This is a genomic window from Pseudomonas sp. PNPG3 (assembly GCF_023093815.1).
In the GTDB taxonomy this organism is placed as follows: Bacteria; Pseudomonadota; Gammaproteobacteria; order Pseudomonadales; family Pseudomonadaceae; genus Aquipseudomonas; species Aquipseudomonas asiatica.
Window position 1 is genome coordinate 62614 of record NZ_JALLKV010000016.1, and the last position, 50200, is coordinate 112813.

Genomic DNA, 50200 nt, shown 5'->3' on the forward strand with positions numbered 1-50200 from the left:
CTTGCAAGGGCCGCTGGAGATACAACTGGCTTACACAAAATGTGGTGGTTTGCGCCATCCCTGTGGGAGCGGGTTTACCCGCGAACACCGGCGAAGCCGGTGCCATGTACCGAGTTGTTTTCTTCGCGGGTAAACCCGCTCCCACAGCATCTGCATATATCTGAACCCCTGCGGCATCCTGGAGGGGATGGTTTGCTGGCGATCAGGCTCACCTGCTGAATTACCGCCCCTGCAATAGCTCCACCGCCTGGTCGAACACCGCCAACGGCTCCGCCACCTTGTGGATATCCGCCGACAGCAACTGGCGGAAGCGCCGCGCCCCCTTGAACCCTTGGGCCAGCCCCAGGATATGCCGGGTAACGTGGTGCATCGCGCCACCACTTTCCATGTGCGCGACGATATAAGGCCGCAACTGCGCCAGCGCCTCGCTGCGGCTGACCACCGCCGCCTCGCTGCCGAACAGCTGCTGGTCCACCTCGGCCAGCAGGTAAGGGTTGTGGTACGCCTCACGCCCCAGCATCACCCCATCGAAGGTTTCAAGGTGTGCCTGGCACTCGGCCAGGGTCTTTATCCCGCCGTTGAGCACGATCTCCAGGTCCGGGAAGTCCGCCTTCAACTGCGCCGCCACGTCATAGCGCAGCGGCGGAATCTCACGGTTCTCCTTCGGCGACAGCCCTTCCAGGATCGCGATGCGCGCATGCACGGTAAAGCTCCGGCAACCTGCCTCGCGCACCTGGCCGACGAAATCGCACAGCTCGGCGTAGCTGTCGCGGCCATTGATACCGATGCGGTGCTTGACCGTCACCGGGGTCGACACTGCATCGCGCATGGCTTTCACGCAATCGGCCACCAGCGCCGGGTGGGCCATGAGGCAGGCGCCGATCATGTTGTTCTGCACCCGGTCACTCGGGCAGCCGACGTTGAGGTTGACCTCATCGTAGCCAGCCTCCTCGGCCAGGCGGGCACAGGCGGCCAGGTCGGCCGGCACGCTGCCGCCCAGTTGCAGGGCCAGCGGGTGCTCGGAGACGTCGTGGCGCAGGAAACGGTGGGCGTCGTTGTGCAGCAGGGCACCGGTGGTGACCATTTCGGTGTACAGCAGGGTGTTTTTGGAGAGCAGGCGCAGGAAGAACCGGCAGTGGCGGTCTGTCCAGTCCATCATGGGGGCAACGCTGAAGCGACGGGAAGGCTCAGGGCGCGTGGTTGCTGGGTTGGAGCCTGGGTTTGTGGTCATATCGTTCAACGTGTCTTGTACCAAATTCAGCAATTTCGAGGGTGTTTGTAGCAAACCGAGGGAGCGACGTAGCAAAAGTCGGCGGCAGGAGATCGGTGATTGCTAGGGCAGGCAGCTAGTTTACCAAGAGAGCCGGGCATCCGTCTGGACTCGATCTATGCGCGGCCCTGCAGCCTTCTCCCCAGATTAGCCACCAGCCAACTTACTTGAGCGGCACGTAGATATCCGTTTGCCATTGCTCCAGCGGCGTTTCCGGATACACGCTCAAGTAGTGAAAGAACAACGGATGATCCCGCAGTTCCTCATCGCTCGAAGGCAGCCAGTCCCGATAAAGCGGATAGATGGTTTCGCCAATGTAGTCAGGCGAGCCGGTATGCCGGATCACGGCGCAGCGGCCCGCCGGGATGATGCGTTCGTGCACGCCGAAATCGTTGGGCTGCACGGCTTCGCATATCTCGCCACACACGGCGAAGCGAAAGGCGTGCGCCGGGGTGGTGTCGGGGTTGTCGTAGGGGATGCCGAAGGTTCGGCTGCTGGCCACCGGTGACTGGCGGCTCTGAATGCGCCATTGGCGAAAACGCGCAACGCTTTCACTGACCAGGCCGGGCGCCCCTTGGTGTTCGAGCGCGGCCACATGGGTTTCGGCGAAATCCACGATACGGATCTGCATGGTGATACTCCTTGAAAGATGAGGAACAACGAAAACCGCACTCCAGGCCTGCCAGTTCGGGGCCTTGGCGAATACGCTCGGCGCCATGCCAAACGCACGCTTGAAAGCCCTGGAAAAGGCTTCGGGGCTTTCGAAGCCGGCGCCGAAAGCTGCTTCCAGTACGGAGATGGCAGGCGAGGCAACCAGTTGGTGCGCCGCGCGTCGAAGCCTCATCAGTTGCACATACCGTGAAACCGGAATGCCCATGAATGCCGTGAACTGCCGATGGAAATGAAATGCCGAGAAGTACGCGACGCGGCTCAGGGCATTTACCGACAGGTCGCCTTCGAGGTGGCTGTCGATGTAGGCAAGCACGGCTTCGAACCGTTTCGCGTAGGTCGCTTTGTGCTGTGAATCAGTCAACGAACGGAATCTCCGGGAGGTGCGGTGAGCGCTAGCATCCGTTGTTCAGCCATGCAGGCGCCTAGCCGGGATTGCTGTATCGGGGATTGTCTTGACCGTGCCGTGGATGGCACCGGTGCTTTCGGTGTTCGCAGGGGAGGGCAGCAGGGTGAGTGCGGTCGCTGGCGCTTCCGTGCAAGGGGAAGCACTAGCGTAACCGGCCCGGCATGATCGGTCGACTGGGCGAAGCGGGGTCGTTCACGCTGATCAATGAACTCCGAGCCTCGCCAGCGCACTCCGCCGCCCACTTTCAACTGCGGCAGTGCCGGCAGGCGGGAGCTGGTGAGGCAGCACCAGGCCTGCATAAAACCACTGGAGTAAATCAATCTGATTTACAATTGCGTCCCTTTTGCCGAGGCTGACGTTTCGTGGATGCCCTGTCGCTTGTCTTTGAGCACCTGACCGAGTGGGTAATTACGCCCGTTACCGACCAGTTTCTCGGCATTTTCAATATGAACGGCCGTTTCGGGGCCTTGTTCCTTTGCATCTCCTATGGCGCAGCCTATGGCCTGTTCCGCTTCAGGAAGCAGCGCGGCCTGAGCGACGCCCAGTCGTTCTGGCAGTTCATCGGCGGCGCCCGGGTACATCTGCATCCCTCGGCGCTGCTGGACTACCGCTACTACTTCGTGCGGGCCATCCTCAAGGTTGCACTGGTGCTGCCCGTCGTCCAACTGGTCGACCCCTACATCCTGCGCTCCGGCGATTACCTGGCCTTTTTCAGCAACCTCTGGGGCGCGCGCCCGCGCCTGGGCGAGAACCTTGCACTGTCCCTGCTCTACGGGTTGGGGGTGTTCCTGCTAAAGGACTTCATCCATTACTGGGCGCACCGGGCTTTTCACTCCCGCTGGCTCTGGGCCTTTCACAAAGTCCATCATTCGGCGCCCGTGCTGGTGCCGGCGACAGCGAGCCGGGTGCATTTCGTGGAAAAGATCGTCGAGAAACTGAGCACAGGCATTGGCATCGGCTTCTACGCCGGATGCTTCTGGTACCTCTGCGGCGGTGAAGTCAGCCGCTACACCCTGTTCGGCGTGACCTACCTGGTGTTCATCTTCAACAGCCTGGCGGCCAATCTGCGGCATAGCCATGTCTGGCTGTCGTTCGGCCCGCAGCTGGAACATGTGTTGAACAGCCCGGCCCAGCACCAGATCCATCACAGTGACGCCCCGCGCCATTTCAACCGGAACTTCGGCACCAACCTGTCCCTCTGGGACTGGATGTTCGGCACGCTCTATGTCACTACATCAACGCCCGAAAGCATCCGCTTCGGCACCGGTGAGCAGGACCACCAGCGTTACCTGACGGTCTATAGCCTGATCGTCACGCCCTTTGTCGAAACCGGCCGTAAGGTCCTGATGAAATGCCAGCGCAAGGCTGTGCTCGGCGCGTCCGGCAGGGCAGGCCGTTAGCTGATCCCGTGTTTGTTGCGAACGACTGACCGCTCAGGCGGGGAACTGGGCTATCCAGTGCCTGGCAATCTCTTCGCGCCGGCAGACCCACACCCCGTCCTGGCCCTGCACGTAATCGAGAAAGCGCGCCAGCGCCATCGCCCGACCAGGATGGCCGCTGATCCGCCCATGCAGGCCCACGCTCATCATCTTCGGGTGCTGCGCGCCCTCCTGCCACAACAGGTCGAAAGCATCCTTCAGCAGCCGGAAGAAGTCTTCACCGCAGGCGAAGCCATTGGGCAGCAGATAGCGGGCGTCGTTGTTGACCAGTGTGTACGGAACCACCAGGTGGGCGGGCGAGCCTGGGAGCGGCCATCCGCGAGGCGCGCAAGCAGCAGCTCAAGTCGATCGAGGCGCGTTTGCCGGCGGTCTATCTGGATGTGCTCGATGCGGCCATGCATGCGGTCAGTAATGAGGCGGGGGCAAATTTGCGCAAGGTGTTTCTTGCCCACTATTTCCAACAGTTGGTGCAGGCGCAGCAGTGTGGGCAGTTGCATGCGGCGCATCAAACGTTCCTTCAGGCGCTGGATGAACAGCGAGAGCAGCGCGGGCTTGCGCGTTCCAATGTTACTCGGCGGTTGTCGATGAAGGTCAATCCGTACATGGCGGAGGACATGCTTGCGCTTCAGCAGCATACAGAGATGAACCAGACCGAATTGCTGAAGGCTGTGATCGCGCGCATTCAGGCGGATGTGCTGGAGAACCGGGATCAGGAGGTGATTCGAGCTTTGCAGCGACTGGCGCGGCTGGCGTTGTAGTGAGCATTTGAAAGAAGCACAGCGTACCGCCAAGCGCTGTGTTTCACACTCGGTTCTTCGAGTCTTTTAGAGAAACTCATATCAGTTCCTACAAGAACTAATCAGATTTTTCCCCTTCCTCGTAGTCCATTTCTGAATCATCCTTTGCAAGCCGTTTCACCATTGCGATGGAAACCTGAGCCCCCTAGTCTCGCCCTGTCGTTGCAAATTCAACGACCGGGTCTGCAAGCCTCGGGAAGTATCGAAAGCGTGCTCATCATCGAGCCGTTGGTTTGTGCCAATGGTTGTGCTTAATGGTGGCTGCGTACGGGTGACCTTCGGGTCAGCCGGGTTTTTCTCGATCTTCCCCGGTCTTGCAGGCCCGTACGCAGCCGCTACCCATTCTCTGCAAGGGATGGGGTGTGGTTTTCTCTCACGAAATCGAGATGTGACCATGCTCAAAATAGTCCCGGATCCCCCCATTTCCGACTCACTCCATCACTTGGAAGACACCCTGATCCAGGCCACGGAATACGTGCTCTGCGCCTTGTCCGTAGGCCATCACGCGATAGCCTCGCTCCCCAGATCTCCCGCCACGATCATGACCCTGGCGGTCATGCATGAAATGGAGGCTGTGCGCACGCTGCTGGAGTCGGCGATTGCGCAGGTGCAGCTCCGGGGCGGGCAGCCGGTGCATACATTGCATTGATGGGCTGATTTTCAAATTTTGCCAGCCTGGGCGGTGCGGTTTTCTTGCCGGGGACTGCAACCGGGAAATCGCACTGGCCGGCAGATTCAAAAGAGGGTTTCAGATGGACAAGGAATTGGATGACGACACCGGCACACTGGGCCTGACCGTAGGCGCGGCCACGTTCCTGGACGGTGTGCTGGACGGCAAGAAACTGTTCCGCGTAGAACCGGGAAACTGCTGCGACCATGCCATCGAACAAGCGTCGGTATTGATGGACTGCTCACGGCGAGCGTCGTTCATCGGGGTGATGGACAACGAACCGGTGCTGGTCTGGGCTTCGCACTTTCTCTGCGACATGGCCAAGGCGCTGATGGATGACGCGCATATGGGCATGCGCAAGAACCGCTGACCCAGCCAGGCGTCGCGAAGCCGAGGCAGTGTGGGCTTGGCACCCTGCCAGTATTGTCTGATTGTCATGCAGGGGTTAGGTTGCTGGGCTCTTTTCAAGGAAGATGACCGATGAAACGGACCCTGCCGCTGGTATTCGCCTGCGCGCTTTTCCCCCTGCAAGCCTGTTCGGCGCTGGAAGTCGGCCAGTTCACCCTGGGCATGCCCAAGCCCCAGGCCATGGCCATTCTGCAGCAGCAGTTCGGCGAAGTTGAGCATTTCACCGGCTATCACTACCAGGTGCCCACCGAGTTCTTTCAGGGGAGCAACCCGAAGGGCGATTTCAACCTGGGCGGTATTGCCATCACGCAAGTGAAGGCATCGTTCAACGAGGCCGACCAGCTTCGCCAGGTGGAGGTGCGGCTGGCCAGCACCGACGAGGCGCGGGTCCAGCAACTGCTGCCGATGACCAGGCAGGCCAAGCCTGTGCCGAATAGCGGTGGCCGACTCGAGGCGTTTTCCGCAGACGGTGAGCTGGTGTACTGGGTGGCCAAGGACCGGGACTGGACGGTGGTGACCATCGCCGACAAGGCCAGCTCGGACCAGAACGTCAAAGCGCGGGCCAAGAGCGATGAGCGCTTTGCCCAGCTGAACCGCAAGTTCGACAAGCTGATCGAGACGGCCAAGGCGGTGGAAGGCAAGCACTGATCGACAAAGCCGTGCAGCTTTGAAGCTTGCTCATACCATGCATTCATGGGACTGCACATAACTCATTGAATTAGCAGGGACCCTGTGGGAGCGGCTTTAGCCGCGAACACCGGCGCAGCCGGTGCCATGCACCGCGTTGGATTCTTCGCGGCTAAAGCCGCTCCCACAGGGTACGCGTACCGCTTGCGAATTCAGTTCTCCAAGCGACAGCGCAGCAGACTGTATAAGGCCAGAAACAACCCGCGTCGGTTTCAGGATGCGCCTGGTCGTTCGCACGCAACCCCCCGGCGCCACAAGTGCCATGCTTGCAGGATGCCTCGGACCAGTGCGCGCAGACGTACGGCCGCAGGCAAGGAGGCCGCTGGCTCCACGCAACCGTGACGTGGCCGGCGCGCCGCAGCAGAACACGCCGGATACCTGCCCTCACAACAATTCAGGCAGGGTCCGTGATGCCGAGGTCCGCTGTATGCCTGATGAATTGCTCCACCTGCCTGTGATCCAACGCATTCTGGCCCGTGACAAGGATACCCCCGGCGCGCTGTTGCCGATCCTGCATGCCATCCAGCACGACATCGGCTACATCCCCGATGCCGCTGTCGCCGAAATTGCCCATGCCCTGAACCTCAGCCTGGCCGAGGTGCGTGGGGTTATCAGCTTCTACCACGATTTCCGCACCACGCCACCGGCGCGCCACACCCTGCGCCTGTGCCGCGCCGAGTCGTGCCAGAGCCGGGGCGCCGAGGCGCTGGCCGCGCAACTGCGCGAACAGCTGGCGCTGGACGACCACGGCACCAGCGCCGACGGCGCCATCAGCCTGCGCCCGGTGTACTGCCTGGGCGCCTGTGTGTGCTCGCCAGCGCTGGAGCTGGACGGCCAGGTGCATGCGCGCCTTACCCCGGAGCGCCTGCGCGCGCTGGTCAACGCTTGCCAGGAGGACGCAGCATGCTGAAGCTGTATATCCCCTGCGATTCGGTAGCCCGTGCCGTGGGCGCCGACCAGGTTGCCGATGCATTGCAGCGTGAGGCCGAGCGCCGCCAGCTGCCGCTGGATATCCAGCGCACCAGCTCCCGCGGGCTGTATTGGCTGGAGCCGCTGCTGGAGTGCGACAGCGCGCAAGGGCGCCTGGGTTTCGGCCCGGTCACCCCGGAAGACGTGCCGTCCTTACTCGACGCCTTGACCGGTGAGCCCGGTGAGCCCGGTGAGCCCGGTGAACCTGGTGGCCACTCGCTGGCCCTGGGGCCGGTCGAGGACATCCCTTACCTCAAGACCCAGCAGCGCCTGCTGTTCGCCCGCGCCGGCATCACCCGCCCATTGTCGCTGGACGACTACCGTGCCCATGGCGGTTTTGCCGGCCTTGAAGCGGCCGTGGCCCTGGATGGTGCCGAGGTGGTCGCCGCCGTGCTCGATTCCGGCCTGCGCGGCCGCGGCGGTGCTGCGTTCCCGGCCGGCATCAAGTGGCGCACCGTGCGTGACGCCGGGGCCGGGCAGAAGTACGTGGTGTGCAACGCCGACGAGGGTGACTCCGGTACCTTCGCCGACCGCATGCTGATGGAAGGCGACCCGTTCCTGCTGATCGAGGGCATGATCATTGCCGGCCTCGCCGTGGGTGCCGACAAGGGCTACATCTATGTGCGCTCGGAATACCCCGACGCCATCCGCGTGCTTGACCAGGCCTTCGCCATCGCCCGTGACGCCGGCTATCTCGGCAGCGACGTGGCCGGCAGCGGCCAGGCCTTCGACCTGGAAGTGCGGGTCGGCGCCGGCGCCTATATCTGCGGCGAAGAAACCGCGCTGCTCGAATCCATCGAAGGCAAGCGCGGCATCGTTCGCGCCAAGCCTCCGCTACCCGCGCTGCAGGGCCTGTTCGGCCTGCCGACGCTGGTGCACAACGTACTCACCCTGGCCTCGGTACCCGTCATCTTGGCCAAGGGCGCGGCGTTCTATCGCGACTTCGGCATGGGCCGCTCACTGGGCACCATGCCGTTCCAGCTGGCCGGCAACATCCGCCAGGGCGGCCTGGTGGAACGCGCCTTTGGTCTGACCTTGCGCGAGCTGGTGGAAGGCTATGGCGGCGGCACGGCCAGCGGCCGGCCATTGAAGGCCGCGCAGGTGGGTGGCCCGCTCGGTGCCTGGGTGCCGCCCAGCCACTTCGATACGCCGCTGGACTACGAAGCCTTTGCCGCCATGGGCGCGATGCTCGGCCACGGTGGTGTGGTAGTGGCCGACGACACCCTGAACATGGCCAGCATGGCGCGCTTCGCCTTGCAGTTCTGTGCCGAGGAATCCTGTGGCAAGTGCACCCCGTGCCGCATCGGCTCGACCCGCGGCATGGAAGTGGTCGACCGGCTGATCGCCACCAGCGACATGACCGAGCGGCATGACCAGGCCCTGTTGCTGCGCGACCTGTGCGACACCATGCAATACGGCTCGCTGTGCGCCATGGGCGGCATGACCGCTTATCCGGTGGCCAGCGCGCTGAAGTACTTCCCCGCCGATTTCGGGCTGACCCACACGGAGGCCGCGCAGTGATCAATTTCTTCGACCCCGCTTCTGATAAAAGCAGCGACCTCGGCACCCCGGCCCGTGACAGCGAGGTACAGGTCAGCCTGAGCATCGATGGCCGTGCCATCACTGTGCCCGCCGGTACGTCGGTGATGCGTGCCGCGGCCATGCTCGGCACCAGCATCCCCAAACTGTGCGCCACCGACAGCCTCGAAGCCTTCGGCTCGTGCCGCATGTGCATGGTGGAAATCGAAGGCATGCGCGGCTACCCGGCGTCCTGCACCACCCCGGTCAGCGAAGGCATGGTAGTGCACACCGAAACCCCGCGCCTGGCCGGCCTGCGCCGCAACGTGATGGAGCTGTACATCTCCGACCACCCGCTGGACTGCCTGACCTGTTCGGCCAACGGTAACTGCGAGCTGCAGACCGTGGCCGGCCAGGTGGGCCTGCGCGAGGTGCGCTACGGCTATGACGGCGCCAACCACCTTGCCGAAAAAAAGGACGTATCCAACCCGTACTTCGACTACGAGCCTAGCAAGTGCATCGTCTGCAGCCGCTGTGTGCGTGCCTGCGAGGACATCCAGGGCACCTTCGCCCTGACCATCACCGGGCGCGGCTTCGAATCGCGAGTGGCGGCGGCGGGTGGTGAGAACTTCCTCGCCTCCGAGTGCGTGTCTTGCGGCGCCTGCGTGCAGGCCTGCCCGACCGCGACCCTGACCGAAAAGAGCCTGGTACAGCTGGGCCAGCCCGAGCGTGCGGTCATCACCACCTGCGCCTATTGCGGCGTCGGCTGCTCGTTCCGCGCCGAAATGAAGGGCGACCAGCTGGTGCGCATGGTCCCGGACAAGAACGGCGGCGCCAACCACGGCCACGCCTGCGTCAAGGGCCGCTTCGCCTGGGGTTACGCCACCCACCCGGACCGCATCACCAAGCCAATGATCCGCAAGCGCCTGGAAGACCCATGGCAGGAAGTCAGCTGGGACGAGGCGGTGACCTACGCCGCCAGCGAGTTCCGCCGTATCCAGCTGAAGTACGGTCGCGATTCCATCGGCGGCATCACCTCCAGCCGCTGCACCAACGAAGAAGCCTACCTGGTGCAGAAACTGGTGCGCACGGCGTTCGGCAACAACAACGTCGACACCTGCGCGCGGGTATGCCATTCGCCCACCGGCTATGGCCTGAAGCAGACCCTGGGTGAGTCGGCCGGTACACAAAGCTTCGACTCGGTGATGCAGGCCGACGTGGTGCTGGTGATCGGCGCCAACCCCACCGACGCCCACCCGGTATTCGGCTCGCAGCTCAAGCGCCGCCTGCGCCAGGGCGCGCGGCTGATCGTGATCGACCCTCGGCGCATCGACCTGGTCGACTCGCCGCACGCCCGCGCCGAGCTGCACCTGCAACTGCGCCCCGGTACCAACGTGGCCATGCTCAACGCCCTGGCCCACGTGATCGTCACCGAAGGCCTGCTGGCCCAGCGCTTCATCGATGCCCGCTGTGAAACCGAGGATTTTGCCCGCTGGCGCGACTTCGTCAGCCTGGCGGAAAACGCCCCCGAAGTGCTTGGCCCGGTCTGCGGCGTGCCTGCCGAGCAGATCCGCGCCGCCGCCCGGCTGTACGCCACCGGCGGCAACGCGGCGATCTACTACGGCCTGGGCGTGACCGAGCACAGCCAGGGCAGCACCGCGGTGATGGGCATCGCCAACCTGGCCATGGCCACCGGCAACATCGGCCGTGAAGGGGTAGGGGTGAACCCGCTGCGCGGGCAGAACAACGTGCAAGGCTCGTGCGACATGGGCTCGTTCCCCCACGAACTGCCCGGCTACAGGCACATTTCCAACGAAGTTGTGCGCGCCGAGTTCGAGCAGGCCTGGGGCGTGACGCTGCAGCCTGACCCGGGCCTGCGCATCCCCAACATGTTCGAGGCTGCGCTGGACGGCAGTTTCAAGGCCCTTTACTGCCAGGGCGAGGACATTGCCCAGAGCGACCCCAACACCCAGCACGTCACCGCGGCCCTGCTGGCCATGGAGTGCGTGGTGGTGCAGGACATCTTCCTCAACGAAACAGCCAAGTTCGCCCATGTGTTCCTGCCGGGCAGCTCGTTCCTGGAGAAGGACGGTACCTTCACCAATGCCGAGCGGCGTATTTCGCGGGTGCGCAAGGTCATGGAGCCGTTGGCCGGGAAGGCCGACTGGGAGGCGACCATAGCCCTGGCCAATGCCTTGGGCTACCCGATGAGCTACCGTCACCCGTCCGAGATCATGGACGAGATCGCCCGCCTTACGCCTACCTTCCGCCGCGTCAGCTACGCCGAGATCGACCGCCACGGCAGCCTGCAGTGGCCGTGCAACGACGCAGCGCCGGATGGCACGCCGACCATGCACATCGACCAGTTCGTACGTGGCAAGGGGCGCTTCATGCTCACCGGCTACGTGCCCACCGAGGAGAAGGTCAACAACCGCTACCCGCTGCTGCTGACCACCGGGCGCATTCTCAGCCAGTACAACGTCGGCGCCCAGACCCGGCGTACCGGTAACGTTGCCTGGCATGACGCCGACCGCCTGGAAATCCACCCGACCGACGCCGAAAGCCGTGGCATCCAGGATGGCGACTGGGTCGGCATCGGCAGCCGCGCCGGGCAGACGGTGCTGCGCGCCAAGGTCAGCACGCGGGTGGCGCCGGGTGTGGTGTACACCACCTTCCACTTCCCAGAGTCGGGGGCCAACGTGATTACCACCGACAATTCCGACTGGGCCACCAACTGCCCTGAGTACAAGGTGACGGCGGTGGAGGTGGTGAAAGTGTTCCAGCCGTCGCAGTGGCAGAAACGCTACCAGGACTTCAGTGACGAGCAGCGGCGGTTGTTGAAGGAGCGTCGTATTGCCGAGAAAACCGAGGTACGCCGATGAGCAGTGAGAATCTGGTCAAGATGGCCAACCAGATTGCCCATTACTTCGACAGCGAGCCAGACCGGGCGCTGGCGGTGCAAGGGATACGGCAGCATCTGCAGAGCTTCTGGACGCCTGCGATGCGCCGGCAACTGGCGGAATGGGCCGAGGCCAATGCAGGGGAGGGGCTGGACCCGAAGGTGCAGGAAGCGTTGGCCTAGATACTTCTTGTAAGAAATCCCTGTGGGAGCGGGTTTACCCGCGAATGCGTCGTTGGACTCACCGCCGCTTTCGCGGGTAAACCCGCTCCCACAGGGGCCCTGCAATTTCAAGGAATCATGTGTCCTCCTGAGGAAGGCAAACTCAGCCGCGGGCGAGTTCTGCCAGGTGGGCAGTTACTTCCTCGGTCTTGAGCACCAGCACATCCCCCTCCAGCGAATCCAGCACCACCTCCGCGGTATTACCAATCAATGCCCCGGAAATCCCCGTGCGGCACACCGTGCCGATCACCGTTACCACGGCATCAAGCTTCTTCTCGGTATGCGGAATCAGCACATCCGCCGGCCCTTCGGCCACATGCAGGCACTCGTCGCTGATGCCGTACTCGGCCTGGAACGCCTTGCAAGCCTCGCGGTAGCGCTTCTCGATGGTCTCGCTCAGTTGGTACGCCGGGTCCGATGCCGACAGCATCGGCGACGGATGAGCGCTGATGACATGAAGCTCGCCCTTGGCCAGCCCGGCAATGGCATAACCATGGTCGATGATGCTGGCATGCAGGCGGCGGTGGTCCTCGTCCTGGTTGCCCACGTCCACCGCGGCCAGAATCTTGCCGCCGGTCCACGGCCGCTCGCTCTTGACCATGAGCACGGCACACGGGCATTGGCGCAGCAGCTTCCAGTCGCTGGGGGTGAGCAGGGCCTTTTTCAGCGGGTTGTCCGGGCGGTGTTCCTTGATCACCAGCTCGCAGCCCTCGGCCTGCTGCACGTAGATGATGGTGTCGTGCAGGTTGTCGCGCCAGGCCTCCTCATGGGTGACGCTGTCGTACCCGTCATCATGCAGCTGGCTGCTCAGCAGGCTTAGCAGCGCGCTGTGGTCATGCCTTTTGTCGCACATCAGCAGGTGCAGGCGGGCGCCGGTGACGCCGGCGATCAGCTTGGCCCGGGTCAGTGCCCGGCTGTGGGCGTGCTCGGGGTCGAGGACGACGAGGATGCTGCGGACGGCTTGCATGGGCGTTAACTCCCTTCAAAGGTGGCGACCAATGCCTGACTATAGTCGGCGCTTCCCCCGCTGGCGCTTGATGTACATCAAGCATAGTCACTGGCGCCGCCCGCCGCCGCCGGTATAATCGCCGGCCCTGCCTGTTCTTTGTGGTCGCACGCTCATGTCCCTGATCCCCGAAATCGACGCCTTTCTTGGTTGCCCGACACCAGACGCCTGGATCGAAGCGGCGCTCGCCGACCAGGAAACCCTGCTGATCGACCACAAGAACTGCGAGTTCAAGGCTGCCAGCACCGCCCTGAGCCTGATCGCCAAGTACAACACCCACCTCGACCTGATCAACATGATGTCGCGCCTGGCCCGCGAGGAGCTGGTGCACCACGAGCAGGTGCTGCGCCTGATGAAGCGTCGTGGCGTGCCGCTGCGCCCGGTGTCGGCGGGGCGATATGCGTCGGGGCTGCGGCGGCTGGTGCGCGCCCACGAGCCGGTCAAGCTGGTGGATACGCTGGTGGTGGGGGCGTTCATCGAGGCGCGCAGCTGCGAGCGCTTTGCCGCGTTGGTACCGCATCTGGACGAGGAACTGGGCCGCTTCTACCACGGCCTGCTGAAGAGCGAAGCGCGCCATTACCAGGGTTATCTGAAACTGGCGCACAACTATGGCGAAGAGGCAGACATTGCCCGCCGGGTGGACCTGGTGCGTGCAGCGGAGGTGGAGCTGATCCAGTCACCGGACCAGGAGCTGCGCTTCCACAGCGGTATCCCGATGGCGCAGGCCGCCTGATTCGCACCAGGCGGCCCAGGCGTCAGTGACGGCGGCCCAGCAGCAGGCCGACCACCAGCCCGAGGCCAGCGGAAATGGCCACGGTCTGCCACGGGTGGCCACCGATATAGTCCTGGGTAGCGTCCATCACCGGTTGCGCCTTGCTGCGTACCTTGTCGGCGGCATTGCGCGCCTGGCGTAGCTTGAGGCTTACCTGCGTGCGCAGGGTTTCCGCCTCGTCACCCACCAGGGCGGCGCTGTCGTTCAGCAGTTTTTCCGACTCTTCGATCAGTGCCTGCAGTTCGCTGAATACCTGGTCCTTGATCTGATCGCTGTCGGTCAGCGGGGCGTTTTTCCGGGCCATGAACTCGTCCTCGTCGATGGTGTGGCTTGAACAATGGATGCCGGCGCGTCGGGAAAGTTGCGGCGGCTTTGGGCTGTTGCAGTACCTGGGTGTAAGATAGCGGCCATTTTCAAACCTGCAGGTACCTTCATGAGTTTCAATCTGGCCAACATGAGCTTCGAGGAACGGGCGCAGATCGAGGCAGAGAAGGCCCGGCTGTTCGAGCTGTGGCAGAACAACCTGGGCAAGGCCAAGGGCGAAGCGGCACGGTTGATCGCCGAGAAACCACGGCGCAAAGGCAAATGGGCCGAGTGGGTGCGCGCCGAGCTGGATGGCATGTCGCCGCCCGAATACGCCAACATGGTGCGCAGCGAAGTCAACAAGCTGATGGCCGCAGCCAGCGCCAGCCGCTGATCACACCCCGCCAGGCGCCTACCAGTAGGCGCCCTTGGGCAGGTCCAGCTTGCCCTCGTCGGTAAAGCGCACGGTCCCCAGCAGCCCGCCGGCCAGCTTGCCGCGCAGCACATAGGGCAGGCCTTGCAGCGAGTCCACCTGGCCCAGCCCATAGGCCTGGCGCAGGAAGGAAAACGCCGTGATGCTCACCGGCACCACGATCACCGCTTCGCCATAACGGCCGATGTGCCCCTGCTGGTCGCTCACCCCGGCAGCCAGCGGCTGGCCGTTCACCTCTAGGTTCAGGGCGATGCCGTTGTAGTCGATCGGCGCCTCGTTGGGGTTTTGTACCCGCATCTTCACCGCCATGCGCAGTTCCAGCTCCTGCCCGGGCAGCGGCTCGATACCGATCACGCTGATATTGACCGGGTCGCGTGCCTGGAACAGCGCACAGGCCCCCAGGCCGCAGGCCAGCAGCAGGACCAGGAACAGGCGGGCGTAGCGGTGCAGACGGGCAGCCATGGAGTGCGACCTTGCCAGAGTGGGCGAATGGGCAGTGTGGCAAATACGCGTCGACGTTGAAAGTCACCGCCCAGATGAAAGATACTGTTTCTCATTAACGCCCGATAACTTCTCCTACTGGCCGTTCCCGAACCCATGCTGACTTCTCCCGCGCCGGGCCTGCTGGCAAGCTTCCAGGAGCACTACGACGACCTGCTTCAGTTCCTGACCCGGCGCATGAGCGACCGTCAGCGCGCTGCCGATGTCGCGCAGGAAACCTACCTGAAGCTGGTGAACATCGACCAGCAGGCGGTGCCGGTGCTGCACGCGCGCAGTTTCATCTTCCGCGTGGCCGGCAACCTGGCGATCGATGCCTTGCGCCGCGAGCAGCGCATTGCCGCCAGCCACGACGACAGCGAGCGGGCAGGTGAGGTCGCCTGCCCGGCGCCGGCCCCGGAAGCGGCCTTGCTGGCCCGGGAGCGCTTGCAGATCCTCGACCAGGCGCTGCTGCAGCTATCCGACAATGCCCGCCAGGCGCTGTTGCTCAACCGCGTCGACGGCCTGACCCAGGCGCAGATCGCGCAGCGCCTGGGGGTTTCCGAAAGCATGGTGGCGAAATACATCGGCCAAGCCCTGCGCCATTGCCGCAACTGGCTCAAACAGGCGGGGGTGGCTGCTGCACTGGTGTTGGCCGTTGGTGTGGCGGGTTGGCAGAAGGCGCCAATGCTGCTGGCGGATTACCACACCGGGGTAGGTGAGCGACAGGTGATTACGTTGGCAGATGGCACGCGGGTGACGCTGAACAGTGCCACAGCCCTGAGCGTGGTGTTCAGCGACCGTGAGCGGCGGGTGGTGCTGGAATCTGGTGAGGCCTTGTTCGAGACCGCCGATGATTCACGGCCCTTTGTGGTCGACACGGCCGGTGAGCGGGTGCAGGGGAGTGCGGCCACCTTCAGCGTGCGTCGCGATGGCCGCGTGGTATTGGCCCATGGCGAAGCCAAGGTTGGCGAACATGAACTGGCAGTAGCGGCCGATGCCGGCACGCAGATGGCCTGGCAGCGCGGCAAGCTGATCTTCAACGGCAAGCCGCTGGGGCAGGTGCTGGCGGAGCTCGAGCGTTATCGGCATGGGCGGATCGTGTTGTCCGATAGCAAGCTGGCGGCGATGCAGGTCAGCGGGGTGTTCGACCTCGATGAGCCGGAGGCCCTGTTGCGGACCCTTGAGCAGCGTTATGGGCTGAAGGTGACCTACCTGCCGTGGTTGGCCGTGGTTCATTGATTCGCCTGTGCCGGCCTCTTCGCGGCTGAAGCCGCTCCCACAGGTACTGCACAGGTCTGGAAGGCTGTGGAGATCCCTGTAGGAGCGGCTTTAGCCGCGAAGAGGCCGGCACAGGAAAAATTTTTTATCTTGCACTGCAAGTTCCTGCAAGCCAGATCGTCGTAGTGGGACTGATCAGCAACCAATTCTCATTTACGACTTGTCAGGAAGCTCATTCGTGCCTCTGATGCTCAAGCCCTTGCACCGCCGCCGCGGTCCGCTTCACCATGCCCTGATGTCCTGCAGTGCCCTGGCCATGCTGGTCGGCCCGCTGCAGGTGTTTGCCTCGACCGCCACCGAACAGGCCCAGACTCAGGCCCGCCAGGTCCAGCTCGACCTGCCGGCCCAGCCGCTGGACCACGCCCTGACCACGTTCGCCGACCAGGCCGGCCTGCACCTGCTGTACACCACCGGCGACGTCGCCGGCCAATCCAGCCCGGCCTTGCAGGGCAGCTACAGCATCGAGCAGGCCCTGCAGCAGTTGCTGGCCGGCAGCGGCATGAGCTGGCACTTCAGCGATGCCCGCACGGTGACCCTGCGCAAGGCCGACGCTGCGCCGCAGGCGGTCAATCTCAAGCCGATCGAGGTCAGCGTGGCCTCGCGCACCAGCACCGCGATCAGTGAAATCCCCGGCACCGTGTGGGTGGTCGACCAGCAGCAGTTGCGCGAGCAGATCGACAGCGGCGTCAGCCTGAAGGAAGCCATCGGCAAGCTGGTGCCAGGCCTCGACCTGGCGCCGGAAGGCCGTACCAACTACGGCCAGAACATGCGCGGGCGCAATGTGCTGGTGATGATCGACGGGGTCAGCCAGAACAGCTCGCGCGGCCTGTCACGCCAGTTCGACAGCATTTCGCCGTTCAACGTCGAGCGCGTCGAAGTGCTGTCTGGCGCCAGTGCCATCTACGGTGGTGGCGCCACCGGCGGCATCATCAACATCGTGACCAAGAAGGGCGAACCCGGCCCGGCGCGTTTCGAGACCCAGCTCGGTGCCAGCAGCGGCTTCAACAACAGCGACGACCTGGCCACCCGCTTCGCCCAGTCGATCAGTGGCGGCAACGAACGGTTCAACGCCCGCCTGGGGGTTTCCGGCGAGCAGAACGAAGCCTTCTACGACGGCGCCGGCGACCAGATCTTCATCGACAACACCCAGACCGACCTGCAATACAACCGCACCATCGACGTGCTCGGCACCTTGGGGATGCAACTGAACGACCAGCAGAGCCTCGACCTGCTGGCCCAGTACTATGACTCGGGCAACCATGGCAGTACCGGTATCTACTTCCCCAACCTGAATTACAACGCCCCGTCCGACCTGGAAGACGCCGAACTGCGTAGCGGCTACTCGTCGGACCTGGAGCCGCGCACCCGGCGCCTGCTGCTGAACGCCAACTACCACCACACCGACGTGCTGGGGCAGGACTTCTACCTGCAGGCCTTTTACCGCAAGGAAGACGACAACTTCTACCCGTTCCCGTACTACAACCGCGCCACGCCCACCGGCTCGCGCGGGGTGTACTTCGCCGCCTCGCAGCAAAACTTCGAAGTCACCAGCCTCAAGGGCCTGTTCGCCAAGCAGTGGGACGCGCTGAAGCTGACCTACGGCGTCGACCTGGACCGCGAGCGCTTCAATGCCGAGCAGACCACCTTCAACGCCCAGACGTCGTCCGAGTCGGGTGGCCTGGAGCTGGAAAAGGAAAGCAAGGCCGCGCGCTACCCCAGCTACCGGGTCGATGGCGTGTCGGTGTACGCGCAGCTGGACTGGCATGCCACCGATAACCTGACCCTGTCCGGCGGCGCCCGGCGCCAGCAGATGGATGTGGACGTCAGCGACTTCAAGGGTGTGCCGGGTGGCAGCAACGATTACCAGGTCAACCTGTTCAACGTCGGTGCCATCTACGACTTCAAGAATGGCCACCAGGTATGGACCAACTACGGCGAAGGCTTCGACCTGCCCGACCCGGCCAAGTACTACGGCAAGCCCGGGTTGAGCGTGGCCGACAACCCGCTGGCCGGCATCAAGAGCCGCCAGGTGGAACTGGGCTGGCGCTATGCCGACCTGGACTGGGATGCCCAGGCGGCGCTGTACTACATCTGGTCGGACAAGATCATCAACGTCGACTCGCAGACGCTGACCATCAATGTGGAAGACCAGAAAAGCCGCGACTTCGGTTTTGAGGGCGCGCTGACCCGGCACTTCCAGACCGGCTGGGAAACCGGTGGTACCCTGCACCTGACCCGCTCCGAGGAGGAGGATGTCGATGGCGGCTGGATCAAGCGCGATGCCCGCTATGCCTCGTTGTCCAAGGCTACCGCGTTCGTCGGCTGGAAGGGCGATGGCCGCAGTGCGCGGCTACAGGCCAACCATGCCTTCAGCCTGAAGGACGATGCCGACCACGAGATCGACGGCTACTCCACCTTCGACCTGCTGGGCAGCCAGGATACCGGCTTCGGCACCTTCAGCGCCGGCATCCAGAACCTGCTGGACAAGCAATACAGCACGGTCTGGGGGCAGCGTGCGACGCTGTTCTACTCGCCGACCTACGGGCCGGCGTACCTGTATGACTACCAGGGGCGCGGGCGTACCTACACGCTGACCTGGAGCATGGCTTACTGATGGGTGTTGTCTGTCCCGGCCTCTTCGCGGGTAAACCCGCTCCCACAGGCACGGCGCAGCCCTCAGGCTGTGTGAGAACCCTGTAGGAGCGGGTTTACCCGCGAAGAGGCCGGTTCAGGCAAACGACGCCAGCAAATCCTGCGCAAACGCCTGCTGTGCCTCGCCAACCGCTTGCGCCCGGTGCCTGGCCAGGGTAAACGGCACCACAAAGTCCAACCCCGGGTCCAGCGCCCATAACAGCCCCTCAGCCTCCCAAGCTTGCGCACAATGGCATGGCAGATAGCCAATATGCCGCCCCGACAGAATGAACGTCAGCACGCTCTCGATCTGCTCCGCCACCGCCATGCTGCGCTGGCTCTGGAACGGCTCACCGCCCTTGAGAAACCGGTACGGATGGCGCACCTGGTCCATCGCCAGCAACCGCTCCCGGCCAACGCCAGCCTCACCGAACAGCACATGGCCCTTGCCGCAATACAGCCGTTGCCGCTCCTGGAACAGCGGCTGGTAGTCGAAGGCTGCCTGGTTGCCGGAAAAGTAGCTGATGGCGTAATCCAGCCGCTGCTCCAGCAACAAGCGCTCCAGCTCTGCCGGTGGCGCACTGATCAGTTCCAGCTGCACCGCCTCCTCGCGCCTGCGAAACGCCGCAATGGCCGCCGCCAGCTTCAGGCTCACCGCCTTGTCCTGGCTCTCCGCCATGCCTATGCGCACGGTCCCCAGCAGCCGCCCGGCAACGCCATTGGCCTGCTGGCGAAACTGTTCGATGTTCAGCAATAGCCCACGGGCGGCGTCCAGCAACAACGCGCCCTTTTCCGTCAGGTGAAAGCCACCTTTGCCGCGGCTGCACAAGCGGTAGCCCAGCCGCGCTTCCAGCTGCGCCATGCGCTGGCTGATGGTGGGCTGGCTCAAGCCCAGCACGCCTTGCGCGGCGCTGAAACCACCGGCCTCGACTACAGTGACGAACAGCCGCAGCAGGTGCAGGTCGGGGTCGTGCACTTGTCCGAGCATTACATTGCTCCTGATGAATGTCAGCTTTGTAAACTTGCCATTCCTGCAATGTAACCCGGTTGGCATGCTCGCGGCATCCACCCATTTGCCGAGGTGTTCGCCATGCGTCGATCGTTGTGCCTGCTGTCCCTGGTCCTGGCCTTGCCGCTGCAGGCCGAAGAAAAGGTCGTCAACCTCTACAGCTGGGCCGACTATGTCGCCCCGCAAACCCTCCAGCGCTTCGAGCGGGAAACCGGCTACAAGGTGCGCTATGACACCTTCGACACCACCGAAGTGCTGGAAACCAAGCTGCTGACCGGTGGTAGCGGCTATGACGTGGTGGTGCCGTCGTCAACCGTACTGGCCCGGGCGCTCAAGGCAAATGCCCTGCAGCCGTTCGATCCCCAGGCCATGCCCGGCTATGCCAACCTCGACAAGGACCTGCTGGCCAAGCTCGCCGAGGCCGACCCCGGCAACCGCCATGCCGTGCCCTACACCTGGGGCACCCTGGGCCTGGGGGTGAATGTGGAAGCGGTGCGCCAGCGCCTGGGGGATGTACCGCTGGACAGCCTCGACCTGCTGTTCAAGCCCGAGTACGCCAGCCGGCTGAAGGACTGCGGCATTGCCATGCCCGACTCGCCCCAGGAGGTGATCGGCGTGGCCCTGAACTACCTGGGCAAGGACCCTTACAGCCAGGACAAGGACGACCTGGCCGCCGCGCAGAACCTGCTGAGCCAGCTGCAGCCGTCGATCAGCTACGTCGCCAATGGCCGGCAGATCAGCGACCTGGCCAACGGCAGCGTGTGCCTGGCGCTGACCTACAACGGCGATGCGGCGATGGCCGCCGACCAGGCGCGTCGCGCTGGCAAACCGTTCGAGCTGATCTACCGCATCCCCCGCGAAGGCACGCTGGTGTGGCAGGACAACCTGGTCATTCCCAAGGACGCCCCGCACCCCGAGGCCGCGCGGGCGTTCATCGCCTTCATGCTCAAGCCCGAGTCGGTCGCCGCACTGACCAACACGCTGTTCTTCGCCAACGCCAACCAGGCGGCCACGCCGCTGGTGGACGAAGCAGTGCGCAATGACCCGGACATCTACCCGTCGGCCGCGGTGCGCCAGCGCCTGTATGCCGACCGCAGCATGGCCTTGGCCGACCTGCGCCAGCGCAACCGCCTGTGGACCGCGTTCCGCAGCCGCCAGTAACCGATAACGACAAAGGAACCCGACCGTGGAGCAAGCCGCAAACAACGACCAGGCCATGACCCGCGACAGCCTGTATGGCACCGCTGCGGAAAGTACCTACGCCGGCATTACCAGTTTCTCTCGCCGCCGCTACAGCCGCGACCTGCGTGGTGTCGATGTGGTGGTCAGTGGTGTGCCGTTCGATACTGCCACCAGCAACCGCCCCGGTGCGCGCTTCGGCCCGCGGGCGATCCGCGCCGCCTCGGTGCAGCAGGCCTGGGCCCGGCACTGGCCGTGGGCGTTCGACCCGTTCGACCACCTGGCGGTGATCGACTATGGCGATTGCGCCTTCGACAGCGGCACCCCGCAGTCGGTACCGGACAGCATCGAGGCCCATGCCACGCATATTCTGGAAGCAGGCTGCGCCATGCTCACCCTGGGTGGCGACCACTTCATCAGCTACCCGCTGCTCAAGGCCCATGCCCGCCGCCATGGCCCGCTGGCGCTGATCCACTTCGATGCGCACAGCGACACCTGGCCGGACGAGGAAGGCAAGCGCATCGACCACGGCACCATGTTCTGGCATGCCGCCCGCGAAGGCCTGGTGGACCCGGCCAGCTCGGTGCAGATCGGCCTGCGCACCACCAATGACGACAGCCAGGGCTTTGCCATCCTCGACGCCCGCCAGGTGCACCGGCAGGGCACCGAGGCGGTGATTGCGGCGATTCGCCAGCGGGTGGGCGAGCGGCCGGTTTACCTGACCTTCGATATCGACTGCCTCGACCCGGCGTATGCGCCCGGCACCGGCACGCCGGTATGCGGCGGGCTGAGCACGGTGCAGGCGCTGGAGATCCTTGGCGGGCTGCGCGGCATCAACCTGGTGGGCATGGACCTGGTGGAGGTGGCGCCAGCCTATGACCATGCTGACATCACCGCGCTGGCCGGGGCGACCCTGGCGATGGAAATGCTGTGCCTGTATGCGGCGCGGCACAAGGTGGACAAGGGCCAGTAATTCGGCGTCCGTAGGGGTTTGTGGGAGCGGCCTTGTGTCGCGAAAGGGCTGCGTAGCAGCCCCCAAGGCCCATACTGAAACATCAGGAATCATCTCCACCCGCATTCACACTTTTGCCGCGAACCCTTCGCGCCTTAGGCTATCAAACCCACCAGGCGCGGCATTTTCGTACAGGAGGTGAAGCATGACCCCGACCTTGCCCATCCTGGCCCTCGGCCTGGTGCTGTGTCTGCCCGCGCAAGCGGCCCCCGAGCCGCCCTTGCAACTCGCCGCCGGCAACAACAACCCCTACAACAGCCCGATCCAGCGCGCCAACCCCAACAGCCGCCAGGGCAGCATGCCGGCCACGCCTCCCGTGCGCGGCCCGTCCACCGACCCGTACCAGCGCACGCCCACCCTGGACAACCGCGGCATCGGCAATGGCGACAACCTGCGCCGCCAGCAACAAACCCCGAACCTGGAGCCCAGCCGACCACCGCGCGGCAACCCGCGCGCGCCATGAGCGCCCTACGAAAGGAATCCTGCATGCTTCGAGCACCCTGGTTTGTAATCCTGACCGCCGCCGCACTCCTGCCCCTGCTGGCGCAGGCGGCGGCCGAACAGCAGTTTCGCAGTGAAGAAGGCACCTTGACCGTCAGCACCCTGGCCGATGGCCTGCGCAACCCTTGGGCCCTGGCGTTCCTGCCGGGCGGCAAGGACATGCTGGTCACCGAGCGTGCCGGCAACTTGCGGGTGGTCAATGCCGAAGGCAAGGTCGGCCCGCCGATCAGCGGTGTACCCAAGGTCTGGGCCGAGGGCCAGGGCGGCTTGCTGGATGTGGTGCTGTCGCCGGAGTTCGCCAAGGACCGCACCGTCTACCTGTCCTACGCCGAAGAGGGCAGTGACGGCAAGGCCGGTACGGCGGTCGGCCGTGGCCAGTTGTCCCAGGACCGCGCCCGGCTGGAAAACTTCAACGTCATCTTCCGCCAGCAGCCCAAACTGTCGGAGGGCAACCACTTTGGCTCGCGCCTGGTGTTCGACCGCGACGGCTACCTGTTCATCGCCCTCGGTGAAAACAACCAGCGCCCGACTGCCCAGGACCTGGACAAGCTGCAAGGCAAGATCGTGCGTATCTTGCCGGACGGCGAAGTGCCCAGGGACAACCCCTTCGTCGGCGAGGACAATGTGCGGCCGGAGATCTGGTCGTTCGGCCACCGCAACCAGCAAGGCGCCGCACTCAACCCATGGACCGGCAAGCTGTGGACCCACGAGCATGGCCCGCGCGGCGGCGACGAGATCAACATTCCCGAACCCGGCAAGAACTATGGCTGGCCGATTGCGACCCACGGCATCAACTACTCGCTGCTGCCGATCCCCGAGGCCAAGGGCGAGCATGTGCAGGGCATGGTCGACCCGCACCATGTATGGGAGAAGTCGCCGGGGATCAGCGGCATGGCGTTCTACGACAGCCCTAGGTTCAAGGCCTGGGACCACAACCTGTTCATTGGCGCGCTGGCTACCCAGGAGCTGATCCGCCTGCAACTGGATGGCGACAAGGTGGTGCATGAAGAGCGTTTGCTGGGTGAGCTGAAGGCGCGTATCCGCGATGTACGGGTGGGGCCGGATGGCTACCTGTATGTGCTGACCGATGACAAGGACGGCGCGCTGCTCAAGGTAGGCCTGGGCGACGCCTGATCACCACTGTTGTACGCGGCCCCTGTGGGAGCGGGCGTGTCGAGGCGTCGAACCGCCGCGAAGCAGGCGCCGCGGTGGATGGCACGGGCTTCGCCCGTGTTCGCGGGCACGCCCGCTCCCACAGGGATCGCGGCAGCCTTTTGAATTTGGGCAAGACCGTTGTTCCTACAAGGTCCGCGGTGTGTCAGCCGTGTAGAATGCCGCATGGCTATCGATCCCCATTCCCTCTACCAGCAGGCCCTGACCACTCAGGGCTATGTCGCCGACCCCGCCCAGGCCCGCGCCGTCGAGGCGTTGCAGGCTTGTTTCCAGGCCGTCGAACAGGGCCGCCCCACCCAGGGTATCTACCTCTGGGGCCCGGTCGGCCGGGGCAAGACCTGGCTGATGGACCAGTTCCACCGCTGCCTGCGGGTGCCCAGCCGGCGCCAGCACTTCCATCACTTCATGGCCTGGGTCCACCAGCGCCTGTTCCAGCTCAACGGCACCGCCGACCCGCTGCTGGCGCTGGCCGGGGAACTGGCCGGGCAGATTCGCGTGCTGTGCTTCGACGAGCTGTTCGTCAACGACATCGGTGACGCGATCATCCTAGGCCGCCTGTTCCAGGTACTGTTCGACCAAGGCGTGGTGATTGTCGCCACCTCCAACCAGCCACCCGAGCAGCTGTACCGCGACGGTTTCAACCGCGAGCGGTTCCTGCCGGCCATCGCCGCCATCCAGCGGCACATGCAGGTGCTGCCGGTAGCCGGCGAGCAGGACCACCGCCTGCACCCCGGCGCTGAGCGCCAGCGTTACTGGGTGGCGCAAGCGGGGCAGGCCAGCCAGCTGGGCGAGGTGTTCCGCCAGCTCAGCCCCGGCGACGACGGCCACGATCAGCCTTTGGCGATCGGCTCCCGGCAGGTGCAGGTGGTGCGGCGCAGCGCGCAGGCCATCTGGTGCCGTTTCACCGACCTGTGCGAACAGCCGCTGGCGGCCATGGAGTTCATGGCTCTGTGCGACCGGTTCCCGGCCATCCTGGTGTCGGGCATTCCGGCGCTGGGGGGTGAACAGCGGGCCGGGCGCATTGCCCGGGGTACCGAGGATGCTGCGGCGCGGGTGGCAGCGGGCGACCGCGAGCTGCCGGCGCTGTCGCCCAAGGACGACGCGGTGCGCCGCTTCATAGCCCTGGTCGACGAATGCTACGACCGCCGGGTGGCGTTGTACCTGGAGGCACAGGTGCCGCTGGATGCCCTCTACACTCAAGGGTATCTGGCGTTCCCGTACCAACGGACCCTGAGCCGGCTACGGGAGATGCAACTGCAACGCTTCGCCTGAAAAGGAGCCGAACCATGGAGCCGCTGTCGCATCATCTGCTGACCCAGGCCTACAACAATGGCTGGGCCAACCACCGTCTGTACAAGGCCTGCCTGCAACTGACCCAGGACGAATTCGTCGCCCCGCGCTGCAGCTTCTTCCCGTCGATCAAGGCCACCCTCAACCACCTGCTGACGGTGGACTGGTTCTACCTGCACATGCTCGAGTGCGAGCAGCGTGGCGAGCAGCCCGACGCCGACGGCGAGCGCTTCTTCGACCCCGAACAGCCGTTTGCCACCTGCACCGACCTGCATGCCGAACAGGCCCAGGCCGATCACCGGCTGATCGCCTATTGCCGGGGCCTGCGCGATGGTGAGCTGGGGCGCTATGTGAGCATCGTGCGCCCTGAGCGGGTGCAGCGCGAGCAACGGCTGCGGCTGCTGGCGCACCTGTTCGAGCACCAGGTGCATCACCGCGGGCAGGTGCATGCGATGCTCAGTGACACGGCAGTGAGGCCGCCGCAGCTGGATGAGTTTTTCTGCGAGGAAGAGGCGGGGTTGCGGGCGGCGGACTTTGCCGAGCTGGGCTGGACCGAGGAGCAGGTCTGGAAAGTGTAGGGGGCTGCTTTGCAGCCCTTCGCGGGCTTGCCCGCTCCCACGGGTAGTGCACAGCTTCCCAAACCTGTGCAGTACCTGTGGGAGCGGGCGAGCCCGCGAAGGGCCGCAAAGCGGCCCCTCGACTATTGGCTCACTTGCCCAGCCACTCCACCAGCGTACGGTTGAACCGCACCGGCTCCTCGATCTGCGGCGCATGCCCCATGCCTTCAAAGGTAATCAGCTCACCCTTGGGAATCAGCTTGGCCACCTGCGGCCCCAGCACTGCATACTTGCCCAGCTTCGCTTTCACCTCCGGCGGCGCGATATCACTGCCGATGGCTGTGGTGTCCTGGTCACCGATCAGCAGCAGGGTGGGCATCTGCAGGTCCTTGAACTCGTGGTACACCGGCTGGGTGAAGATCATGTCGTAGATCAGCGCCGAGTTCCACGCCACCGCTTCATGCCCCGGCCCCTTGTTCAGGCCCACCAGCATCTGCACCCAGCGCTCGTACTCCGGCTTCCAGCGCCCGGCGTAGTAGGTCTTGCGCTCATACTCGCGCACGCCTTCGGCATCCAGCTTGAGCTCGCGCGCATACCACTGGTCCACCGTGCGGTAGGGCACACCCAGGGCTTTCCAGTCTTCCAGGCCGATGGGGTTGACCATCGCCAGGCGCTCCACCTGCTGTGGGTACATCAACGCATAGCGGGTGGCAAGCATGCCGCCGGTGGAGTGGCCGAGCACGATGCTTTGCTTCACCCCCAGCTGTTCGAGCAGGGCATGGGTGTTGCTCGCCAGCTGCTGGAAGCTGTACTGGTAATGTGCCGGCTTGCTGGAGCTGCAGAAGCCGACCTGGTCGGGGGCGATGACCCGGTAGCCAGCCTTGCTCAGGGCATCGATGGTGGTTTCCCAGGTGGCGGCGCAGAAGTTCTTGCCATGCATCAGCACCACGCTGTGGCCGTTGGCCTGGCCCTGGGCGGGCACGTCCATGTAGCCCATCTGCAGGGCCTGGCCCTGGGACTTGAAGTCGAAATGCTTGAGCGGATGCGGGTAGCTAAAGCCCTCCAGCTGGGGGCCATAGGTGGGCGATTCGGCGGCGATGGCCGAACTGCCGGCGAGGCAGGCCAGGGCCAGGGCGGTTGCGCGCAGCATGGGGGCACTCCGTGTAGGGCCATGTAGGAAGGGGCGACTGTAGCAGCCAGTGGACCACGCGGAACGTGAAAGGTGTTACCAGGCGTGAAACCAGCCCAGGGTAATCATCGCCAGCACCCCATAGCGGCCGGCCTTGGCCAGGGTCACCAGCAGCAGGAAGCGCCAGAACGGCTCACGCATGATGCCCGCGATCAGCGTCAGCGGGTCGCCGATCACCGGCATCCAGCTGAGCAGCAGCGACCATTGCCCCCAGCGCTGGTAGCGCTGTTGCGCGCGTTCCAGCTGGGCAGGGCTGAACGGGAACCAGCGCTTGTCACGCAGGTGCTCGATGGCCCGGCCCAGCACCCAGTTGACCACCGAGCCCAGCACATTGCCCAGGGTCGCCACCAGCAGCAGGGTGGCCCAGGCCTCGGGCTGGCGCAGCAAAAGGCCGACCAGCACGGCCTCCGATTGCAGCGGTAGCAGGGTAGCGGCGCCGAAGGCGCTGAGGAACAGCGCCCACAGGCTGAGCATCAGTAGTTGGCGACCACGGTGTCCTTGCCGTCCTGGGTCACGCCGATGACCTGGTAGGCATCCTTGTGGTCACCCATTTCCATGCCGGGCGAGCCCATAGGCATGCCCGGCACGGCCAGGCCCTTGAGGTCGTTGCGCTTGGCCAGCAGGCGCACCTGCTCGGCCGGCACGTGGCCTTCGACGAACTTGCCGTCGATCACCCCGGTATGGCACGACGCCAGGCGTGGCGCCACGCCCAGGCGTTGCTTCACCTCGCTCATGTTCGGCTCGACATGGTCGTTGACGGTGAAGCCGTTGTCGCGCAGGTGGCTGATCCAGGCCTTGCAACAGCCACAGTTGGGGTCGCGGTAGACGTCGATGGTCTCGGCAGCCTGGGCCAGGCCGGTGATGGCCAGCAGGCCCAGGGGCAGCAGGTGTTTACGCAGCATCATGAAGCACTCCTTCAAAAACGTGGGCGGATACCGGCGACCAGGCCTGTGCCTTGCACGCGCCCGGTGTCGTTGCGGCCCCAGGGGCGGTCCGGTATCCAGCGGTTGGCCAGCAGCATAGCGTAAGCGGCCTTCAGGCGCAGCGCGGCCTGTTGCCGTTCGCCAGCGTTGTCAGGCAGCCAGTCTACCTGCCAGGTAGTGGTTCCGGATGCCGGCCTGTCATCACGCTGGCTAACGTGCGGCACACCTATCTGAGAGCCTGCTGGATCATGACCCTACCACTGGACTGCCTGTTGTACTCCAAGACCAATCTGATCGGCATCGGACCAAACCTGTCCGACGAGGAACGCCAGGACGTGCAAACGTTGCTGGACCATGCCGATGAGTTCGCAAGCCGCTTCCTCGACCGGGACGAGCTATGGAAAAGCTGGTTCGACCGCTTCCGCAATCGCCTGGAGAAACATGGCTGCGTAAGGATGGCCGCCCTGGAGTTGCCGCCGCAGGTCATCAGGGACCATGACGATTTCGATACCGGGCTCGAGCCCATTGGCACAGGCAGCACACCAACGCTGTTGGCCCAACTGGCGCGCGCATCCATGCAGGAACTGCGCATCAGTGCTCACGCCAGCAAGTTCCTGCAGTCGGGTTGGCAGAACGACGTCGCCTCATCGTTTCTGATAACACCCTGCCAGAAGGACGAGGAGGGCCAGATCCATCTGGCGGTCTACTCGTTTCGCTTCAATGCCACGGTGGAAATGCGCGACTTCGGATTCTGGAGCGAGGCCCAGCGTGACATCGTCGTGTGGAACACCGGCACTGTTTACCGTTTTGACCTGGAACGTTTCGCCGCTTTTCGCCAGCAGATTCGTAAGGAATTGGGCGACCGGCGGCTTGGCGCCATTACCAGGATCGAACTTTAGCCACCTCGCTCAAGCTGGCAGGTCACGCATCAGCAGGCCGTATGCCAATGGCACCTGCTCGGGAACAGGAAGGTAGATGGTGTGGCCATCGCCCGGGGCGACCTGCAGCGGTTGCTGCTGGCCATTGCTCATGTGCTCGAGATCGAAGTGGTAGTTGCCGCGTGGGGTCATCAGTTCCAGATGGTCGCCCACGGCGAAGCGGTTCTTCACCTTGACCTCGGCCAGGCCGTCGACGCGCACCCCGGTCAGTTCGCCAACGAACTGCTGGCGCTCGGACACCGAGTTGCCGCGCTGGTAGTTCTGGTACTCGTCGTGCACGTGGCGGCGCAGGAAGCCTTCGGTGTAACCGCGCTGGGCCAGGGACTCGAGGTTGTCCATCAGGGAGCGGTCGAATGGCCGCCCGGCCACCGCGTCGTCGATCGCCTGGCGGTACGACTGCACGGCGCGGGCGCAGTAGAAGTGCGACTTGGTGCGGCCTTCGATCTTCAGCGAGTGCACGCCCATGGCGGCCAGGCGCCCGACATGCTGGATGGCGCGCAGGTCCTTGGCATTCATGATGTAGGTGCCGTGCTCGTCTTCGAACGCCGGCATTTCGGTGCCGGGGCGGTTGCTTTCCTGCAGCAGGAATACCTGCTCGGTCGGTGCACCCAGGCCCAGCGTCGGCTGCACTTCGCGCACGATGTCGCCGGTGGCGTTTTCGGTGGCCGGGGTGGCGTCGTACTTCCAGCGGCAAGCGTTGGTGCAGCTGCCCTGGTTGGCATCGCGCTTGTTGAGATAGCCCGACAGCAGGCAACGGCCGGAGTAGGCCATGCACAGGGCACCGTGGACGAACACCTCCAGCTCCATTTCCGGCACCTGCTGGCGGATCTCTTCGATCTCTTCGAGCGACAGCTCGCGCGACAGGATCACCCGGCTCAGGCCCAGTTGCTGCCAGAACTGCACGCTGGCCCAGTTGACCGTGTTGGCCTGCACCGACAGGTGCACCGGCATCTGCGGGAAGTGCTGGCGTACCAGCATGATCAGGCCTGGGTCGGACATGATCAGCGCGTCCGGTGCCATCTCGACCACCGGCGCCAGGTCCTTGAGGAAGGTCTTGAGCTTGGCATTGTGCGGGGCAATGTTGACCACCACGTAAAAACGCTTGCCCAAGGCATGTGCCTCCTGGATGCCCAGGGCCAGGTTGGCATGGTCGAACTCGTTGTTGCGCACCCGCAAGCTGTAGCGTGGCTGGCCGGCGTAGACCGCGTCGGCGCCATAGGCGAAGGCGTAGCGCATGGTCTTGAGGGTGCCGGCGGGGGCCAGCAGTTCGGGCTTGGCGATAGGGGTCATGTGCGCACCGGAGCAAAAGGCGCGGATGCTAGGGCTGGCAGATACGGCCCGTATTGATTTGCATCAAGGGAATGGCGGCACTTTTGCCAAGGTGCGGCGCACTAATAACGCATAAACCATGCGAGGACCCGCGATGAACCAGACCGCCCTGCAGAACAAAGCCCTGGCAGTACTGCTGGCGCTGGTGACCATTGCCTTCATCTGGATCCTGCTGCCGTACTACGGTGCGATCTTCTGGGCGGTGATACTCGGCATCCTGTTCGCCCCGCTGCAGCGCCACCTGCTGCTGCGTTTCGGCCGAAGGCGCAATCTGGCTGCGGCGGCCACCTTGCTGGTGTGCCTGCTGGTGGCGATCCTGCCGGTGATCATCACCAGCGCGCTGCTGGTACAGGAGGGAGCCGCCCTGTACCAGCGCATCGAGCACGGGGAGCTGGATATTGCCGGTTATGTCGAGCGCGGCAAGGACATGCTTCCGGCGTTTGCCCAGCAGGGCCTGGACAGCATGGGCATGGGCAACCTCGACGGGCTACGCGACAAGATCAGCAAGTGGGCCACCCAGGGCAGCCAGGTGCTGGCCAGCCAGGCGTTCAACTTTGGGCAGGGCACGTTCGAGTTCGTGATCAGCTTCGGCATCATGATGTACCTGTTGTTCTTCTTTCTGCGCGAAGGCGCGGAAGTCGCCCGCCAGGTGCGTCTGGCAGTGCCGCTGCCCGAACACCAGAAGCGCCGTTTGCAACTGAAGTTCAACCGTGTGGTGCGGGCGACGGTAAAAGGCAACGTGCTGGTGGCCATTACCCAGGGGGCGCTGGGCGGTTTCATTTTCTGGGTGCTGGATATCCCGAGTGCGCTGGTATGGGCGGTGCTGATGGCGTTTCTGTCGCTGTTGCCGGCGGTGGGGGCGGGGATCGTGTGGGCACCGGTGGCGGCGTATTTCCTGCTGACCGGTGCGATTTTGTCGGGGGTGATACTGACCGCGTTCGGTGTGCTGGTGATCGGCCTGGTGGACAACTTGTTGCGGCCGATCCTGGTGGGCAAGGACACGCGCATGCCGGACTACCTGATTCTGGTGTCGACGCTGGGCGGGCTGGCGGTGTTCGGGCTCAACGGCTTCGTGATCGGGCCGTTGATCGCGGCGCTGTTCGTGTCGAGCTGGGCGATCTTCGCGGCAACCAAACCCCGGGTGCAGTTGCCGGAGTAGGGGCGGGCCTTGGGCAAGCCAGCTCCCACAGGTACGGCGTTGTTCTCAAGATTGTCGCTGGACCTGTGGGAGCTGGCTCGCCTGCGATGGGCCGCAACGCGGCCCCCATGGCCGGGTCAGGATGTTTGCGGCATCTCACCCTTGGCCAGGCGCCGGTTGATGTCGGCGATCACTTCGGGCAGTTCGTTGATGGTGTCGATCAGGTAGTGCGGACGGGAGCCGGCGAACAGGGCGTGGATGCGCTGGCGCTCGCTTTCCAGCTTCTCGGCGCTCAGCGCGCGGTAGCCTTCCCAGGTCAGCCCCAGGGCATTGCCCGAGCACACCAGGGCCACGGTCCACATGCCGGCACGGCGGCCTTCGAGAATGCCCGGCACGGTATCGTCGACCTTCACGCACGCCGCCACATCGTCGATACCCAGCGCGATCACGTTGGCCAGGGCCTGGGCCGGCCATGGGCGGCCGTTCGGGGTTTCGTCGGTGGCCACCACATGGTCGGCCACGTAGCCGTTCTGCGCGGCCAGCTCCACCACCTTGTCCATCACCACCTTCGGGTAGCCCGAGCAAGAGCCGATCTTCAGGCCGTCCTGGCGCAGCCCGGTGAGAGTGTCCAGGGCGCCGGGGATCAGCGCCGAGTGCACGGCGATCTTCTCGATCTGCAGCGGCATGAAGCGGTTGTAGATGGCGGTGACATCATCGTCGGTCGGGGTACGGCCGAACACCTTGCGGTAGCGCTCGGCAATTTCCGGCACATCGCACAGGGTGCGGATGTGGTCCCACTTGCCCATGCCCATCGGGCCACGGGCTTCTTCGATGGACACCTGCACATCGAATTCGGCAAAGGCTTCGACAAAGATCTGGGTCGGGGCGAAGGAGCCGAAGTCGACCACGGTGCCGGCCCAGTCGAGGATGGCGGCTTGCAGCTGGGTAGGGTTGCTGTAGTTCATGTGCGCTTGTTCCTGAAATTGGGTGGGCAAAGGGTCAGATGTCCAGCACTTCCATTTCCCGCAGCACCTCGGCCACGGCATTCACGGCGGCCTGCATGCCGTCCGCTCCGACCACGCCGATGCAGCCGACACGGAAGGTTTCCACCTGGGTCAGCTTGCCCGGGTAGAGGATGAAGCCCTTGGCCTTGACCCGCTCGTAGAAGTCCTTGAACTGGTAGCGGGGATCGTTCGGTGCGTGGAAGGTGACGATGATCGGCGCCTGGATCTCGGCGGGCAGGAAGCTGCGCAGGCCGATGGCGGCCATGCCGTCGAGCAAGGTCTTGCAGTTGTCGGCATAGCGCCGGTGGCGTGCCGGCAGGCCTCCTTCCTCGTTGTATTGCTGCAGCGCTTCGTGCAGGGCAGCGACCACGTGGGTCGGCGGGGTGAAGCGCCATTGGCCGGTCTTGGCCATGTAGGTGTGCTGGTCGTGCAGGTCCATGGCCAGCGAGTGGGCGTTGCCTTCGGCGGCGGCCAGGGCGGTTTTCTCGGCGAACACGAAGCCCATGCCAGGTACCCCTTCCAGGCATTTGCCGGAGGCGGCGATCAGCGCCTCGAAGGGGATGGCGCGGGCATCGATCGGCAGTGCGCCGAACGAGCTCATGGCGTCGATGATCAGGCGCTTGCCGTGGCCTTTGATCACCTGGGCGATCTCGGGCAGCGGGTTGAGGATGCCGGTGCTGGTTTCGCAGTGGATCAGCGCGACGTGGGTGATGGCCGGATCGGCGGCCAGCAGGCGGTCGACGTCGGCGGCGGTGGTCGGCTGGTCTTCGGCGGTTTCGAAGGTGCTGTAGGCACGGCCCAGCACTTTGCAGATCTTCGCCAGGCGCTGGCCATAGGCGCCATTGATCAGCACCAGGACCTTGCCGTCACGCGGCACCAGGGTGCCGATGGCCGCTTCCACGGCGAAGGTGCCGCTGCCTTGCAGGGGTACGCAGTGGTGGCTGGCGCTGCCGTCGATGATGGCCAGCAGTTGCTCGCAGACACTGGCCGTCAGTTGGTTGAAGTCGCGGTCCCAGGAGCCCCAGTCCACCAGCATGGCTTGGCGGGTGCGGATTGATGTGGTCAGGGGACCGGGGGTCAGCAGAATCGGGGCGTTGCTCATTCCGTTATTCCTCACAAGCGGTGGGCTGAAACTACGGGGCCTAGGTTGCAATTGGCGCTGTCATCAATCAAATTGTTTGTTGTTATCCGAGCTATAATTCAGGCCGATAAATATGAACCTGTTCCAGTTGCGTGCCTTCGATGCCGTGGCCCGTGAGGGCAGCTTTACCCGTGCCGCCGCACGCCTGTTCATCAGCCAGCCGGCGGTGACCGGGCACGTGAAGGCGCTGGAGGAGCACTACCAGATCACCTTGCTGCGGCGTACCGCGCGGCGGGTGGAGTTGACCGAAGAGGGCACCCGCCTGGCGGCCATCACCCGCGCCATGTTCGGCCTGGCCGAAGAGGCGCAGGCCATGCTCGAGGCCAATCGGCAACTGCTGACCGGGCGCCTGGAGGTGGCGGCCGATGGCCCGCACCGGGTCATGCCGATGCTGGCGCTGCTGCGCGAGCGCTACCCGGGCATTACCGTCAACCTGCGCCTGGGCAATGCCCAGGAAACCTTGGCGGCATTGCTCAGCGAACATGCCGACGTGGCCGTGCTGACCGAGATCGAACCGCGCAAAGGCCTGCATATGCAAAACCTGTGCGAGTCGCGGTTGTGCGCCTTGCTGCCGGCGGGGCATGCCTGGGCCAGCGGCGAGGGTGATTTGCCGCTGGCTGAGCTGCACCAGCAGATCATGGTGTTGCGCGAACCCAGCTCCACCACCCGGCGCACCTTCGACAAGGCCTGCAACAAGGCTGCTGTGCAACCTCGGGTGCTGCTGGAGCTGGACAGCCGCGAGGCGGTGACCGAAGCGGTGGCCTCGGAGCTGGGCATTGGCGTGGTGTCGTCCACCGAAGTCGCCAATGACCCGCGGGTAGTGGCACGCCCGCTGGCCGGTGACGGCCTGGTCAACCAGCACCTGATCGGCTGCCTGGAGCGCCGCCGTGAGCTGCGCCTGATCCAGGCGTTCCTAGGCCTGGCGGCGGGGCTGTGATGGCTGTTTTCAACGGGGCGGCCTAAGATGGCCGGCATTGAGCCGACAGGACCGTCGATGAGCGAGAAAGACACCATTTCCATGCAGCTGGTGCGCGAAGCGCTGTTGCAGACTTGCCCCGCCGGCGAGCCCGATACCGGCTTGCTGGCCCGGGCGGGTATCGCCGTCGAACAACTGCACCTGCCAGCGGCACGGGTCAGTGCCGAGTCCTATGCCCGGCTCTGGCGTCTGCTGGCGCAGCGCTGCAACGATGAGTTCTTCGCCATGGACCCGCGCGGCCTGCGCAGCGGCAGCCTGGCGTTCATGTGCCGTGCCAGCATGGGCCAGCCAACCCTGGGCGCCGGCCTGGAAACCGCGCTGGCTTTCCTGTCACTGATGCTTGAAGACCTGCAGCCAAGCCTGGTGCGCCAGCAAGGCCTGGCCGAAATCGTCATCAACGAACCGCGTGACACACCGCGCCGCGCTTTCACCTATTTCACCTTCTGGATGATCGTGCACGGTGTGACCTGCTGGTTGGCCGGGCGGCGTATCCCGATCCTGGCCATCGATCTGCGCTGTGCCGAGCCGCCGTTCTGCGATGACTACCGGGTGATGTTTTCGGAAAACCTGCAGTTCGAGCGCCCGCGCACGCGCATGATCATCGCTGCCGAATGCCTCGAGCTGCCGCTGCGGCGCAGCGAAGAAGAACTGCAGCGCTTTCTGGCCGAGGCGCCGGGCAACATCCTGGTCAAGTACCGTGACCCGGCCAGCCTCGGGCGGCGCATTCGCACCGACCTGCTGCGCCTGGACCCGGGGCAGTGGCCCGATGGGGACAGCCTGGCGCGCCAGTTGTGCCTGTCGCCTTCTACCCTGCGCCGGCGGTTGGCCGAAGAGGGGCAGAACTACCAAGGGTTGAAGGACAGCGTGCGTCGTGAGCTTGCAATTGCCTGGCTGAGCCAGGAAGACGCGGCCATGGGCGAAATCGCCGAGCGCCTGGGCTTTGCCGACAGCAGTTCGTTCTACAAGGCATTTCGCAAGTGGTTCGGCTGCAACCCTGGGCATTACCGTGCGCTGATCCTCAAGCGCGGCAGTGGCGGCTAGGGAACCACGCCTTCCCGCTGCCGGCTGGCGCCGCTGACAAGCATCGTGACAAGTCGATCACTGACCAGGAAATCGACGATGTCTCAACCTGCCTTGCACCCCAAGTTGCTTCACCCCGCCGAAGATTTCATCGCGCAAAGCTTGCCGGCCTGGCTGAAGGCGGCCAAGCCCAAGCAGCTTGCCAGGCTGCAATTGCGTTTCAACGCCTATCTGGCGAGCCAGCGGCAGATGGCAGGGTTCGCCGACCGCCTGCAGCCTCTGGACCGTTTTGCCAAGCAACTGTTCGAGCCTGCCTTGCGCCAGGACAGCCAGCTGAAGCTGCAGGTCGACCTGGACAAACTGGTGTGGCGCGAAACACGCGCACGGCTGGATGTGAGAACCGGCTTGATCCCTGATTATCAACCGTACTTCGTGCGCATGCCGGCCTTGCAAAAGCTGTTGCAGAACTTCAAGGCCAGCGAGTCCTTCTTCCTCGGCACCGCCTTGACCCTTCCGGGAGCCCATCAGGACGAGCAGGTGGTGAGCGAAGACATCGACCGGATTGTCAGCCTGTGCCGCCAGGTGGATGTCGGCAGCGCCTACCAGCGGCACCTGGCGCAGGTATTGACCCCTGACTTTGAAAAAGCCCTGACTACCGACCGGCGCCTGGAACTGGCCGTGGCGGTCGAGATCGCGGCCATCAAGCAGCAGCTGGATCCGGAAGACCTGCTGGTGCTGCGTATCGCGTGCAAGGTTGAACCCGCCGTGATCAAGGGGCCGGTGCAGCTGGAGATCGGTGCACTGCAGGTCCTTGGCTGCCGGGTGGATGGCGCGCTGGCCGTTGAGTTGATCGAGCAGCCCCGCCACCAGTCCACGTTTCCCTTCGGGGTGCCTGGGCGCTTGAAAAGAGTGATCCTGTATACCCCTGACGATCAGGCGCAACCCCTGCGCGCGTTCACCAACTGGGATGAGGCGAACCGCGTCCTGGCCACGGCGATGGGCAACCAGGCCTATCGACAGGCATTTGTGCGGCGCATTGCCTTGAATGATCGCGCCACTTGCGAGCAGGCTTTGGCCACCCGCTTGCAGGATGCACAACCTGACCTGGAACCTCGCAGGGTGTTGGAAGCGGGGGACGGTTTTGCGTCGATGGCCGCCTGGCACATGCAGCGAATCAAAGCCGATGCACGTTTCCTTGCGGTGCCCACCGCCCAGGCCGATGACGCGGCTGCGGAGCAGCGCCTGGACGAGCTCAAAGGCGCTGGCCTGGTCTTGCTCAACCTGGCGGGCTTGTTCGTGCCGGTCATCGGGGCTTTGCTGGTGGCGGACCTGGCCAGGCAACTGTTGACCGAAACTTTCGAGGGCGTGCGCGACTGGCAGTTGGGCCATCAGCATGAGGCCTTGATGCATATGCTTCAGGTGGCCTTCAGCGTGGCAACCACCGGTGCGGTGGTTGTCGGTGCCCACCTGGCCCGCAGCGCATTCGTCGAAACCCTGGAGCCGGTCATCACCGAAGATGGCCGGCAACGGCTGTGGCGCAATGAGCTGGCGCCTTACCAGGACACTACTCCACCCGTTCAGCTGACGGAGCTCGACAACGGTTTGCTCGCCGAGGGTGAGCGCCATTGGTGGCGGTCGAATGGTGCCTTGTATCGGGTAAGGCAAACCGCCAATGGCGCTTGGCGCTTGCTGCATGCCGAAGGTGACACGGCGTTCGGGCCGGTGCTGGAACGTTGCTCTGCGCGTGGCTGGCGGCTGGCTTACGAGCGGCCACTGGAATGGCAGGGCGCCGCACTGTTGCTCGGGCGGCTTTGGCCGGCGGCGACCGCGATGGACGCCGTGCGGGTGGAACAGGTGCTGAAGGTCGCGGATGTCGACGAGGCCTACTTGCGTGGCCTGCTGGTGGAACGGCGCGGGTTGCCGGTGCAGCTGCGCGATACCTTGCAGCGCTTTGCCGTGGACGCACGCGCGCAGGCCTTTTTCAGCCGGCTGGAAGCGGGGGAGGCTGATACCGCTACCGAGCTGTGGCAATGGTGCATCGAACGGTTGCAACTGCAGGGTGAAACCGTCGAAGAACAGGTGCTGTCGATCCGTGACGCGGCAAGCGAGTTGCGTGAGGCGATGCTCGAGCATTTCTCCAGGCTTTATCTGGCCGACGACCCGCTGCTGGGCTTGATCCAGCGCGACTTCCCGACGCTGCCAGACGCCTATGCCCTCGATGTGCTCGAGCAGGCCACCGAGGCTGTGCGCCTGCGCATGCAGGCAGAGTCTCGCCTGCCGCTGGCGTTGGCTGAACAGGCGCGGGTGGCCCTGCAGCTGGCGCGCCTGACCCGCATGCGCGAAGCGTTGTACCTGCAGGGCAGTTATCGGCCGGAAGTGGTGGCGCTGGTCTTTGCCCTGCTGCGTCGGCATGGCCCCGGCGCTGCCGGGTTCAATCTGGTATTGCGCCGTGACCCGTATGCCGGGGCAGCGATGGAGCGGCTGTTCGCCGAGACCGACCTTGAGCAGGCCGTGGTGCTGGTCAGGCGGGAGGGGCGCTTCCAGCTCTACAACGACAGAGGCTTGCCGGATGAGCGCGAGGTCGCCGCCCCCGAGGGGCTGTTCGAGGTGCTGGCCGCTTGCCTGCCCGTGGAATACCGGGTGCGACAGGGTTGGAATGGCGCCGATGCGCCGACCAGAATCCGCGAGCAGATGCAGGCCTGGCTACCCGGTGACCGGCAGGCCCTGCTGCGCCTGCTCGGTTGGCGGGAGGCAAGGCCCATGGCATCGCCCATGCAGCGTTTGGCCGATGGCCGAGCGGGCTATCCATTAGGCGGCTGCCAGTCGTGCATCGGCTCGCCGGAGCGCGTGGTGCGGCAGCGGGTGCGCGCGTTGTATCCCGGTATCGGGGATGCCGGCGTCGATCGCTATGTCCAGAGCCTGTTGGACATGCGCGGGGGGCTGTTCGAGAACCTGCTGCGCGTCGAGCAGGAATACCGCCGCCTGGATGACAGCTTGCTGGCCTGGGTTGAAGAGGTAGCGGGCAGCGCCAGCCGTGCACGCCGACGCGTCGCAGATTCGATGCGGCGTGCCTGGCAGATGCGCAGCGACCGCGCCGCCGGGGCTATCGGCAACGATGCAATGCTCAGCCTGAGCATCGTCGCCGTACCGGTGGGCAGCCTGCCCGCGTTGCCGGTCGGGACGGACTTCTCGCACGTTTCGGAATTGACCCTGTCGGCGCTCGGTCTGGATGCCATCCCGTCGGGGTTCCTCGCCTGCTTCCCCAATCTGCTGTGCCTGGACATGAGCGACAACGCCTTGCGCGCGCTACCTGCGGGGCTGGAGCGGTTGACCGCCTTGCGCCAGTTGCTGATGCCGCGCAACCGTATTCGTGTCTCGGAGCCGCAGGCCAATGTGCTGACCGGCCTGGCGCTCTTGCGTTCGCTGGACCTGAGTGACAACCCGCTCGGCGACATCAGGCTACAGTTCGAGCGGTTGCCCAGCCTGCGGATCCTGCGTTTGAACCGGGTGCAGATGACGGCGCTGCCCCGGGGCCTGGAGTGGTGTGGCCTGTTGGTCTTCGCCGACCTTCGCAACAACCAGATAGCCGAGTTGCCGGCAGCCTTGTTTCAGGCCCCGTTGCAGTTGCGCCGTGCCATGCACCTGGAGGGCAATGCGCTGTCAGTGCAGGATCTCGATCGCCTTTATTCCGTCGAACGCCTGCTGGACACGCCCCGCCCGCAACGGAACGCCCCGGCCCGGGAACAATGGTTGCAGACCTTGGCCCCAGCAGCGCGGCAGGAGCAGCAAGGAAAATGGGATGCGCTGAATGCCGAGCCCGGCAGCCTGGCTTTCTTCGAGCTGCTTAGACAACTGACGAGCACGGCCGAATTCAGCAAGGCGCCGGCCGAACTCGGATTCAGGGTATGGGCAATGCTGGATGTCGCCCATGCCGATACCGCCACGCGCATGGCGCTGTTTGACCTGGCAGCGGAGCCCATCACCTGTGTGGACAGCGTTGTCATCGTGTTCAGCCGCCTCGAGGTGCGCATGCATGTCGAGCAGGCCACCCGCGGCGGTGACCCGATCTCGACCCGCTCGGCACGCCTGCAGTTGGCCAAGCGGCTGTTTCGCGTGCACTGGGTAGAGAAAATCGCCCGGCGCGAAATGGACGCCCGCTACCAGGATGGACGCTGGAGCCGGGGAAATCATGATGAAGAGGAGGTGGAGGTCAATCTTGCCTACCTCAGCGGCTTGGCCCAGCGCCTGGACCTGTTGGGCCAACCACGTCATATGCAGTTTGGCAGGCTGGCCAACGTGTCGCCGCTGCAACTGGAGGAGGCCTTCAAGGAAGTGCTGGAGGTGGAGGCGGGTGAGCAACGGATCGTGTTCATCAGCGAGCGTGATTTCTGGTTGCCGGTACTGCGAGCAGAGCATCCGGACGACTTCGAAACCCTGGAAGCGCAATTCTCCCTGCGGATGGAAACTCTGTACGAGCAAAGGGAGGCCTTGACCAGTGACGAGTACCGGAAACTGGGCGACGCCCTGCGCGATGAACGCGAGCAGGCCCTGGCCAGACTTGCCCAGCGCCTTACGCACGAAGCGTTCATGGTGCCAGAGGCAAAGTGACGGCGCTTCACGGGCGGCACGCAGTGTGCCGCCCTGCTTCTACCGCAGGGGTTCCCTCTGCGCAAGCGCTGGCAGGTTGCACACCATGTGTGGCTTTCGACAGCCATCCAGGGACCTGCCATGACCCGCGAACCACACGCACCACAGCCCGCATCAGCGTCTTCCAGCCACTTGCACGACGGTTTCATCGGTGACCGGTTGCCTGCCTGGCTCAAACAGGCCACGCAAAGCCAGATACGCACCTTGCGCGAAAGCCTGGAAGCCCATCATGCCACCCAGGCCCGGTTGCGCGGGATCACCCTGGCGCTGCCGTCACCGCAGCAGTTCGCCGAACGGCAATTCGCCAGTTTGTTGCGCGAGCCGCTGCCGGGCGACGTAGCGTTCTGGCAGTTGGAGTGGCTGGAGGTTTCCCATCGTTTCTCGTCCACGCCCGGCGCAGAGCCGCAATTTCCCACTTACGGGCAACGGCGTGAAAACGGCTTGCTCCGCCTGATGCGCAACTTTGCCGCCAGCAACGATTTCTACCTGGGAACCGGGTTGGTCGCGCCGGGGCAGGAACGGGTACTTTCGCGAGGCACCGATGAACTGGTCGAGGCGTGCCGCAAGCTCGATGCCGGGCGCCTGTACCAGCAGGAGCTGGACCGCACATTCGATGCCGCGGCACAGCGCATCTTGTGTGAAGACAAGCGCTCCGGGCTGCGTCTGGCCGTGGAGGTTGCCGCGCTGAAAGGCGAGATCACCGAGCCGGTCAAGGAGGCATTGCAAGCCCTGGTGGATAAACCCGCGGATCGGCGATCCGCCAGCCTCACGGGCCACCCGGGCCTGCTCGAAGCCCTCGGTTGCCCAGTGGCGGATGGTGTGTGGATTCAACTTCGCGACACGCATGAGCAAACGCAGGGCGGCGTGCTCTACCTGCCCAGCGACCCGGTACAGGCGTTGCGACACTTCGACAGCCATGCCTCGATCAACCGCGCGCTGGTGGCCGAGCTGCGCCATGAACCCTATCGCCAGGCGTTCAGCCAGTTGATCGGCCTGGATCAGCGTGCCGGGTTCATGCACAAGCTGCAGGCCCGCCTGAAGGATGACAAGCCGGACCTGGAGCTCGATGGCAGCGTGCCGCAACATGACATTTTCCAGGCGCTGGCTGCACAGCAGACCAACCGGGTGAAGCAGGATGGCCGCCTGTTGCTGGTGGCAACTGCCGATGCCGATGAAGCCGCATCGCGTGAGCGGCATGAGGCGTGGAAGGCCGCCGGTCTCGATGTGCTCAACCTCGCTGGGCTGTTTATTCCGGTGGTGGGCGGCTTGCTGCTCGGGCAACTGGTGGCCCAGACCCTCTCGGAGGTTTTCGAGGGCACGCAGGACTGGTTGCGAGGCCATCAGCACGAGGCGCTGGAGCATATGCTGGGGGTTGCCGAGATACTGGCGGGCACCGCCGCGACTGTGGTGGGCGTCACCTTCGTGCGCAGCGCGTTTGTCGCGGCGCTGGAGCCGGTAAGGCTCGCCAATGGGGCGGGGCGTTTGTGGTCCCGAGATCTGGCAGCCTTTGCCTCGACCCCTGAAACGATCACCTTGGGTGCGGACGGGGCCTATGCCGATGGCGAGCGCCGCTGGATGAAGGCCGACGGGGTCTTCTACGAAGTTCATCGGCCTGACCCCGATGGCCCCTGGCGTCTGCGCCACCCCGGTCGCGAAGAGGCGTACGGACCGGTCGTGCTGCACAATGGCGAACGCAGCTGGCGCTTGATGCATGATGAGCCGCAGTGTTGGCGCGACCCTGCGAAAATGCTCGATACCCTTTGGCCGCGCGATCAACCTTTCGATAACCAGCAGGCGCAGCGGATCTTGCGCATGGCCGGCATCGATGAGGACGAACTGCGCGGCCTGCTGGTGGAAAACCGGCGAACGCCTGCCACCTTGCGGGAAACCCTCAGGGCATTCGATGCCGATGCCCGGATCGACACGTTCTTCCGCAACCTGGAACGCGACATTGTCTCCGATGAGGACTTGCAGCTGCTGGCCTGGTGCGAGTCCCGACCGGGCGGCGTAAAAGGGCGTGCCGCAGTGCTGGCGGACCGGCCAAGGTCGAGCGACCTGCTGTTCGCACGGCTGACACGCCTGCCCGAATCGGCGGAGCCTTTGCTCAAGCCGCTGATGGCGCTGGGGCTGCCTGAGCCCTATGCGCGCGATCTGGCTGACCGAGCAAGTCACGAGGCTCGCCAGCTGTTCGTCAGTGGTGGAAAGTTGCCGCAAAGCCTGGCCACCCAGGCCAGGTCGTTGTGCTCGCAGGCGAAGGTGAGCAGGGCGCTGGCAGGGTTTTATCTGCCGAGTGCATATAGCGACGAAACGGGCATGTTGGTGCTGGCATTGCTGAATGTCGAGGCCATTGATGCGTTCAGCCTGGCGTTGAGCAATGCTGCTGCGGATGCCGTGGCGTTGAAACGCATCGGTTCGGTTGGCGATGCGGCCGAGCAGCGGGTGCTGGTGCGTGAGCAAGGGGTCTTTGCCTTGTATGACGGGCAGGGCCGAAAACTCGCGATGCAGCCGCCTGCTTCCTCGTGCATCTTCCAGGCCGTGCTGGCCGCGCTCGAATCGCGCAGCCTGCTGGGCCGTCTGGGCCTGGCCGAGAACGCCAATGCCGAGCGCCTGCGCGAGAAGCTCATGGCGCACCTGGGCACCCATGAGGAAATCGCCCGCATGCTGGGCTGGGCACCGACAGAGCGCTGGTTCAACCCCGGGCAGCGCCTCGCCGATGGCCGTGTCGGCTACCTGCTCAGTGGGCGCGCATCACCGCCCACCACACCCAGGGAGCAGCTGCGGGCCGGCCTGAGGCAGTTCTTCCCGGGGCTGGGCGATTCGCTGGAAACGCAAGTTGACCGCTGGCTGCTGCAGAATGTGTCGGTCGCCGATGCGCTCCTGGCGCTGCAGGACGATTTTGAGCAGTTGGACCGCGCGCTCAATGGTTGGGTGTCGGCTGCGCTGAGTGACACTTTGCGGGCGCGACGCCAGCTGTTCGCCGACCGATTACGGCGTGCCTGGCAGGCGCTTGGTGACGATGTGGTGGTCGACCGTGACGGCAGGCGCCAGGGGCTGCGTCTGGTCCTGAATGATCTGCCAACGGATTCGTTGCCGGTCATGCCCGCGCCTATCGATTTCTATCACGTCACCACCCTGGTACTGAGCGAGACGTCCATCGGGGTGGTGAACGAGGAGTTTCTGCGGGCATTCACCTACCTGCAGGAGCTGGACCTGAGCCACAACCAGCTGTTGCGCTGCCCGCGCGGGCTTGGCTACCTGACCAACCTGCGCCGGTTGCGCCTGGGGCATAACCGCATTCGCCTGGATGCCCATGCCATCGAAGCACTGAACGGGTTGCCGCTGCTCAGCCACCTCGACCTGAGCTACAACAGCCCGCTGGGGGTGTACGAAATGCGCTTCCATCACCTGCCTCATCTGATCGAGCTGAATTTGCGCCGCTGCGGGCTCAGCGAGTGGCCCAGAGGGCTCGAGCTGTGTGGCTTCCTGCAACGAGCCGACCTGCGTGACAATTTCCTGCGGGGTGTGCCTGACGGCGTGCTGGCCATGCCGCTGGAGTTTCGCCAGCGCATCCTGGTCGATGGCAACCGCCTGAGCATGGCCGATTACGGCAAGCTCTATGCCTTGGAGCCGCTGCTGGAGGAACCGCAGGAAGAGATCGGCCGAGCCTGGTGGGTCGGTTCCGACTCCGCCAGCCATGGGCGCGGCGAGCTTTGGGACCGGCTGAGCACCCGGGACGAAAACACCCGCCTGTTCGATCTGCTGGAGCTTTTGCAAGGCTTGGCGGACTTCAGCTGGCCCAAGGCTTATCTGCTGCGCATGGGCTGGCAATGCCTGTCGATGCTGGAGACAGACGTCGAGTTCGCTCGCCAGGCGCAACTGGCGGCCGACAATGTGGTGATGGATGACAACGGTGCCATCGACCTGTTCAGCCGACTGCTGCGTCTGCATGCCGAGCGCGACGCGGCAGGCGATAGCGCCCAATCCCGTGGCCCGAGGTTGCTGGCATTGGGGCGCGCCTTGCAACGCCTGGACCGCCTTGAGGAGTATGTCGAGGCCGAGCGGCAAAACCTTGAAGGCTTCGCCGAGCCCGCGGTACTGGCGACGTTGGCAATGCGTTACAGGGTACGCTTGCGCACCAGGCTCAGGTTGCCCTTCCAGCCCGCCAGAATGCGCCTCAGGGCGGCAGCTGTAGGGTTGAGCGAGCATCGGCTGCAGGCGGCAGAGGCGGCCGTGGAAAGGGCGAACGTTCTCGTTGATGTAGTCGCAAACCTGTGCACGCGCGCATTCTGGCAGCGTTTTTTGCAACAGCACTTCGCCCAGCCGTTCAATGACCTTGAGCAACTCGCTGCGGAGCAGCGGGCAGCACTTGCGGTAAGGCGCGATGAACTGGGTGAAGCACAGTATCTGAACCAGGAACAGGCTCTGGATGCGCAGCTGCAGGCCGATCGGCTGGCGTTGCAACTGCAACTGACCGAGCACTACGTGATCAGCCTGGAGCGCGCACCGGGCTGATGGCCACCGGCCAAACCGGTCATCCAGTTTGACAACTTAGGCCATTGCCGCGACGCCAGCGCGGCGCGAACATCGTCGGACCGATGGTTCAACTCCAAAAACAAGAAACCAGGAGTCCGACGATGCGCGATTACACCGAGGCCGCTCGTGCGTTCGACCATGGCCAGGCTGCTGCGGCGGCGCTGCATGGCAACCTCGAAGCCCTCAATGCCTGTGTCGAATGTTGCGACCGCCATGCCGGTGAGGGCAAGACCGCACTGGTCTGGGAAGACCGCGAGGGCAACAGCGTGCGCTTGAGCTTCGACCAGTTGCAGGCACTGGCGGCCCGTTTCGCCAATGTGCTCGAAGCGCAAGGCGTGGGTGCGGGTGACCGGGTCGCCGGCCTGATGCCGCGTACCCCCGAGCTGCTGGTCACCATCCTCGCCACCTGGCGTCTCGGCGCGGTGTACCAGCCACTGTTCACCGCGTTCGGCCCCAAGGCCATCGAACATCGCCTGGAGCAGTCCCACGCCCGCGTGGTCGTCACCGACAGCCACAACCGCGCCAAGCTGGACGATGTGCACGCCTGCCCGACCATCATCACCGTCAATGCCCGCAATGGCGAGCTGGACTTCCAGCAGTGCCTGGACAAAGCCGCAGACAAATGCGAGCCGGTCATGCGCTCGGGCAACGACCCGTTCCTGCTGATGTTCACCTCCGGCACCACCGGCCCGGCTAAACCGCTGGAAGTGCCGCTGCGTGCCATCGTCGCGTTCCAGGGCTACATGCGCGATGCCATCGACCTGCGCCCCGAGGACAACTTCTGGAACCTGGCCGACCCGGGCTGGGCCTATGGCCTGTATTATGCGGTCACTGGCCCGCTGTCGCTGGGCCATGCCACCACCTTCTACGATGGCCCGTTCAGTGTTGAAAGCTGCGCACGGGTGATCGACAAGCTGGGCATCACCAACCTGGCCGGCTCGCCCACCGCGTACCGCCTGCTGATTGCCGCCGGGGATGACTTCTCGGCACCGATCAAGGGCCGCCTGCGGGTGGTCAGCAGTGCCGGTGAACCGCTCAACCCGGAAGTGATCCGCTGGTTCGCCGACGAACTGGGCGTGACCATCCACGACCACTACGGGCAGACCGAACTGGGCATGGTGCTGTGCAACCACCATGGCCTGCAGCACCCGGTACACCTCGGCTCGGCCGGCTTCGCCATCCCCGGCCACCGCATCGTGGTGCTGGACGAGCAGGGCAACGAACTGCCCGCCGGGCAGCCGGGCATCCTCGCGGTCGACCGCGAGCAGTCGCCGCTGTGCTGGTTCGCGGGCTACCACGGCCTGCCGACCAAAGCCTTCGTCGGCAAGTACTACCTCAGTGGCGACACCGTCGAACTGAACCAGGACGGCAGCATCAGCTTCGTCGGCCGCAGCGACGATGTGATCACCACCTCCGGCTACCGGGTCGGCCCGTTCGACGTCGAGAGTGCACTGATCGAGCACCCAGCGGTGATCGAAGCGGCGGTGATCGGCAAACCGGACCCGGAGCGCACCGAACTGATCAAGGCCTTCGTGGTATTGGCCAGCGGTTACCAGGGCAGCGCCGAGCTTGAAGAGGCTTTGCGCCAGCACGTGCGCCAGCGCCTGTACGCCCATGCCTACCCAAGGGAAATCGAATTCGTCAGCGAGCTGCCCAAGACCCCGAGCGGCAAGCTGCAACGCTTCATCCTGCGCAACCAGGAAGTCGCCAAACAACAAGCGCAACAGGCCACCCCTGCCAGCGCCTGAAAGGAACCGATCATGCAGATAGCCAACAAACACTTAATCGTCAGCGGCGCCGCCTCCGGGCTGGGCGCTGCCACCGCGCAGATGCTGGTCGAGGCCGGCGCCAAGGTCATGCTGGTCGACCTCAATGCCCAGGCCGTTGAAGCCAAGGCTCGCGAGCTGGGCGAAAACGCCCGTTTCGCGGTAGCCGACATCAGCGACGAGCAGGCCGCCCAGGCGGCGGTCGATGCGGCCGTCAGCGCCTTTGGCAGCCTGCACGGGCTGGTCAACTGCGCCGGCATCGTCGGTGCCGAGAAAGTGCTGGGCAAACAGGGCCCGCATGGCCTTGCCAGCTTTGCCAAGGTCATCAACGTCAACCTGATCGGCAGCTTCAACCTGCTGCGCCTGGCCGCCGCGGCCATGGCCGAAGGGGCTGCCGATGAGGGGGGGGAGCGCGGGGTGATCATCAACACCGCCTCCATCGCCGCCTATGACGGCCAGATCGGCCAGGCGGCCTACGCTGCTTCCAAGGGCGCCATCGCCAGCCTGACCCTGCCGACCGCCCGCGAACTGGCGCGCTTCGGCATCCGTGTGATGACCATTGCCCCGGGCATCTTCGAAACGCCGATGATGGCCGGCATGACCGAGGAAGTACGCGCCTCGCTGGCCGCCGGCGTGCCTTTCCCACCGCGCCTGGGGCGCCCGCAGGAATATGCCGCGCTGGCCCGCCACATCATCGAGAACAGCATGCTCAACGGCGAGGTTATCCGCCTCGACGGCGCACTGCGCATGGCTGCCAAGTAAGGAGAGCGAACATGACCCTCGCCAATGACCCGATCGTTATCGTCAGCGCCGTGCGCACGCCCATGGGCGGCCTGCAGGGCGACCTCAAGAGCCTGACCGCGCCGCAGCTGGGCAGCGCCGCCATCCGTGGTGCCGTGGAGCGTGCTGGCATCGATGCTGCCAGTGTCGAGCAGGTGCTGTTCGGCTGCGTGCTGCCGGCAGGCCAAGGCCAGGCACCGGCGCGCCAGGCCGCGCTGGGCGCCGGGCTGGACAAGCACACCACCTGCACCACCCTGAACAAGATGTGCGGTTCGGGCATGCAGGCGGCGATCATGGCCCATGACCTGCTGCTGGCCGGCACTGCCGATGTGGTGGTGGCCGGTGGCATGGAAAGCATGACCAACGCCCCGTACCTGCTGGACAAGGCCCGTGGCGGCTACCGCATGGGCCACGGCAGAATCATCGACCACATGTTCATGGACGGCCTGGAAGACGCCTACGACAAGGGCCGCCTGATGGGCACCTTTGCCGAAGACTGTGCCCAGGCCAATGCCTTCAGCCGCGAAGCCCAGGACCAGTTCGCCATCGCCTCGCTGACCCGCGCCCAGGACGCTATCAAGAGTGGTCGCTTTGCTGCCGAGATCGTGCCGGTCGAGGTTACCGAGGGCAAGGAGAAGCGCGTCATCAAGGACGACGAACAACCGCCCAAGGCGCGCCTGGACAAGATCCCGCAGCTCAAGCCGGCCTTCCGCGAAGGCGGCACGGTGACCGCCGCCAACTCCAGCTCGATTTCCGACGGTGCTGCGGCGCTGGTGCTGATGCGCCGCTCCGAAGCCGACAAGCGCGGCCTCAAGCCGCTGGCGGTGATCCACGGCCACGCCGCCTTTGCCGACACCCCGGCACTGTTCCCGACCGCGCCGATCGGTGCCATCGACAAGCTGATGAAACGCACTGGCTGGAACCTGGCCGAGGTCGACCTGTTCGAGATCAACGAGGCTTTCGCCGTGGTCACCCTGGCGGCCATGAAGCACCTCGACCTGCCGCACGACAAGGTCAATATCCATGGCGGCGCCTGCGCCCTCGGCCACCCGATCGGCGCTTCCGGCGCGCGCATCCTGGTGACCCTGCTGTCGGCCCTGCGCCAGAACAACCTGCGCCGTGGCGTGGCGGCCATCTGCATTGGCGGTGGCGAGGCCACGGCCATGGCTGTCGAATGCCTGTACTGAGGTGAATCATGCTGGTAACTGACGAGCAACAACAGATCGCCGACGCGGTACGCGCCTTTGCTCAGGAGCGCCTGAAACCGTTTGCCGAGCAATGGGACAAGGAACACCGCTTCCCCAAGGAGGCCATCGACGAGATGGCCGAGCTGGGCCTGTTCGGCATGCTGGTGCCGGAGCAGTGGGGCGGCAGCGACACCGGCTACGTGGCCTATGCCATGGCCCTGGAGGAAATCGCCGCCGGTGACGGCGCCTGCTCGACCATCATGAGCGTGCACAACTCGGTGGGCTGTGTGCCGATCCTGCGTTTTGGCAGCGAGCAGCAGAAAGAACAGTTCCTCACCCCGTTGGCCAGCGGTGCGATGCTCGGCGCCTTCGCCCTGACCGAACCGCAGGCAGGCTCCGACGCCAGCAGCCTGAAGACCCGGGCACGTCTGGATGGCGACCACTACGTGCTCAATGGCAGCAAGCAGTTCATCACCTCCGGGCAGAACGCCGGGGTGGTGATCGTGTTTGCCGTGACCGACCCGGACGCCGGCAAACGCGGGATCACTGCTTTCATCGTGCCCACCGATTCGCCGGGCTACCAGGTGGCGCGGGTTGAGGACAAGCTCGGCCAGCACGCCTCCGACACCTGCCAGATCGTTTTCGACAATGTGCGCGTGCCGGTGGCCAACCGCCTGGGCGCCGAAGGGGAGGGCTACAAGATCGCCCTGGCCAACCTCGAAGGCGGCCGTATCGGCATCGCCTCGCAGGCGGTGGGCATGGCCCGCGCGGCGTTCGAAGTGGCGCGTGACTACGCCAACGAGCGGCAGAGCTTCGGCAAGGCGCTGATCGAGCACCAGGCGGTGGCCTTCCGCCTGGCCGACATGGCGACGAAGATTGCCGTGGCCCGGCAGATGGTGCTGCACGCTGCCGCGCTGCGCGATGCCGGGCGCCCGGCGCTGGTGGAAGCGTCGATGGCCAAGCTATTTGCCTCGGAAATGGCCGAAAAGGTCTGTTCGGATGCCTTGCAGACCCTGGGCGGTTATGGCTATCTGAGCGACTTCCCGCTGGAGCGGATCTACCGCGACGTTCGGGTTTGCCAGATCTACGAAGGCACCAGCGACATTCAGCGCATGGTCATTGCGCGCAATCTTTGAAGGAGCAGACTGCATGGCATTCGAAACTATCCTGTTGGATATCCACGGCAAGGTCGGCCTGATTACCCTCAACCGCCCGCAGGCGCTGAACGCGCTGAACGCGCAGATCGTCGGCGAGATCAACCAGGCCCTGGACCAGCTCGAGCGCGATCCGAACATCGGCTGCGTGGTGCTGACCGGTTCCGCCAAGGCCTTTGCCGCTGGTGCCGACATCAAGGAAATGGCCGAGCTGCAATACCCGCAAATCTACGTTGACGACCTGTTCAGCGATTCCGACCGCATTGCCAACCGGCGCAAGCCGATCATTGCCGCGGTGTCCGGTTTTGCCCTGGGCGGCGGCTGCGAGCTGGCGATGATGTGTGACTTCATCCTGGCGGCGGACAATGCCAGGTTTGGCCAGCCGGAAATCAACCTTGGCGTGCTGCCGGGCATGGGCGGCACCCAGCGCCTGACCCGTGCGGTGGGCAAGGCCAAGGCCATGGAACTTTGCCTGACCGGTCGCCTGATGGGGGCTGAGGAAGCGGAGCGTGCCGGGTTGGTGGCGCGTATCGTGCCGCAGGCTGAGCTGGTGGAAGAGGCGCTGAAGGTGGCCGCGACCATTGCCAGCAAGTCGATTCCGGTGAGCATGATGGTCAAGGAGAGCGTCAACCGTGCGTTCGAAGTCACCCTCAGCGAAGGTGTGCGCTTCGAGCGGCGGGTGTTCCATGCGGCGTTTGCTACCGAAGACCAGAAAGAGGGGATGGCTGCGTTCATTGCCAAGCGCGAGGCGCAGTTCAAGGACCGCTGATTGGAATCGGCATTGCCGTTGCCGTTGCCGTTGCCGTTGCTTTTGCTTTTGCTTCTAAGCGCACGGTAGCTCAGGCGCCGCCGATTGCGACTTCAGGAGGCCGAGCGAAGGGACTGCGGAGGGAG

At 64.7% G+C, this 50200-nt stretch carries 42 protein-coding genes and 2 pseudogenes; 30 read left to right on the forward strand and 14 right to left on the reverse strand.

Features of this window, described 5'->3' with window-relative positions; genetic code table 11:
• Nucleotides 1-220: 220 nt before the first annotated feature.
• Nucleotides 221-1231, reverse strand: a complete 1011-nt coding sequence (gene dusA, locus MJ643_RS13165) for a tRNA dihydrouridine(20/20a) synthase DusA (RefSeq protein ID WP_247726839.1) — start codon at nt 1229-1231, stop codon at nt 221-223.
• Nucleotides 1232-1433: 202 nt separating this feature from the next.
• Entirely contained in the window at nt 1434-2303 is an 870-nt protein-coding gene (locus MJ643_RS13170; protein WP_208209358.1) for an AraC family transcriptional regulator, read from the reverse strand.
• A 407-nt stretch (nt 2304-2710) separates the two neighbouring features.
• Between MJ643_RS13170 and MJ643_RS13175 the strand changes: the two genes are divergently transcribed.
• Nucleotides 2711-3748 (forward strand): sterol desaturase family protein, encoded by a 1038-nt coding sequence (locus tag MJ643_RS13175; protein ID WP_024086589.1) that lies wholly within the window; start codon nt 2711-2713, stop codon nt 3746-3748.
• A 33-nt stretch (nt 3749-3781) separates the two neighbouring features.
• Here the strand turns inward: MJ643_RS13175 and MJ643_RS13180 are convergent.
• Nucleotides 3782-4096, reverse strand: a pseudogene (locus MJ643_RS13180) (chitin deacetylase); the annotation flags it as partial.
• Nucleotides 4097-4146: 50 nt separating this feature from the next.
• On the opposite strand from MJ643_RS13180, the gene MJ643_RS13185 reads away from it, so the two are divergent.
• The 8 genes from MJ643_RS13185 (at nt 4147) to MJ643_RS13220 (ending at nt 11918) form a co-directional block, all read left to right on the forward strand.
• Nucleotides 4147-4545, forward strand: a complete 399-nt coding sequence (locus tag MJ643_RS13185; RefSeq protein ID WP_223998079.1) for a hypothetical protein — start codon at nt 4147-4149, stop codon at nt 4543-4545.
• Nucleotides 4546-4978: 433 nt separating this feature from the next.
• Nucleotides 4979-5233 carry a hypothetical protein gene (locus MJ643_RS13190; RefSeq protein WP_208209357.1) on the forward strand — a complete coding sequence of 85 codons (255 nt, stop codon included), beginning with the start codon at nt 4979-4981 and terminating at the stop codon, nt 5231-5233.
• Between the two features lie 103 nt (nt 5234-5336).
• The gene (locus MJ643_RS13195; RefSeq protein WP_015269622.1) at nt 5337-5624 is read left to right on the forward strand and encodes a DUF3077 domain-containing protein; all 288 of its coding nucleotides are present in this window, start codon (nt 5337-5339) and stop codon (nt 5622-5624) included.
• 110 nt (nt 5625-5734) lie between these two features.
• Nucleotides 5735-6310, forward strand: coding sequence for a hypothetical protein (locus tag MJ643_RS13200; protein WP_023660676.1), 576 nt, complete (start codon nt 5735-5737; stop codon nt 6308-6310).
• Nucleotides 6311-6776: 466 nt separating this feature from the next.
• On the forward strand, nt 6777-7259 hold the full coding sequence (locus tag MJ643_RS13205; RefSeq protein WP_208209356.1) for a formate dehydrogenase subunit gamma: 483 nt from the start codon (nt 6777-6779) through the stop codon (nt 7257-7259).
• The gene (locus tag MJ643_RS13210; protein ID WP_208209355.1) at nt 7253-8839 is read left to right on the forward strand and encodes a formate dehydrogenase beta subunit; all 1587 of its coding nucleotides are present in this window, start codon (nt 7253-7255) and stop codon (nt 8837-8839) included. Before MJ643_RS13205 ends, MJ643_RS13210 begins: the two co-directional genes overlap by 7 nt.
• Entirely contained in the window at nt 8836-11718 is a 2883-nt protein-coding gene (fdhF, locus tag MJ643_RS13215) for a formate dehydrogenase subunit alpha (protein WP_013971802.1), read from the forward strand. The genes MJ643_RS13210 and fdhF overlap by 4 nt, the downstream gene beginning before the upstream one ends.
• Nucleotides 11715-11918, forward strand: a complete 204-nt coding sequence (locus tag MJ643_RS13220) for a formate dehydrogenase subunit delta (protein ID WP_013971803.1) — start codon at nt 11715-11717, stop codon at nt 11916-11918. Before fdhF ends, MJ643_RS13220 begins: the two co-directional genes overlap by 4 nt.
• Nucleotides 11919-12060: 142 nt before the next feature.
• Here the strand turns inward: MJ643_RS13220 and MJ643_RS13225 are convergent, their stop codons facing one another.
• Nucleotides 12061-12924, reverse strand: coding sequence for a universal stress protein (locus tag MJ643_RS13225; RefSeq protein ID WP_013971804.1), 864 nt, complete (start codon nt 12922-12924; stop codon nt 12061-12063).
• Nucleotides 12925-13078: 154 nt separating this feature from the next.
• On the opposite strand from MJ643_RS13225, the gene miaE reads away from it, so the two are divergent.
• Nucleotides 13079-13696: a tRNA isopentenyl-2-thiomethyl-A-37 hydroxylase MiaE gene (gene miaE, locus MJ643_RS13230; protein WP_013971805.1), complete on the forward strand. Its 618-nt coding sequence runs from the start codon at nt 13079-13081 to the stop codon at nt 13694-13696.
• A gap of 22 nt (nt 13697-13718) precedes the next feature.
• On the opposite strand, the gene MJ643_RS13235 is transcribed toward miaE, so the two are convergent.
• Nucleotides 13719-14039 carry a DUF883 family protein gene (locus MJ643_RS13235; RefSeq protein WP_013971806.1) on the reverse strand — a complete coding sequence of 107 codons (321 nt, stop codon included), beginning with the start codon at nt 14037-14039 and terminating at the stop codon, nt 13719-13721.
• 129 nt (nt 14040-14168) lie between these two features.
• Between MJ643_RS13235 and MJ643_RS13240 the strand changes: the two genes are divergently transcribed.
• Nucleotides 14169-14432 carry a hypothetical protein gene (locus MJ643_RS13240; RefSeq protein ID WP_003256287.1) on the forward strand — a complete coding sequence of 88 codons (264 nt, stop codon included), beginning with the start codon at nt 14169-14171 and terminating at the stop codon, nt 14430-14432.
• 18 nt (nt 14433-14450) lie between these two features.
• Here the strand turns inward: MJ643_RS13240 and MJ643_RS13245 are convergent, their stop codons facing one another.
• Complete coding sequence (locus tag MJ643_RS13245; RefSeq protein WP_013971807.1) at nt 14451-14933, reverse strand: LEA type 2 family protein; 483 nt, start codon at nt 14931-14933, stop codon at nt 14451-14453.
• Nucleotides 14934-15068: 135 nt separating this feature from the next.
• Here MJ643_RS13245 and MJ643_RS13250 point away from each other — a divergent pair, with 135 nt between their 5' ends.
• The gene (locus tag MJ643_RS13250) at nt 15069-16190 is read left to right on the forward strand and encodes a sigma-70 family RNA polymerase sigma factor (RefSeq protein ID WP_013971808.1); all 1122 of its coding nucleotides are present in this window, start codon (nt 15069-15071) and stop codon (nt 16188-16190) included.
• A 226-nt stretch (nt 16191-16416) separates the two neighbouring features.
• On the forward strand, nt 16417-18843 hold the full coding sequence (locus MJ643_RS13255; protein ID WP_208209383.1) for a TonB-dependent receptor: 2427 nt from the start codon (nt 16417-16419) through the stop codon (nt 18841-18843).
• Between the two features lie 114 nt (nt 18844-18957).
• Here MJ643_RS13255 and MJ643_RS13260 read toward each other — a convergent pair whose 3' ends face one another.
• On the reverse strand, nt 18958-19848 hold the full coding sequence (locus MJ643_RS13260; RefSeq protein WP_023661939.1) for a LysR family transcriptional regulator: 891 nt from the start codon (nt 19846-19848) through the stop codon (nt 18958-18960).
• Between the two features lie 102 nt (nt 19849-19950).
• On the opposite strand from MJ643_RS13260, the gene MJ643_RS13265 reads away from it, so the two are divergent.
• The 6 genes from MJ643_RS13265 to MJ643_RS13290 all read left to right on the forward strand — a co-directional run bounded on the left by MJ643_RS13265 (nt 19951) and on the right by MJ643_RS13290 (nt 25602).
• On the forward strand, nt 19951-21030 hold the full coding sequence (locus tag MJ643_RS13265) for an extracellular solute-binding protein (protein ID WP_015269635.1): 1080 nt from the start codon (nt 19951-19953) through the stop codon (nt 21028-21030).
• 25 nt (nt 21031-21055) lie between these two features.
• A complete protein-coding gene (gene speB / locus MJ643_RS13270; protein ID WP_013971812.1) occupies nt 21056-22021 on the forward strand; it encodes an agmatinase in 966 nt (321 codons plus the stop codon).
• A 184-nt stretch (nt 22022-22205) separates the two neighbouring features.
• Complete coding sequence (locus tag MJ643_RS13275; protein WP_013971813.1) at nt 22206-22523, forward strand: hypothetical protein; 318 nt, start codon at nt 22206-22208, stop codon at nt 22521-22523.
• Nucleotides 22524-22546: 23 nt separating this feature from the next.
• A complete protein-coding gene (locus MJ643_RS13280; RefSeq protein ID WP_208209354.1) occupies nt 22547-23695 on the forward strand; it encodes a PQQ-dependent sugar dehydrogenase in 1149 nt (382 codons plus the stop codon).
• Nucleotides 23696-23899: 204 nt separating this feature from the next.
• The gene (zapE, locus tag MJ643_RS13285; protein WP_013971815.1) at nt 23900-25006 is read left to right on the forward strand and encodes a cell division protein ZapE; all 1107 of its coding nucleotides are present in this window, start codon (nt 23900-23902) and stop codon (nt 25004-25006) included.
• A 14-nt stretch (nt 25007-25020) separates the two neighbouring features.
• Nucleotides 25021-25602, forward strand: a complete 582-nt coding sequence (locus MJ643_RS13290; protein ID WP_013971816.1) for a DinB family protein — start codon at nt 25021-25023, stop codon at nt 25600-25602.
• A 130-nt stretch (nt 25603-25732) separates the two neighbouring features.
• On the opposite strand, the gene MJ643_RS13295 is transcribed toward MJ643_RS13290, so the two are convergent.
• The 4 genes and pseudogenes from MJ643_RS13295 to MJ643_RS13310 form a co-directional block, all read right to left on the reverse strand.
• Nucleotides 25733-26731, reverse strand: coding sequence for an alpha/beta hydrolase (locus MJ643_RS13295; RefSeq protein WP_013971817.1), 999 nt, complete (start codon nt 26729-26731; stop codon nt 25733-25735).
• A 75-nt stretch (nt 26732-26806) separates the two neighbouring features.
• Nucleotides 26807-27244 carry a YqaA family protein gene (locus MJ643_RS13300; RefSeq protein WP_013971818.1) on the reverse strand — a complete coding sequence of 146 codons (438 nt, stop codon included), beginning with the start codon at nt 27242-27244 and terminating at the stop codon, nt 26807-26809.
• Nucleotides 27244-27672 carry a DUF411 domain-containing protein gene (locus MJ643_RS13305; RefSeq protein ID WP_015269641.1) on the reverse strand — a complete coding sequence of 143 codons (429 nt, stop codon included), beginning with the start codon at nt 27670-27672 and terminating at the stop codon, nt 27244-27246. Before MJ643_RS13305 ends, MJ643_RS13300 begins: the two co-directional genes overlap by 1 nt.
• Before the next feature lie 41 nt (nt 27673-27713).
• Nucleotides 27714-27839: pseudogene (locus tag MJ643_RS13310) on the reverse strand (copper resistance protein CopB); the annotation flags it as partial.
• Nucleotides 27840-27965: 126 nt separating this feature from the next.
• On the opposite strand from MJ643_RS13310, the gene MJ643_RS13315 reads away from it, so the two are divergent.
• Complete coding sequence (locus tag MJ643_RS13315; RefSeq protein ID WP_230397112.1) at nt 27966-28592, forward strand: hypothetical protein; 627 nt, start codon at nt 27966-27968, stop codon at nt 28590-28592.
• A gap of 9 nt (nt 28593-28601) precedes the next feature.
• On the opposite strand, the gene yegQ is transcribed toward MJ643_RS13315, so the two are convergent.
• The gene (gene yegQ, locus MJ643_RS13320) at nt 28602-29921 is read right to left on the reverse strand and encodes a tRNA 5-hydroxyuridine modification protein YegQ (protein WP_013971822.1); all 1320 of its coding nucleotides are present in this window, start codon (nt 29919-29921) and stop codon (nt 28602-28604) included.
• Between the two features lie 133 nt (nt 29922-30054).
• Here yegQ and MJ643_RS13325 point away from each other — a divergent pair, with 133 nt between their 5' ends.
• Complete coding sequence (locus MJ643_RS13325; protein ID WP_013971823.1) at nt 30055-31119, forward strand: AI-2E family transporter; 1065 nt, start codon at nt 30055-30057, stop codon at nt 31117-31119.
• 116 nt (nt 31120-31235) lie between these two features.
• On the opposite strand, the gene phnX is transcribed toward MJ643_RS13325, so the two are convergent.
• Entirely contained in the window at nt 31236-32063 is an 828-nt protein-coding gene (gene phnX, locus MJ643_RS13330; RefSeq protein WP_015269646.1) for a phosphonoacetaldehyde hydrolase, read from the reverse strand.
• Nucleotides 32064-32097: 34 nt separating this feature from the next.
• Complete coding sequence (locus tag MJ643_RS13335) at nt 32098-33204, reverse strand: 2-aminoethylphosphonate--pyruvate transaminase (protein ID WP_023662611.1); 1107 nt, start codon at nt 33202-33204, stop codon at nt 32098-32100.
• A 112-nt stretch (nt 33205-33316) separates the two neighbouring features.
• Between MJ643_RS13335 and MJ643_RS13340 the strand changes: the two genes are divergently transcribed.
• From MJ643_RS13340 to MJ643_RS13380, 9 genes are all read left to right on the forward strand, one after another.
• Nucleotides 33317-34180, forward strand: coding sequence for a LysR substrate-binding domain-containing protein (locus tag MJ643_RS13340; protein ID WP_208209353.1), 864 nt, complete (start codon nt 33317-33319; stop codon nt 34178-34180).
• Nucleotides 34181-34237: 57 nt separating this feature from the next.
• The gene (locus MJ643_RS13345) at nt 34238-35260 is read left to right on the forward strand and encodes an AraC family transcriptional regulator (protein WP_208209352.1); all 1023 of its coding nucleotides are present in this window, start codon (nt 34238-34240) and stop codon (nt 35258-35260) included.
• Between the two features lie 78 nt (nt 35261-35338).
• Nucleotides 35339-39847: an NEL-type E3 ubiquitin ligase domain-containing protein gene (locus tag MJ643_RS13350; RefSeq protein WP_208209351.1), complete on the forward strand. Its 4509-nt coding sequence runs from the start codon at nt 35339-35341 to the stop codon at nt 39845-39847.
• A 120-nt stretch (nt 39848-39967) separates the two neighbouring features.
• The gene (locus tag MJ643_RS13355; protein WP_208209350.1) at nt 39968-44398 is read left to right on the forward strand and encodes a DUF6543 domain-containing protein; all 4431 of its coding nucleotides are present in this window, start codon (nt 39968-39970) and stop codon (nt 44396-44398) included.
• Between the two features lie 122 nt (nt 44399-44520).
• Nucleotides 44521-46167: an acyl-CoA synthetase gene (locus MJ643_RS13360; protein WP_013971830.1), complete on the forward strand. Its 1647-nt coding sequence runs from the start codon at nt 44521-44523 to the stop codon at nt 46165-46167.
• Between the two features lie 12 nt (nt 46168-46179).
• Nucleotides 46180-46947, forward strand: coding sequence for an SDR family NAD(P)-dependent oxidoreductase (locus MJ643_RS13365; RefSeq protein WP_208209349.1), 768 nt, complete (start codon nt 46180-46182; stop codon nt 46945-46947).
• Nucleotides 46948-46958: 11 nt separating this feature from the next.
• A complete protein-coding gene (locus tag MJ643_RS13370; protein WP_024086601.1) occupies nt 46959-48152 on the forward strand; it encodes an acetyl-CoA C-acyltransferase in 1194 nt (397 codons plus the stop codon).
• 8 nt (nt 48153-48160) lie between these two features.
• Nucleotides 48161-49288, forward strand: a complete 1128-nt coding sequence (locus tag MJ643_RS13375) for an acyl-CoA dehydrogenase (RefSeq protein WP_013971833.1) — start codon at nt 48161-48163, stop codon at nt 49286-49288.
• Between the two features lie 13 nt (nt 49289-49301).
• A complete protein-coding gene (locus MJ643_RS13380) occupies nt 49302-50075 on the forward strand; it encodes an enoyl-CoA hydratase (RefSeq protein ID WP_013971834.1) in 774 nt (257 codons plus the stop codon).
• Nucleotides 50076-50200: the final 125 nt, after the last annotated feature.

Excerpts from the sequence above, each read along its gene's own strand:
- dusA (WP_247726839.1), bottom strand. The coding sequence starts at position 1,231 with ATGACCACAAACCCAGGCTCCAACCCAGCAACCACGCGCCCTGAGCCT.
- MJ643_RS13245 (WP_013971807.1), bottom strand. The coding sequence starts at position 14,933 with ATGGCTGCCCGTCTGCACCGCTACGCCCGCCTGTTCCTGGTCCTGCTG.
- MJ643_RS13360 (WP_013971830.1), top strand. The coding sequence starts at position 44,521 with ATGCGCGATTACACCGAGGCCGCTCGTGCGTTCGACCATGGCCAGGCT.
- MJ643_RS13195 (WP_015269622.1), top strand. The coding sequence starts at position 5,337 with ATGGACAAGGAATTGGATGACGACACCGGCACACTGGGCCTGACCGTA.
- MJ643_RS13305 (WP_015269641.1), bottom strand. The coding sequence starts at position 27,672 with ATGCTGCGTAAACACCTGCTGCCCCTGGGCCTGCTGGCCATCACCGGC.
- MJ643_RS13250 (WP_013971808.1), top strand. The coding sequence starts at position 15,069 with ATGCTGACTTCTCCCGCGCCGGGCCTGCTGGCAAGCTTCCAGGAGCAC.
- MJ643_RS13365 (WP_208209349.1), top strand. The coding sequence starts at position 46,180 with ATGCAGATAGCCAACAAACACTTAATCGTCAGCGGCGCCGCCTCCGGG.
- MJ643_RS13345 (WP_208209352.1), top strand. The coding sequence starts at position 34,238 with ATGAGCGAGAAAGACACCATTTCCATGCAGCTGGTGCGCGAAGCGCTG.
- MJ643_RS13370 (WP_024086601.1), top strand. The coding sequence starts at position 46,959 with ATGACCCTCGCCAATGACCCGATCGTTATCGTCAGCGCCGTGCGCACG.
- MJ643_RS13280 (WP_208209354.1), top strand. The coding sequence starts at position 22,547 with ATGCTTCGAGCACCCTGGTTTGTAATCCTGACCGCCGCCGCACTCCTG.
- MJ643_RS13255 (WP_208209383.1), top strand. The coding sequence starts at position 16,417 with ATGCTCAAGCCCTTGCACCGCCGCCGCGGTCCGCTTCACCATGCCCTG.
- MJ643_RS13235 (WP_013971806.1), bottom strand. The coding sequence starts at position 14,039 with ATGGCCCGGAAAAACGCCCCGCTGACCGACAGCGATCAGATCAAGGAC.
- MJ643_RS13325 (WP_013971823.1), top strand. The coding sequence starts at position 30,055 with ATGAACCAGACCGCCCTGCAGAACAAAGCCCTGGCAGTACTGCTGGCG.
- MJ643_RS13355 (WP_208209350.1), top strand. The coding sequence starts at position 39,968 with ATGACCCGCGAACCACACGCACCACAGCCCGCATCAGCGTCTTCCAGC.
- MJ643_RS13200 (WP_023660676.1), top strand. The coding sequence starts at position 5,735 with ATGAAACGGACCCTGCCGCTGGTATTCGCCTGCGCGCTTTTCCCCCTG.
- MJ643_RS13265 (WP_015269635.1), top strand. The coding sequence starts at position 19,951 with ATGCGTCGATCGTTGTGCCTGCTGTCCCTGGTCCTGGCCTTGCCGCTG.
- yegQ (WP_013971822.1), bottom strand. The coding sequence starts at position 29,921 with ATGACCCCTATCGCCAAGCCCGAACTGCTGGCCCCCGCCGGCACCCTC.
- MJ643_RS13335 (WP_023662611.1), bottom strand. The coding sequence starts at position 33,204 with ATGAGCAACGCCCCGATTCTGCTGACCCCCGGTCCCCTGACCACATCA.
- zapE (WP_013971815.1), top strand. The coding sequence starts at position 23,900 with ATGGCTATCGATCCCCATTCCCTCTACCAGCAGGCCCTGACCACTCAG.
- MJ643_RS13275 (WP_013971813.1), top strand. The coding sequence starts at position 22,206 with ATGACCCCGACCTTGCCCATCCTGGCCCTCGGCCTGGTGCTGTGTCTG.
- MJ643_RS13190 (WP_208209357.1), top strand. The coding sequence starts at position 4,979 with ATGCTCAAAATAGTCCCGGATCCCCCCATTTCCGACTCACTCCATCAC.
- MJ643_RS13240 (WP_003256287.1), top strand. The coding sequence starts at position 14,169 with ATGAGTTTCAATCTGGCCAACATGAGCTTCGAGGAACGGGCGCAGATC.
- miaE (WP_013971805.1), top strand. The coding sequence starts at position 13,079 with ATGTCCCTGATCCCCGAAATCGACGCCTTTCTTGGTTGCCCGACACCA.
- MJ643_RS13340 (WP_208209353.1), top strand. The coding sequence starts at position 33,317 with ATGAACCTGTTCCAGTTGCGTGCCTTCGATGCCGTGGCCCGTGAGGGC.
- MJ643_RS13210 (WP_208209355.1), top strand. The coding sequence starts at position 7,253 with ATGCTGAAGCTGTATATCCCCTGCGATTCGGTAGCCCGTGCCGTGGGC.
- MJ643_RS13205 (WP_208209356.1), top strand. The coding sequence starts at position 6,777 with ATGCCTGATGAATTGCTCCACCTGCCTGTGATCCAACGCATTCTGGCC.
- MJ643_RS13350 (WP_208209351.1), top strand. The coding sequence starts at position 35,339 with ATGTCTCAACCTGCCTTGCACCCCAAGTTGCTTCACCCCGCCGAAGAT.
- phnX (WP_015269646.1), bottom strand. The coding sequence starts at position 32,063 with ATGAACTACAGCAACCCTACCCAGCTGCAAGCCGCCATCCTCGACTGG.
- MJ643_RS13380 (WP_013971834.1), top strand. The coding sequence starts at position 49,302 with ATGGCATTCGAAACTATCCTGTTGGATATCCACGGCAAGGTCGGCCTG.
- MJ643_RS13220 (WP_013971803.1), top strand. The coding sequence starts at position 11,715 with ATGAGCAGTGAGAATCTGGTCAAGATGGCCAACCAGATTGCCCATTAC.
- MJ643_RS13295 (WP_013971817.1), bottom strand. The coding sequence starts at position 26,731 with ATGCTGCGCGCAACCGCCCTGGCCCTGGCCTGCCTCGCCGGCAGTTCG.
- MJ643_RS13290 (WP_013971816.1), top strand. The coding sequence starts at position 25,021 with ATGGAGCCGCTGTCGCATCATCTGCTGACCCAGGCCTACAACAATGGC.
- MJ643_RS13375 (WP_013971833.1), top strand. The coding sequence starts at position 48,161 with ATGCTGGTAACTGACGAGCAACAACAGATCGCCGACGCGGTACGCGCC.
- MJ643_RS13260 (WP_023661939.1), bottom strand. The coding sequence starts at position 19,848 with ATGCTCGGACAAGTGCACGACCCCGACCTGCACCTGCTGCGGCTGTTC.
- MJ643_RS13300 (WP_013971818.1), bottom strand. The coding sequence starts at position 27,244 with ATGCTCAGCCTGTGGGCGCTGTTCCTCAGCGCCTTCGGCGCCGCTACC.
- MJ643_RS13225 (WP_013971804.1), bottom strand. The coding sequence starts at position 12,924 with ATGCAAGCCGTCCGCAGCATCCTCGTCGTCCTCGACCCCGAGCACGCC.